The 57,671-nt window shown below is 71.2% G+C and carries 46 protein-coding genes and 1 pseudogene (1 of these 47 running past the window's edge); 22 read left to right on the top strand and 25 right to left on the bottom strand.

Annotated elements, in window-relative coordinates; genetic code table 11:
* Positions 1 to 1,389, top strand: partial view of a HAMP domain-containing sensor histidine kinase gene (locus UW392_RS21720; protein WP_320776731.1) — the 3' portion only. 36 nt of this gene lie to the left of the window's left edge; the window shows 1,389 of its 1,425 coding nt (coding positions 37–1,425); its start codon lies beyond the left edge, outside the window; its stop codon occupies positions 1,387 to 1,389.
* 4 nt (positions 1,390 to 1,393) lie between these two features.
* Here the strand turns inward: UW392_RS21720 and UW392_RS21715 are convergent, their stop codons facing one another.
* The 4 genes from UW392_RS21715 to UW392_RS21700 form a co-directional block, all read right to left on the bottom strand.
* Positions 1,394 to 1,870, bottom strand: coding sequence for a MarR family winged helix-turn-helix transcriptional regulator (locus tag UW392_RS21715; RefSeq protein ID WP_320776730.1), 477 nt, complete (start codon positions 1,868 to 1,870; stop codon positions 1,394 to 1,396).
* A 90-nt stretch (positions 1,871 to 1,960) separates the two neighbouring features.
* Positions 1,961 to 2,734: an AIM24 family protein gene (locus UW392_RS21710; protein WP_320776729.1), complete on the bottom strand. Its 774-nt coding sequence runs from the start codon at positions 2,732 to 2,734 to the stop codon at positions 1,961 to 1,963.
* Entirely contained in the window at positions 2,731 to 3,381 is a 651-nt protein-coding gene (locus tag UW392_RS21705; RefSeq protein WP_320776759.1) for an AIM24 family protein, read from the bottom strand. The genes UW392_RS21710 and UW392_RS21705 overlap by 4 nt, the downstream gene beginning before the upstream one ends.
* Position 3,382: 1 nt before the next feature.
* Positions 3,383 to 4,015, bottom strand: coding sequence for an AIM24 family protein (locus tag UW392_RS21700; protein ID WP_320776758.1), 633 nt, complete (start codon positions 4,013 to 4,015; stop codon positions 3,383 to 3,385).
* A gap of 127 nt (positions 4,016 to 4,142) precedes the next feature.
* Here UW392_RS21700 and UW392_RS21695 point away from each other — a divergent pair, with 127 nt between their 5' ends.
* The 4 genes from UW392_RS21695 to UW392_RS21680 all read left to right on the top strand — a co-directional run bounded on the left by UW392_RS21695 (position 4,143) and on the right by UW392_RS21680 (position 8,978).
* Entirely contained in the window at positions 4,143 to 4,487 is a 345-nt protein-coding gene (locus tag UW392_RS21695; RefSeq protein WP_320776728.1) for a DUF3817 domain-containing protein, read from the top strand.
* Entirely contained in the window at positions 4,484 to 4,777 is a 294-nt protein-coding gene (locus UW392_RS21690; protein ID WP_320776727.1) for an MTH1187 family thiamine-binding protein, read from the top strand. Before UW392_RS21695 ends, UW392_RS21690 begins: the two co-directional genes overlap by 4 nt.
* 238 nt (positions 4,778 to 5,015) lie before the next feature.
* A complete protein-coding gene (locus UW392_RS21685; RefSeq protein WP_320776726.1) occupies positions 5,016 to 7,013 on the top strand; it encodes a cellulose synthase catalytic subunit in 1,998 nt (665 codons plus the stop codon).
* Between the two features lie 3 nt (positions 7,014 to 7,016).
* Positions 7,017 to 8,978 carry a kelch motif-containing protein gene (locus tag UW392_RS21680; protein ID WP_320776725.1) on the top strand — a complete coding sequence of 654 codons (1,962 nt, stop codon included), beginning with the start codon at positions 7,017 to 7,019 and terminating at the stop codon, positions 8,976 to 8,978.
* A gap of 9 nt (positions 8,979 to 8,987) precedes the next feature.
* On the opposite strand, the gene UW392_RS21675 is transcribed toward UW392_RS21680, so the two are convergent.
* Entirely contained in the window at positions 8,988 to 9,983 is a 996-nt protein-coding gene (locus UW392_RS21675) for a glycoside hydrolase family 6 protein (RefSeq protein ID WP_320776724.1), read from the bottom strand.
* A 176-nt stretch (positions 9,984 to 10,159) separates the two neighbouring features.
* Here UW392_RS21675 and UW392_RS21670 point away from each other — a divergent pair, with 176 nt between their 5' ends.
* The 3 genes from UW392_RS21670 to UW392_RS21660 all read left to right on the top strand — a co-directional run bounded on the left by UW392_RS21670 (position 10,160) and on the right by UW392_RS21660 (position 12,870).
* Positions 10,160 to 10,669 (top strand): MarR family transcriptional regulator, encoded by a 510-nt coding sequence (locus UW392_RS21670; RefSeq protein ID WP_320776723.1) that lies wholly within the window; start codon positions 10,160 to 10,162, stop codon positions 10,667 to 10,669.
* A 76-nt stretch (positions 10,670 to 10,745) separates the two neighbouring features.
* Positions 10,746 to 11,087 (top strand): DUF3817 domain-containing protein, encoded by a 342-nt coding sequence (locus tag UW392_RS21665; RefSeq protein ID WP_320776722.1) that lies wholly within the window; start codon positions 10,746 to 10,748, stop codon positions 11,085 to 11,087.
* Between the two features lie 82 nt (positions 11,088 to 11,169).
* Positions 11,170 to 12,870 carry a methylmalonyl-CoA mutase gene (locus tag UW392_RS21660; protein ID WP_320776721.1) on the top strand — a complete coding sequence of 567 codons (1,701 nt, stop codon included), beginning with the start codon at positions 11,170 to 11,172 and terminating at the stop codon, positions 12,868 to 12,870.
* Between the two features lie 12 nt (positions 12,871 to 12,882).
* Here the strand turns inward: UW392_RS21660 and UW392_RS21655 are convergent, their stop codons facing one another.
* From UW392_RS21655 to UW392_RS21635, 5 genes are all read right to left on the bottom strand, one after another.
* On the bottom strand, positions 12,883 to 13,086 hold the full coding sequence (locus UW392_RS21655) for a DUF397 domain-containing protein (RefSeq protein WP_320776720.1): 204 nt from the start codon (positions 13,084 to 13,086) through the stop codon (positions 12,883 to 12,885).
* Positions 13,083 to 13,751 (bottom strand): helix-turn-helix transcriptional regulator, encoded by a 669-nt coding sequence (locus tag UW392_RS21650; protein WP_320776719.1) that lies wholly within the window; start codon positions 13,749 to 13,751, stop codon positions 13,083 to 13,085. Before UW392_RS21650 ends, UW392_RS21655 begins: the two co-directional genes overlap by 4 nt.
* Positions 13,752 to 14,301: 550 nt before the next feature.
* Complete coding sequence (locus UW392_RS21645; RefSeq protein WP_320776718.1) at positions 14,302 to 14,745, bottom strand: nuclear transport factor 2 family protein; 444 nt, start codon at positions 14,743 to 14,745, stop codon at positions 14,302 to 14,304.
* Positions 14,746 to 14,809: 64 nt separating this feature from the next.
* A complete protein-coding gene (locus UW392_RS21640) occupies positions 14,810 to 15,787 on the bottom strand; it encodes a hypothetical protein (protein WP_320776717.1) in 978 nt (325 codons plus the stop codon).
* Positions 15,788 to 15,947: 160 nt separating this feature from the next.
* Positions 15,948 to 16,424 carry a quinone oxidoreductase family protein gene (locus UW392_RS21635; RefSeq protein ID WP_320776716.1) on the bottom strand — a complete coding sequence of 159 codons (477 nt, stop codon included), beginning with the start codon at positions 16,422 to 16,424 and terminating at the stop codon, positions 15,948 to 15,950.
* An 814-nt stretch (positions 16,425 to 17,238) separates the two neighbouring features.
* On the opposite strand from UW392_RS21635, the gene UW392_RS21630 reads away from it, so the two are divergent.
* Together UW392_RS21630 and UW392_RS21625 are read left to right on the top strand one after the other, a co-directional pair.
* Positions 17,239 to 24,282: a hypothetical protein gene (locus UW392_RS21630; protein ID WP_320776715.1), complete on the top strand. Its 7,044-nt coding sequence runs from the start codon at positions 17,239 to 17,241 to the stop codon at positions 24,280 to 24,282.
* 28 nt (positions 24,283 to 24,310) lie between these two features.
* Positions 24,311 to 24,601: a hypothetical protein gene (locus UW392_RS21625; protein ID WP_320776714.1), complete on the top strand. Its 291-nt coding sequence runs from the start codon at positions 24,311 to 24,313 to the stop codon at positions 24,599 to 24,601.
* A gap of 70 nt (positions 24,602 to 24,671) precedes the next feature.
* Here UW392_RS21625 and UW392_RS21620 read toward each other — a convergent pair whose 3' ends face one another.
* Both UW392_RS21620 and UW392_RS21615 read right to left on the bottom strand, forming a co-directional pair.
* On the bottom strand, positions 24,672 to 25,367 hold the full coding sequence (locus tag UW392_RS21620; protein WP_320776713.1) for a hypothetical protein: 696 nt from the start codon (positions 25,365 to 25,367) through the stop codon (positions 24,672 to 24,674).
* 151 nt (positions 25,368 to 25,518) lie between these two features.
* The gene (locus UW392_RS21615; protein ID WP_320776712.1) at positions 25,519 to 26,139 is read right to left on the bottom strand and encodes a TetR/AcrR family transcriptional regulator; all 621 of its coding nucleotides are present in this window, start codon (positions 26,137 to 26,139) and stop codon (positions 25,519 to 25,521) included.
* A 248-nt stretch (positions 26,140 to 26,387) separates the two neighbouring features.
* Between UW392_RS21615 and UW392_RS21610 the strand changes: the two genes are divergently transcribed.
* The 4 genes from UW392_RS21610 to UW392_RS21595 all read left to right on the top strand — a co-directional run bounded on the left by UW392_RS21610 (position 26,388) and on the right by UW392_RS21595 (position 30,641).
* The gene (locus UW392_RS21610) at positions 26,388 to 27,365 is read left to right on the top strand and encodes a tetratricopeptide repeat protein (RefSeq protein ID WP_320776711.1); all 978 of its coding nucleotides are present in this window, start codon (positions 26,388 to 26,390) and stop codon (positions 27,363 to 27,365) included.
* Between the two features lie 630 nt (positions 27,366 to 27,995).
* A complete protein-coding gene (locus UW392_RS21605; RefSeq protein WP_320776710.1) occupies positions 27,996 to 28,622 on the top strand; it encodes a DUF6230 family protein in 627 nt (208 codons plus the stop codon).
* 113 nt (positions 28,623 to 28,735) lie between these two features.
* On the top strand, positions 28,736 to 29,260 hold the full coding sequence (locus UW392_RS21600) for a DUF6114 domain-containing protein (protein WP_320776709.1): 525 nt from the start codon (positions 28,736 to 28,738) through the stop codon (positions 29,258 to 29,260).
* Positions 29,250 to 30,641 (top strand): hypothetical protein, encoded by a 1,392-nt coding sequence (locus UW392_RS21595; RefSeq protein ID WP_320776708.1) that lies wholly within the window; start codon positions 29,250 to 29,252, stop codon positions 30,639 to 30,641. Before UW392_RS21600 ends, UW392_RS21595 begins: the two co-directional genes overlap by 11 nt.
* 79 nt (positions 30,642 to 30,720) lie before the next feature.
* On the opposite strand, the gene pyk is transcribed toward UW392_RS21595, so the two are convergent.
* The 3 genes from pyk to pta form a co-directional block, all read right to left on the bottom strand.
* A complete protein-coding gene (gene pyk, locus UW392_RS21590) occupies positions 30,721 to 32,148 on the bottom strand; it encodes a pyruvate kinase (RefSeq protein ID WP_320776707.1) in 1,428 nt (475 codons plus the stop codon).
* A gap of 98 nt (positions 32,149 to 32,246) precedes the next feature.
* On the bottom strand, positions 32,247 to 33,458 hold the full coding sequence (locus UW392_RS21585; RefSeq protein ID WP_320776706.1) for an acetate kinase: 1,212 nt from the start codon (positions 33,456 to 33,458) through the stop codon (positions 32,247 to 32,249).
* The gene (gene pta, locus UW392_RS21580; protein ID WP_320776705.1) at positions 33,455 to 35,551 is read right to left on the bottom strand and encodes a phosphate acetyltransferase; all 2,097 of its coding nucleotides are present in this window, start codon (positions 35,549 to 35,551) and stop codon (positions 33,455 to 33,457) included. Before pta ends, UW392_RS21585 begins: the two co-directional genes overlap by 4 nt.
* A gap of 191 nt (positions 35,552 to 35,742) precedes the next feature.
* Between pta and UW392_RS21575 the strand changes: the two genes are divergently transcribed.
* Positions 35,743 to 36,768 carry an ATP-dependent 6-phosphofructokinase gene (locus UW392_RS21575; RefSeq protein WP_320776704.1) on the top strand — a complete coding sequence of 342 codons (1,026 nt, stop codon included), beginning with the start codon at positions 35,743 to 35,745 and terminating at the stop codon, positions 36,766 to 36,768.
* A 27-nt stretch (positions 36,769 to 36,795) separates the two neighbouring features.
* On the opposite strand, the gene UW392_RS21570 is transcribed toward UW392_RS21575, so the two are convergent.
* The 4 genes from UW392_RS21570 to UW392_RS21555 all read right to left on the bottom strand — a co-directional run bounded on the left by UW392_RS21570 (position 36,796) and on the right by UW392_RS21555 (position 40,669).
* A complete protein-coding gene (locus UW392_RS21570) occupies positions 36,796 to 37,491 on the bottom strand; it encodes a helix-turn-helix domain-containing protein (RefSeq protein WP_414496537.1) in 696 nt (231 codons plus the stop codon).
* Between the two features lie 90 nt (positions 37,492 to 37,581).
* A complete protein-coding gene (locus UW392_RS21565; protein ID WP_320776702.1) occupies positions 37,582 to 38,424 on the bottom strand; it encodes a carbohydrate ABC transporter permease in 843 nt (280 codons plus the stop codon).
* A 5-nt stretch (positions 38,425 to 38,429) separates the two neighbouring features.
* Entirely contained in the window at positions 38,430 to 39,296 is an 867-nt protein-coding gene (locus UW392_RS21560) for a sugar ABC transporter permease (RefSeq protein ID WP_320776701.1), read from the bottom strand.
* Positions 39,293 to 40,669, bottom strand: a complete 1,377-nt coding sequence (locus UW392_RS21555; RefSeq protein ID WP_320776700.1) for an extracellular solute-binding protein — start codon at positions 40,667 to 40,669, stop codon at positions 39,293 to 39,295. Before UW392_RS21555 ends, UW392_RS21560 begins: the two co-directional genes overlap by 4 nt.
* A 733-nt stretch (positions 40,670 to 41,402) precedes the next feature.
* Here UW392_RS21555 and UW392_RS67035 point away from each other — a divergent pair.
* Positions 41,403 to 41,684, top strand: a pseudogene (locus UW392_RS67035) (SDR family oxidoreductase); the annotation flags it as partial.
* Here the strand turns inward: UW392_RS67035 and UW392_RS21545 are convergent.
* The gene (locus tag UW392_RS21545; protein ID WP_320776698.1) at positions 41,582 to 42,271 is read right to left on the bottom strand and encodes a response regulator; all 690 of its coding nucleotides are present in this window, start codon (positions 42,269 to 42,271) and stop codon (positions 41,582 to 41,584) included. The pseudogene UW392_RS67035 and the gene UW392_RS21545 sit on opposite strands and share 103 nt — an antisense overlap.
* On the bottom strand, positions 42,268 to 43,869 hold the full coding sequence (locus UW392_RS21540) for a sensor histidine kinase (protein ID WP_320776697.1): 1,602 nt from the start codon (positions 43,867 to 43,869) through the stop codon (positions 42,268 to 42,270). The genes UW392_RS21545 and UW392_RS21540 overlap by 4 nt, the downstream gene beginning before the upstream one ends.
* A gap of 147 nt (positions 43,870 to 44,016) precedes the next feature.
* Between UW392_RS21540 and UW392_RS21535 the strand changes: the two genes are divergently transcribed.
* From UW392_RS21535 to UW392_RS21510, 6 genes are all read left to right on the top strand, one after another.
* Positions 44,017 to 45,426 (top strand): cation:dicarboxylate symporter family transporter, encoded by a 1,410-nt coding sequence (locus UW392_RS21535; protein WP_320776696.1) that lies wholly within the window; start codon positions 44,017 to 44,019, stop codon positions 45,424 to 45,426.
* Between the two features lie 134 nt (positions 45,427 to 45,560).
* Positions 45,561 to 45,959: a MerR family transcriptional regulator gene (locus UW392_RS21530; RefSeq protein ID WP_320776695.1), complete on the top strand. Its 399-nt coding sequence runs from the start codon at positions 45,561 to 45,563 to the stop codon at positions 45,957 to 45,959.
* An 11-nt stretch (positions 45,960 to 45,970) separates the two neighbouring features.
* Positions 45,971 to 46,333: a thioredoxin family protein gene (locus tag UW392_RS21525; protein WP_320776757.1), complete on the top strand. Its 363-nt coding sequence runs from the start codon at positions 45,971 to 45,973 to the stop codon at positions 46,331 to 46,333.
* 124 nt (positions 46,334 to 46,457) lie between these two features.
* On the top strand, positions 46,458 to 48,128 hold the full coding sequence (locus UW392_RS21520; RefSeq protein WP_320776694.1) for a GAF domain-containing SpoIIE family protein phosphatase: 1,671 nt from the start codon (positions 46,458 to 46,460) through the stop codon (positions 48,126 to 48,128).
* Positions 48,118 to 49,215, top strand: coding sequence for a cobalamin B12-binding domain-containing protein (locus tag UW392_RS21515; protein WP_320776693.1), 1,098 nt, complete (start codon positions 48,118 to 48,120; stop codon positions 49,213 to 49,215). The genes UW392_RS21520 and UW392_RS21515 overlap by 11 nt, the downstream gene beginning before the upstream one ends.
* A gap of 168 nt (positions 49,216 to 49,383) precedes the next feature.
* Entirely contained in the window at positions 49,384 to 51,603 is a 2,220-nt protein-coding gene (locus UW392_RS21510) for an AAA family ATPase (RefSeq protein WP_320776692.1), read from the top strand.
* Here the strand turns inward: UW392_RS21510 and glgB are convergent.
* The 4 genes from glgB to UW392_RS21490 all read right to left on the bottom strand — a co-directional run.
* Entirely contained in the window at positions 51,600 to 54,035 is a 2,436-nt protein-coding gene (glgB, locus tag UW392_RS21505; protein ID WP_320776691.1) for a 1,4-alpha-glucan branching enzyme, read from the bottom strand. The genes UW392_RS21510 and glgB overlap by 4 nt on opposite strands.
* A 35-nt stretch (positions 54,036 to 54,070) precedes the next feature.
* Positions 54,071 to 55,465, bottom strand: a complete 1,395-nt coding sequence (locus UW392_RS21500) for a maltokinase N-terminal cap-like domain-containing protein (protein ID WP_320776690.1) — start codon at positions 55,463 to 55,465, stop codon at positions 54,071 to 54,073.
* A gap of 89 nt (positions 55,466 to 55,554) precedes the next feature.
* On the bottom strand, positions 55,555 to 57,255 hold the full coding sequence (treS, locus tag UW392_RS21495) for a maltose alpha-D-glucosyltransferase (protein ID WP_320776689.1): 1,701 nt from the start codon (positions 57,253 to 57,255) through the stop codon (positions 55,555 to 55,557).
* Positions 57,252 to 57,671, bottom strand: a 420-nt coding sequence (locus tag UW392_RS21490) for an alpha-glucosidase C-terminal domain-containing protein (RefSeq protein ID WP_320776688.1), incomplete at its 5' end; no start/stop codon positions are given. The genes treS and UW392_RS21490, both read right to left, overlap by 4 nt.

Genomic DNA, 57,671 nt, shown 5'->3' with positions numbered 1-57,671 from the left:
ACCCTCGCCGCCACACTGGTGGTCGCCGTGGCGCTGGTCGCCGCCGGAACCGCCGTACTGCTCTCGCTCCGCTCGAACCTGCTCGGCGAGGCCGGGACGCAGGCGGAGCGCTCCGCGCGGGAGGTCGCGGCGCAGCTCGCCGCCGGGACGCGCTACGACGAGCTGTCGCTGGACGTCGACGACCGGCCGGTGCAGGTCGTCGACGAGGACGGCGTCCTGGTGGCCGCGAGTGAGGACCTGGAGCGGATCAGCGGCACCGGTGTGGACGCGGTCGCACCGCGTCAGGCGTCCGCCGACCGCCCGGGGGACGACGACGATGACGACGACGAGGGCCTGGAACCCGGTGAGATCGGCGGCCGGGCCACCCTCAGCGACGGCTCGGCGACCATCGACGGCGAGACGGAGGACTACCGCTTCGCGGGCGTGACCGTCGAGACGGACGACCGCGGCACCCTCACCGTGTACGCCGGTTCACCGCTCTCCGCCGAGCACGGCGCCGTGAGCACCGCGCTGACCGTGATGCTGATCGGGTTCCCCCTGCTCGCGGCCCTCGTCGCGGGCGTGACCTGGCTCGTCACCCGGCGCGCGCTGCGCCCGGTCGAGGGCATCCGCCGCGAGATGGCCGCGATCACCGCCTCCGAGGACCTGGGCCGCCGCGTCCCCGTGCCGGACACCCACGACGAGGTGGCCCGGCTCGCCCTGACCACCAACGAGACCCTCGCCGCCCTGCAGGCTTCCGTGGAACGCCAGCGCCGCTTCGTCGCCGACGCCTCACACGAACTGCGCAGCCCCATCGCCTCGCTGCGCACCCAGCTCGAAGTCGGCGCGGCGCACCCGGAGTTGCTGGACGTCGGCGGCGCGGTGGAGGACACCGTACGGCTCCAGCGGCTCGCCGCCGACCTGCTTCTGCTCGCCCGCCTCGACGCGGGGGAGCGGCCGGCCGACGGCCGGGTGGACCTGGCCGCCCTCGCCCGGGAGGAGGCGCGGAACCGGCCCCGGGTGACGGTGCGGGCCGGGGAGGGCGCCGTCGTGGAGGGCTCGCGCGGACAGCTGGGGCGGGTCCTGGCCAACCTGCTGGACAACGCCGAGCGGCACGCCCGGTCGGCGGTGGAGGTCACCGTAGGGCGGGAGGGCGGCACGGCGGTGCTCGGCGTCGCCGACGACGGCGAGGGCGTACCGCCGGCCGACCGGCAGCGGATCTTCGAGCGCTTCGTACGGCTCGACGCGGCCCGCAGCCGTGACGACGGCGGCGCCGGACTGGGCCTCGCCATCGCCCGGGACGTCGCCGTACGCCACGAGGGCACCCTCACGGTGGCGGAGGCACCGGCGGGCGGCGCCCTCTTCGAACTGCGCCTGCCCGCCGACGACAGTCCGGCAGAAGCGCCCTAGGGCCTCATGGCCGCCCGCGCTGGCCCCGCAGGTGGTCGGCGATGGGCCTGAGCGCCTTGTCCAGCTCGGTCAGCGCCTCGGGGGAGAGCAGGTCGATGAAGTGCTTGCGCACGGACGACACGTGGTGCGGCGCGACCTTGCGCATCGTCTCCATGCCGCGGTCGGTGAGGACGGCGTACAGGCCGCGCCGGTCGGACTCGCAGTTCTCCCGCCGCACGAAGCCGGCGTTCTCCATGCGTGTGATCTGGTGCGAGAGGCGGCTCTTGGACTGGAGGGTGGCGGTGGCGAGGTCGCTCATGCGCATCCGCACCTCCTCCGACTCGGAGAGGTTCACCAGAATCTCGTAGTCGTTCATCGTCAGGCCGAACGGCTGGAGGTCCTTTTCGAGCTGATAGGTCAACAGCTTGTTGACCTCCAGGTGGGTGCGCCAGGCGCACTGCTCCGCATCGGTCAGCCAGCGGGTGGCCGTCTCGGTCTCCATGAATGAAGTCTACCTAAAAAGTTGAAAGGCGAACTAGACAGAGGTGTGACGGTGCGCACGCGTTCGATGTCACCCTCCGCAGGGTACCGCTCACAGCCCGAAGCGGCGCTGGAGGTCACCGAGCTGTCCGGGAAGGCGCGGTGCCCCGGACTGCGCCCCCTGCGGGCCGTGCGCGCCCCCGCCGGGCACCCCCGGCTCCTGCGGAGTCACTCCCGTCGACTGCTCCGCCATCAGTGCCTCGCTCGACTGCAGCAGCACTGTCCCCGCGCCCACGAACTCGAACTGGTGCTCCTCGCCGGAGGCGCCGCCGAGCCCCGTCATCGCACGTAGACCGCCCATCAGGCCGGTCATGTACCCGTGGTCGTAGTGGTGGCAGGGCGAGGGGCAGTCGGCCCAGCCGACGAGCGCCTGGGGGTCCACCCGGATCGGCGGTTCCATGAACACCACCGGCCCGTTGGAGGCGGCCACGAACTTCCCCGTCCCGATGAGCGTCAGGAACCCCGGCACGATCGACTGCTTCAGCGACAGACTTGGCTGAAAAGCGAGCAGGTTGCCGGAGCGAATGGTCAGATTGCCGTCCTCCAGGTCGTAGGAGTTGACATCAAACGCCCGGTCGGCGAGGAGCATCTGCCCCGAGCCCTCGGCCACGACCCAGTCGCTCGCGTGCAGAGGCGAATGGAACGAATGCCGCACGAGCCGCTCCAGCCGCCCGTGTCCGATCCCGTTGAAGTCGATCGACCCGTAGTAGGCGATCATCTTCCCCTTCTGGAGGAACCACTGGCTGCCCGCCAGCTCCACGCAGAAGGTGTAGGCGTCGACGTTGTCGTCGACCGGCAGCGAAGCCGGATCCCAGACCGTACTCACAGCTTCTCCTCGGACGCCTGCACGAACACGGCCCCGCTCCCGCTCAACTCCAGCTGGAACGCCTCCCCGGACCCCCGCCCGACCATGTCCCGCCACCCCAGCGCCGTGGACAGCCGGTTGCGGACGTCCCCGTGGTGGGCGACGTAGGCCTGCGGATCGACGTGCACGGGACGCCCCGGGACGATCGGCACCTCGATCACACCGCCGTGCGCCATCACGGCCACCGATCCGTGTCCCCTCAGCGAGGTGGTGAACAGCCCCTGCCCGCTGACCTGCCCCCGCACCATCCCCATGACGCCGCCCTGAGCGCCGAGGAAGACGGTCCCCTGCTCCAGCGTCCCTTCGAAGGCGAGCAGCCGGTCGGCCTCCACGGACAGAGTGTCCCCGGCCAGCTCGATCACCTGCACATGATGCCCACCGTGCCCGAACAGCACGGTCCCGTTCCCCTCCACGGTCATCAGCGGCGTGTCCTCACCCGCGACCCGCCGTCCGATCATCGACATGACCCCGCCCTGACCACCGCGGATGTTCGGCGTGAAGGACACGTCCCCCTTGTAGGCGAGCATGGCCCCCCGCTGACTGAACAGCCGCTGCCCCGGCACCACGGTGGCCTCGACCACCTTCGTATTGATCTCCCGGAAGCCCACGTCACACATCCCCCGCGATCGTGTTCCGCTCACTCGGCTGCACGTAGACCAGCCCGTCCCCCTCGAAGCGGATCTGGAAGGCCTCCCCGCCGCCCTCCCCCATGAAGGTGCGGAAGGTCACACCGGACTGGAAGGACTGCCGCAGCCGCCCCTGGTGCGCGACGTACGCCCCCGGGTCCACGGTCAGCGGATACCGCTCACTCACCCGCAGCACGACCGCCGGCCCGTCCGACATGATCGCCGCCTGTCCGTGCCCCTCGACGGTCGTCGTGAACAGCCCGTTGCCCTGCGAGGCGCCGCGCAGCCCGGTGAACTCCGTACCCGTCCGCAGCCCCGCCGCCGCCGCGAGGAAGTTGCTCGACTCCACGAACAGCTTGTCGCCGCCCAGCTCGACCACGTTGATCTCGGCCGCCCGGTCGGCGAACCAGCAGGTCCCGTGCCCCTTCACCTCCATCACCGTCATCTGCTCACCGGTGAGCCGCCGCGTCACCATCCCCCGCAGCCCCTCACCCCCGCCGCTCATCTTCTTGAAGGACATCTCTCCGTCGTACGCGACCATCGAGCCGTTCTTCGCCTTGACGGCGTCCCCGGTCATCTCGACGGCGAGCACCTTGCTGCCCTGAAGTCGGAACATCGCCACACACGCGAAGGTAACGCGAGCCCGCCCCCCTCGGCCGGGCGCGTCGGCGATTTGCCACAATGACCACGCGCTTGTGCGCGCGTTCACAAAATGATCTCCCACCAGCGAAGGTGACCCACTCGTGGACCTCAAGACCGCCGCAGCCCTCCGCCGCCTCCGCCTGGTCTCCGGACCCGAGGCGATCTCCTTCCTCCTCCTGCTGATCTGCTCGGTCCTGAAGCGGACCACGGACTTCAACGCCGTACCGGTGATGGGCGCGGTGCACGGCCTGCTCTTCGTCCTCTACGTGATCTTCTGGGCGGACGCGTGGAACCGGGCGAAGTGGTCGCTCGGCACGGGCGTCCTCTACTTCGTCCTCTCGGTCCTGCCGACCGGCGGCTTCTTCGCGGAGCGGCGCCTGAAGCGGGAGGCGGAGAACGCGGTGATCGCCTCCCGCGCCCGCCAGGAGGGCGTGGTCAACGCATGATCGTCGCGTTCTCCGTGACACCGCTCGGCGTCGGCGAGGACGTGGGGGAGTACGTCGCCGACGCGGTCCGGGTGGTCCGCGAGTCGGGGCTGCCGAACCGCACCGACGCGATGTTCACCTCCGTCGAGGGGGAGTGGGACGAGGTGATGGACGTCGTCCGGCGCGCGGTGGCCGCGGTGGAGGCACGGGCACCCCGCGTCTCCCTCGTCCTCAAGGCCGACATCCGGCCCGGCGTGACCGACGCGCTGACGTCCAAGGTGGCGACGGTCGAACGCCACCTGGCCGACTAGCAGACGCCCGCACCCGACGCCCGCACCTGACGCCCGCACCCGACGCCGGGAACCCGACTTCTCACCGGGTGCCCGGCGTTCCGCCGAGCGGGGCCCCGTCGCCCCACCCGCGCGTGCGCCGCGGGCACCCGGCACCCCATACCACCCACCCACCTGGACGCCCCCAGTTCGACACGCCCCCGAATCTCCACTTTCGTGAGGGTAGATCGTCAGATCACCCCACTCATTGGAGGGCGCTGTGCGGCCGGAGGGCTACGACTACGACACCCACAGCCGACTGGCGGGACCGCTCACCGAGCCGTCCGGCAACGCGTACCGGGTGCAGTACACCTCACTGCTCTCCCGCGAGCCCCACCGAATAAAAGCCGTCCTCCTCATGGCCCTCGCGCCGCTCCTCACCGGCGCCCTGCTGGTCTACCTCGTCTGGCCCACCCACTGGGTGGAGAGAGAGGGCGCCGACCGCTGGCTGACCGCCCTCGACGTCACCATGCTGGTGGCGATCGCCCTGATCGAACTCTTCATGGTCGTCAACGTCGCCTCCGTCGCCCACGCCACGATGGTCGCCCGCGACCCCGTCCCCGTCACCCCCGCCCCCGGCACCCGCGTCGCCTTCCTCACCACCTACGTCCCGGGCAAGGAACCCCTCCCCATGGTGCGCGCCACCCTGGAGGCGGCCACCCGCATGTCCCACCCCGGCACCCGCACCTTCGACGTATGGCTCCTCGACGAGGGCGACGACCCCGACGCCAAGGCCCTCTGCGAAGAGCTCGGCGTCCGCCACTTCACCCGCCACGGCGTCCCCGACTGGAACCAGCCCACCGGCGTCCACAAGGCCCGCACCAAGCACGGCAACTACAACGCCTGGATCGCCATGCACGGCGACGCCTACGACTTCTTCGCCTCGGTCGACACCGACCACGTCCCGCTCCCCGACTTCCTGGAGCGGATGCTCGGTTACTTCCGCGACCCGGACGTCGCCTTCGTCGTCGGCCCCCAGGTGTACGGCAACTACCGCCACCCCGTCACCAAGGCCGCCGAGTCCCAGCAGTTCCTCTTCCACGCCCTGATCCAGCGCGCCGGCAACCGCTACCGCGCCCCCATGTTCGTCGGGACGAACAACGTCGTCCGTGTCGCGGCCGTCAAACAGGTCGGCGGCCTCTACGACAGCATCACCGAGGACATGGCCACCGGCTTCGAGATCCACCGTCACCGCAACCCCCGCACCGGCCACCACTGGAACTCCGTCTACACCCCCGACGTCCTCGCCGTCGGTGAGGGCCCGGCCTCCTGGACCGACTTCTTCACCCAGCAGCTGCGCTGGTCCCGCGGCACCTACGAGACGCTCATCAAGCAGTACGGCAAGGCGTTCCTGCGCATGCCCCCGGGCCGGCTGCTCTCCTACACCCTGATGCTCGTCTACTACCCGATGACGGCCGTCAACTGGTTCCTCGGCATCCTCAGCTGCCTGCTGTTCCTCTGGTTCGGCGCCTCCGGCACGGAGGTGTCCGCCTCCGTGCTGCTGATGCTCTACAGCGACGCCGCCGCCCTCCAGATCGGCCTCTACCTCTGGAACCGGCGCCACAACGTCTCCCCGCACGAGCCCCAGGGCTCGGGCGGCCTCGCCGGCATGGCGATGTCGGCGATGTCGGCGCCGATCTACCTGAAGTCGTTCAGCGAGGCACTCCTGCGCCGCCCGAGCCGCTTCGTCGTCACGCCGAAGGGCGACGGCACCAGCCCCGACCGCCTGCTCACCTTCCGCATCCACCTCAGCTGGGCGCTGCTCCTGGTCTCCGCGCTGGTCGCGTCGGCCGTCCTGGACCACACGCACGTGGCGATGCGCACCTGGGCGTTCCTGGCGACCGCGATCGCCCTGGCCCCACCGGCCGTCTGGCTGGCTACCCGCCACCGCGCCCGCGGCAAGGCGACTGCCCCCGCCGTCGCCCCAGCGGAGAATCCCGCCCCGGCCCCGGCGGAGAACCCGGCCCCGGTTCCGTCGGGCACCCCCGCCCCACCCGTACCGGCCTTCCCGCCGAAGCCGACGGCACCCCCCACGGTCACCGCTCCCGCTCCCGCCTCCGCCCCGGCCCCGGCTTTCGCCACGACCACGCCCGTCACTTCGGTCACCACGGTCACAGCAACCGCCACCGCGTCCATCACCCCCGCCACCGCGTCCATCACCCCCGCCGCCACAGGAGTCACGTCGACCGTCTCCGGCACCATGACAGGAGGCAACTAGGCCATGGCCTACAAACCCTCGCAGAAGACCAAGAAGACCGTCCTGGGCGTCGGCGGCCTGGCGATCCTGGCCGCCCTCAACGCCCCGGCCGCCCTGGGCTTCGCCGGCGAGAAGTACCACGCGTACAAGATCTCCCGCCCCGCCTACAAGGCGAAGTACGGCTCGTGGAACAGGGTCGACATCCCCGAGGAGTACCGCACCAACGCGATCCACGCGGCCCTCCTGCACACCGGCAAGGTGCTGATCGTCGCGGGCTCCGGCAACGAGCAGAAGAAGTTCGACAAGGGCTCCTTCGACACGGTCCTGTGGGACCCGGAGAAGAACACGTTCAAGAAGATCGCGACCCCGGACGACTTCTTCTGCTCCGGCCACGCGCAGCTCCCCGACGGCCGCATGCTCGTGGCCGGCGGCACCGCCCGCTACGAGCTGCTCGACGGCGAGGTCGACCGGGCCGGCGGCGGCATGCGGGTGAAGAACGAGAACCCCGACCGGCCCGTCCACCTCCCCAAGGGCACCCGCTTCCGCTCGCCCGCGGGCGTCGAGTACGTCTCCAGGTTCGACGTCGACCTCCCCAAGGCCAAGCGCGGCTTCGAGATCACGCGCGACGAACGCGGCGTCGTCCAGCCGTACAAGACCAAGATCACCGCGAGCGAGGCCCGGGTCTTCGTCGAGGCGGCCGAGAAGGGCCCGCTGTCCGTCACCGACAGCCAGGCCCAGTACGAGATCGTCGGCCTGGCGGGCGACGACGCCGCCAACACCTACGGCCTCAGCGAGAAGATCACCCTGGAGAAGCAGGACTTCCAGGGCATCCGCGCGGCCTACGAGTTCGACCCGGTCGCCGAGAAGTACGTCCCGGTCGACCCGATGGACAAGGCCCGCTGGTACCCGACGCTGGTCGGCCTCGACGACGGCCGCATCCTCGCCGCGTCCGGCCTGGACGACGTCGGCGTGATCGACCCGGGCGACAACGAGATCTACGACCCGAAGACCAAGAAGTGGTCACCCGGCCCCAAGCGGTACTTCCCGACCTACCCCGCCCTCTTCCTCACCAAGGGCGGCAAGCTCTTCTACTCCGGGTCGAACGCCGGGTACGGCCCCGCCGAGAAGGGCCGCGTCCCCGGCCTGTGGGACCTGAAGACCAACAACTTCCAGGAGGTCCCCGGCCTCACCGACCCCGACCAGCTGGAGACCTCCGCCTCGCTGCTCCTCCCGCCGGCGCAGGACCAGAAGGTGATGGTGCTGGGCGGCGGAGGCGTCGGCGAGTCGGAGAAGTCCACCGAGCGCACGGCCGTCGTCGACCTGAAGAAGGACAACCCGGTCTTCGAGCCGGGCCCCGACCTGCCCCAGGGCACGCGCTACCTGAACAGCGTGATCATGCCGGACGACACCGTCTTCACCTCCAACGGCTCCAAGGACTACCGCGGCCGCAGCGCCAGCAACATCCTCAAGGCCCAGGTCTACGACCCGAAGACCAACGCCTTCAAGGAGGCCGCGTCCCCCGCGGTGGGCCGCAACTACCACTCCGAGGCGCTGCTGCTGCCCGACGGCCGGGTGGCCACCTTCGGCTCGGACCCGCTCTTCGACGACCAGCAGAACACCAAGCTCGGCCACTTCGAGCAGCGGATGGAGGTCTTCACCCCGCCCGCGCTGCACCGCGCCGGAGCGGGCCGCCCGGTGCTGAAGGGCGGCCCGAAGACCGTGGCGGCCGGCACGGACCGGGTGACCTTCGCGACGGACCGCCCCGAACGGGTGGCGAAGGCGCGGCTGATGCGCCCCAGCGCGGTCACCCACACCACCGACGTGGAGCAGCGCTCCATCGACCTCGACGTGACCAAGAAGGACGGCAAGGTCACCTTCGGCATCCCCGAGGACCGCACCCTGGTCCCGCCGGGCTGGTACATGCTGTTCGTCACGGACGCGGACGGCACACCGTCGAAGGCGAAGTGGGTCCATGTGAAGCGGTAGGAGTCAGGGTCACTGGCTGTCGCGCGCCAGGCCCAGCGCGTACTCCGGCCACCAGCGCCCGGCGTCCGGCCCGCCCTCACAGGTGCCGTCGGACTCGCCGGGCCGCTTGATCCAGAGGAACGCGTCGACGGCCGGGTCCCCGGTCTCGGTCGTCGGCCGGGCGCCCAGTGCCCGGCCGGGCGGGTTGCACCAGGCACCGGGCAGCGGCCCGTTGCCGTTGCGGCTGGTGTCGATGACGTAGTGCTTGCCGTCCAGCGCCGCCGAGAGCCGGGCGCCGTACTCCTTCACGACGGCGTCGGTCTGGAAGTTGGAGACGTTGAGCGCGAAGCCGTCCGCGCCGGCGATCCCGGCCCGCTTCAGCGGGTCGACCAGCTTGTAGGGGTCGGTGATCCAGGCCGGGTTGCCCGCGTCCAGGTACACCTTGGTGTTCGGCTGCGCCTTCAGCCGCGTGATCGCCTCGCCCAGCAGCGCCTCCCGCTCGGCATGCAGCTCACCGGGCGTACAGCCGTCGACGATGTGCGCGACGGCGTCCGGCTCCAGCACCACGTACGCCTTGGCGTCACCGATCGCGTCGGCGAACCGCCCGATCCACTGCCGGTAGGCCCCCGCGTCGGCCGCGCCCCCGGCGGAGTGCTGGCCGCAGTCCCGGTGCGGGATGTTGTACGCGGTGAGCAGCACCGCCTTGCCGGCCTCGGACGCCGCACCGGCGGCCTTGCGGACCAGTGGCGCGGGATCGATCTCCCCGGCCGGCCAGAGCGCGGCGGGCTGCCCGGCGATCCGCCGCAGGAGCCCGGCGTCCTCGGTGCGGCCCTGCCGCTCCCACTGCCGGCCCTGCCGCGCGGCGGGGCTGTCGGGGTCCACCCAGAACGGCGAGTCGGCCGCCCGCTCTGCCTTCTTCTCGGCGGCCCCGGCCACGGACGCCTTGTCGACGTCGGCCCCGGAGGAGCAGCCCGCCGCGAGCCCGAGGGCCGTCAGTACCGCGAGGGTGTGGATCAGCCGGAACATGCCGCTCCCTGGAAGCAGAGGTAACAATGCGTAACGATCCATTTCTTATCGTTACATATCGGGCAGAGAGGGTCGTGGACCGCCATGCCCGTACCGCCATGCCCGTACCGGGGAGCGCGGTCCGAAAGACGGGACGGAGCTGACCGCCATGTGACCGGCCGGTAAGGTCTTATGCCGTGCCGAAGCCCCTCAGTCTCTCCTTCGATCCCATCGCACGCGCCGACGACAGCTGGAAGCGGCGCTGGGGAAACGTGCCCTCGATGCCCGCCATCACCTCGATCATGCGGGCGCACCAGATCCTGCTCGGCGAGGTCGACGCGGTGGTCAAGCCGTACGGGCTGACGTTCGCGCGGTACGAGGCGCTGGTGCTGCTCACCTTCTCCAAGTCGGGGGAGCTGCCGATGTCCAAGATCGGCGAGCGGCTCATGGTGCACCCCACCTCGGTGACCAACACCGTCGACCGGCTGGTCAGGTCCGGCCTGGTCGACAAGCGCCCGAACCCCAACGACGGCCGCGGCACCCTCGCCTCCATCACCGACAAGGGCCGCGAGGTGGTCGAGTCCGCCACCCGCGACCTGATGGCGATGGACTTCGGCCTCGGCGCGTACGACGCGGAGGAGTGCGGCGAGATCTTCGCGATGCTGCGTCCGCTGCGGGTGGCGGCGGGGGACTTCGAGGAGGAGTGAGCGGGCCGGACCGGCGCGCGCGCCGGGGCGGAACCCGCCGCAAGATCGCCCCGAACTTCTCGTTACGCTCATAGCCATGAAAAAGAGCGTGCTGACCCGCTACCGGGTCATGGCGTACGTCACCGGTGTCCTGCTGATCCTGCTCTGCCTCGGCATGATCGCGAAGTACCTGCTGGACGTGAACGGTGCCGACGACTTCACCCGCGTCGTGAGCATCGCCCACGGCTGGCTCTACGTCATCTACCTCGTCTTCGCCTTCGACCTGGGCGCCAAGGCGAAGTGGCCGGTCAAGAAGCAGCTGTGGGTGCTCCTGGCGGGAACCATCCCGACGGCGGCGTTCTTCGTGGAGCGCCGGATCACCCCGGAGCTGGAGGCGAAGCTCGCCGGCCGGGCCGCACCGGCCCCCGCCAAGGCCTGAACCCGCGCGATCCCGCCGTACGGACACCCGTACGGCGGTCAGCCATCGACATTTACTAGGACGTCCTAGTAAATTTGATTCCATGGACGCTGACGCCATAGAGGAGGGCCGCCGACGCTGGCAGGCCCGGTACGACGCGGCGCGCAAGCGCGACGCGGACTTCACGACGCTCTCCGGTGACCCCGTGGAGCCGGTGTACGGACCTCGTTCGGGTGACACCTACGAGGGCTTCGAGCGGATCGGCTGGCCCGGTGAGTACCCCTTCACCCGCGGCCTGTACCCGACCGGCTACCGGGGCCGTACGTGGACCATCCGGCAGTTCGCCGGGTTCGGCAACGCCGAGCAGACCAACGAGCGCTACAAGATGATCCTCCGCAACGGCGGGGGCGGGCTCTCGGTCGCCTTCGACATGCCGACCCTGATGGGCCGCGACTCCGACGACCCGCGCTCGCTCGGCGAGGTCGGCCACTGCGGCGTCGCCATCGACTCGGCCGCCGACATGGAGGTCCTCTTCCGGGACATCCCGCTCGGCGACGTCACGACGTCGATGACGATCAGCGGCCCGGCGGTCCCGGTCTTCTGCATGTACCTGGTGGCGGCGGAACGCCAGGGCGTGGACCCGTCCGTGCTGAACGGCACCCTCCAGACGGACATCTTCAAGGAGTACATCGCGCAGAAGGAGTGGCTCTTCCGGCCCGAGCCGCACCTGCGCCTGATCGGCGACCTGATGGAGCACTGCGCGGCCGGCATCCCCGCGTACAAGCCGCTCTCGGTCTCCGGCTACCACATCCGCGAGGCCGGCTCCACGGCCGCACAGGAGCTGGCGTACACCCTCGCCGACGGCTTCGGCTACATCGAACTGGGGCTGTCCCGCGGCCTCGACATCGACACCTTCGCCCCCGGCCTCTCCTTCTTCTTCGACGCGCACGTGGACTTCTTCGAGGAGATCGCGAAGTTCCGCGCGGCCCGCCGCATCTGGGCCCGCTGGACGCGGGACGTCTACGGCGCCCGGTCGGAGAAGTCCCAGTGGCTCCGCTTCCACACCCAGACCGCCGGCGTCTCCCTCACCGCGCAGCAGCCGTACAACAATGTGGTCCGTACGGCGGTCGAGGCCCTGGCCGCCGTCCTCGGCGGCACCAACTCCCTGCACACCAACGCCCTCGACGAGACCCTCGCCCTCCCCTCCGAGCAGGCCGCCGAGATCGCGCTGCGCACCCAGCAGGTCCTGATGGAGGAGACCGGCGTGGGCAACGTGGCCGACCCCCTCGGCGGCTCCTGGTACGTCGAACAGCTCACGGACCGCATCGAGCGCGACGCCGAGAAGATCTTCGAGCGGATACGGGAGCGGGGCACGCGCGCCCACCCCGACGGTGTGCACCCCATCGGCCCGATGACCTCCGGCATCCTGCGCGGCATCGAGGACGGCTGGTTCACCGGCGAGATCGCCGAGTCCGCGTTCCGCTACCAGCGGTCGCTGGAGAAGGGCGACAAGCGGGTCGTCGGCGTCAACGCCCACACCGGCTCCGTCACCGGCGACCTGGAGATCCTCCGCGTCAGCCACGAGGTGGAACGCGACCAGGTCCGCGCGCTCACCGACCGCAGGGCGGCCCGCGACGAGGAGGCCGTCCGCACGGCCCTGGACGCCATGCTCACCGCGGCCCGCTCGGACACCAACATGATCGCCCCGATGCTGGAGGCGGTCCGCGCGGAGGCGACGCTCGGCGAGATCTGCGGGGTGCTGCGCGAGGAGTGGGGGGTGTACACGGAGCCACCCGGGTTCTAGGGCGAGGCTCGGTCAGGGCTGGAAGCCGTCGGCGTTGACTCCCCGGATGAAGCCCCGCCAGCCGTCGCGGGAGAACGTCAGCGCGGGTCCGCCGGGCTTCTTGCTGTCGCGGGCCGCGACCGCGCCGGGGAGGCCGGCGACCTCCACGCACTGGCCTTCGCCGCTGCTGTAGCTGCTCTTGACCCAGTGGGCGTTGGCGAGGTCCGGGGTGCTCATGCGGTCTCCTTCAAGTGATTCAACTCGCCCATCACGGTCGTGATGAGAGCGCTCGTATCGCCGGGGCTCAGAGCCACGCTGGCGAGGGAGTCGAAGGTCGTGGTGTAGCCGTCAAGTTCGCCCTGCTGGTCCTGGAGTCGTCGGGTGGCCATGCTGACGTGCCGTCTGAGTGCGGCTTCATCCATGATCGCGGTGAGCTGTAGGGGGTTGTCGCCGAAGAGCCGCTCCTGTCGGTCGAGGCGGGCGCGAACGCGCCGTTCGGCATCGGCCGGGCTCGCGTCGGGGAGCACGCCACGGACGACTGCGCGGGCGTAGTCCTCCGTCTGGCAGAGGCCGGGGATGAACAGTGACTCCCAGTTGAGAACGTGCTCCGCCTCTTGCTCCAACTGTATGTAGGTGGTGTATTCCGGGCGCAGTTGCGGCCGCTCGGCGTGCTGGCCTGGTTGAGGCTTGGCCTTCTCCCATAACGTGGTGATGCGGGCGCGCACGTCGTCAGTCACGCCGTAGTGGTCGAGCAGCGTGATCAGGGTGCGTTGTTGTGGGCGCCCCTCCCAGTTCTCGACGCGGTACAGAGTGGCGGCGCTGACCTTCGTGCGCTTGATCACGGCGTCTTGGCTCAGCCCGGCGACGTTTCTGGCGCGGGTGAGTTCGACGGCGAGGCGCACGAGCGACACCGTTGCTTGCGGCAAGGTCGTCTATGCCGAGTTGTCATCGGGGCCGCCTCCGGTAGCCGCTCCCGCTGCTGAACCGGCCCCGGTGGCCGCGCCGCCGCCCCCACAGGGCGTGCGGACGCGCAGTCCCCGGTCGTGGCGGGTTGCCGTCGATGTCGGGGTGATCGATCAGATCATCGCGCGGCTGACCGCGATTCCCGCCTAGCGGCAGGTGGCCGCACCGCCCCGGAAGGCCGTTGTCTTCTGGGGCGATGCCTCATCGGTGCGGGCGGGTCAGGTCACCCCGCCGACCGTCGAGGCCATCATCAGAGGGCCGCGTTGCGGTAAGTGATCGATAGAACGAGGGCATGCGAGGTCAGTTCAATTCCCTGCTGGACGACGTCACGACCCGTGGCGTTAAGCTCCGCAGGAGTCTGGAAGGAAGCGTGAACCCGAAGGAGAAAGAGCACATCATCCCGCTCACCGAATCCGAGTACGCCGCGTACGTCGCGGGCGTCAAGGCCGACCAGCCAGGTCTCGTGCCCGGCGCCTGAGCACGGTCCCGTCAGCCGTTCTCCGGCTCGAAGGCACGGACGACCGCCAGGCTGTCCTCGTAGACGTGGTGGCGGGTGACCAGGCCGTTCTCGATCGTCAGATGCAGGGCGAAACGGGCCCGGTACGCGCGGCCGGTGGGGCGGGCGGTCTGGCCGATCTCGCCCAGGACCACCGCGTGGTCGCCGTCGACGAGGACGCGCTCGATCTCCGTGCCGACGTGCTCGGGGACGTGGTGTTCCACGAGTTCGCGGTAGTGGGCGGCCACATCGGCACGGGTGGACCGGTGGCGGATCCACGGTGTGGCCTTCCGGCCGTGCTCCTCCTCCGGCCAGTCCAGCCTCCAGTCGACCCGCTCGGCGTACAGTTCCGCGATGCGCTCGGGGTCGCCCTCGCCGATTCTGCGCAGCAATTCCCGTACGACGGTCTGTGTGGCCTGAGGTGATGCTGTGGACATGGCATCCGATCGTGGCGGGGCCGAGCGGGCGGGTCAATCGATTTCCGCCGTGACGTTTCCTTCGTCATGACTCCGATGTGAAAGCCCCGGCAAGACGGTCGACGCCGAAGCCGCTGATCAGCAGGCGTTCTTTGCGGTTGCCGGTGAGCAGTTGGCTCCAGGGGACGAAGCCGCCGTCGCCGACTTCCGCATGCTCGCCTCCGATGTCGGCGAAGACCTTGAAGCAGACGCCTGTGTAGTAGCCGCGTCCGGTGGCCCGGTCGGGATCCTCGCGTACCTGTACTCCGGGCAGTCCGGAGAGGTGGTGGCATGTCCGCTCGACGACCTCGCCGGCCGCGTCCTCCAGGGCGGTCAGCCGGATCTGTGTGTCCCGGGCTCCGGCGCCGGCCGTGGCCCTGGCGGCGAACTCCAGGTGCTCGGCGAGGTGCCGGTCGAAGCGGTGGCTGCCGGTGTCCCGTCCGGCCGTCACCAGGCCGAAGACCTGGAAATGGGCGAGGCTTCCAGGGCTCTTGAAGCTCTGGGCACGGGTCACTCGCTGACTCGCCGCCAGCCGGACCGGCGTAGGGGACCGCGGGTCGGCGGTCAGGGCCAGGGAGCGCCGGTGTGCGGCCTCCAGCGCCAGGGCGTTGGTCGGGTCGGCGGCCACCTCGCTGCCCCGTACCGTCGCGATCACCTTGCGCGGATCGACCGTCGCCACCGCCGCATGCGCGGCCAGGGGTACCACCGGGGCGAGTACGAGCATCTCGAAGCCGTCGGGCAGTGCTGACACCAACGCGTCCTCGGTGCGGCGCAGCGCGCTGAACTCGACCGGTGCCGGGGTCATGAACCGGTCGTTGCGGTAGCGCCGCATCACCTCGGCCGGGGAGAGGCGTTCCGCCCGGCGCCGGAACACCTCCAGCAGCAGCGTGGTCAGGTCCGCGCCCGGCATCCTGTCGGCCAGCAGGTCCAGCAGTTCCAGCAGTTCGGGGGCGTCGGCCCGGGACAGGATCCGACGCAGTGCCGCGTCGGCCGGGCCCGAGCCGGTGAGGTCGTCGCGCGTCATGGATATCGACTATGACGGTTCGCCGGCCGGCCGGAGGTGAATTATTTCTGCAGCGGGGTGTTCAGGGCGTGAGGACGGTCTTGCCGATGGTGATGCGGTCCTCGAACGCGCGGTGCGCCGCGGCGGCCTCCGAGAGCGGCAGTACGGCGCCGACGATCGGCTACAGTCCACCGTCGGCGGCGAGGGTGAACGCCTCGTCGCGCAGCCGGGCCCGCTGGTCCGCCGTCAGCGCCGTGGAGGAGAAGCCGGTCACGGAGACACCCCGGTGATACACGGCGAGCGGGCCGACGCGCGGTGCCTGTCCGCTGGTCGTGCCGTAGAGCACCATGCGGCCGGTGCCGGCGGCCAGCAGGTCGAACGCGGCGGCCGACACCGGACCGCCCGTGGTCTCCAGGACCACCTGGACGCTGCCGCCCGCCGCGTCGCGTACCCGCTCGTGCCAGTCCGGCGCGGAGTAGTCGATCACCGTGTCCGCGCCGAGCCGCTTGGCCACGGCCAGTTTCCGCTCTCCCCGGGCGACGCCGATCACGGTGGCACCGGCGCGCCGGGCCAGCTGCACCAGCAGGCTGCCGACGCCACCCGCGGCGGCCTCGACCAGGACGGTGTCCCCGGCGCGGAGCGCGGCGGCGCGGGCCACTCCGGCCGCCGTCGAGCCCTGACCGAGGAGGGCCAGGGCCGTGTGGTCGTCCAGTCCGTCGGGGCAGGGCAGCGGTCCCGCGCATCAGACCGGCCCGTATCTGGACTTCGGCGAACCCGATGCCGGCGGCGGGGACCCGGACCAGCAGTTGACCGGGGCGCGGCTGGGGGATGGGCACGTCGTTGACGCGCAGCGCTTCGAGTGGTCCGTAGTCGTGGAAGCGGACAGCACGCATGCTTACCTCGCATCAAAGGGGCGGCAGGGCGGCGGCCGGACGCGCCGCTGACGCGAAGGTAGGGCAGGGGGTACTGGTTACTTCATAGGTATCCGGCCACCGCGGGGGTACTACTGGTGAAGCCGCTCAAGCCGCTCGACCCCGACATGTTCCACCCCGCCTGTCCGAGCGGTGCCATGCCGATCCGTCTGTCTACGCCGAGGTCCCCGCCCGGGTGGAGTACGAACTCCGGAAGGGGTGACCGCACGGTTGCACGCTGTGGGTAAAGGATCAGTAAAGGTGCGATCGGAATGTCCCTTGCTGTTCGCGCCTGAGAGTTTCATGAAGATCGTTTGATCTTTCCGTGAAAGCCGCAGCGTGAGAGTCTCGCGACGTAAGCGGCGGCGCCGGTTTCGTGGGGGGCGGGCGCCGGCGCGAGTCGTGCCGAGGGGGCCTCACCTGGGCGGCTGTCGCCGTGCCTGGCATGCCCATGGCTGAAGCTGCCGAACGTCGAAGAGATGGTTGGGCAGAGACGGAATGTCATCGGTCAGAGACGTCGGCAGACGCCGACGACGTATGCGCGATGCCGTACGGACGGCATTGAGCGGTACCGCACTGGTCACGGCGGCGGCCGTGCTGACGGGCCTGGTCCAGGCCACGCCGGCGGCGGCCGACACCACCCCGGAGGAGGACACCGGGTACCTCCGCAACAGCATCGGCGAGACCACGCGCCTCGACCGCTGTCTCGCCGGTGTGGCGCTGCACTTCGGCGGCGCGAACATGAAGGCCAAGGCCATTGAGGGCCTGACCGGCACCGCCGAGGAACTGCGCGCAATCGTGGGGGACGTCGGCTGGATCGGCCTTGAGCCCCTGGGACAGGCCCGGGACCTGGACACCGACGCGGCCTTCGCCTACCGGGACGCCTCCAACGCCCGCAAGGACGCCCTGGAGGAGTCCAACCACCCCTACGCGATGAGCTCGTTCGGCGACACGATCTCGCTGCACGCGCCCGAGTTCGACGCCGACATTCTCCAGTTCACGCTGTTCACCCAGGAGGACATGGCGGGCCGGCTCGGCTGGGACGGACACAGCAACGCCAGCGCCGAGGCGATCGCCCGGGCCAGGGAGATCGCCGCCGAGAACGAGGGCAAGGACACCTGGCACGACTGGGCCACGTCCAGCATGCTTGACGACTCGAATGTGAACGAAACGCGGTTCTCCGGTGGTACGACCGCCAGCGACATCGCCTCCTACCTCCGGCACGGCGGGTTCCTGACGGAAGCGCCCGCCGAGGGCACCGCCCAGTACCGCGTCGAGGCCGAGACCCTCAAGCAGGCGTGGGCCGCCTGCGACCACCAGAACCCGGTCGACCCCCGGCGCGTCCTCAACGCCCCCGTGATGACCGCGATGGCCGAGTGGGAGCAGGAGTACGCCGCACAGGCCGGGCCCCGCGCCACCGTCATCCAGGCGGAGGCGGACGCCGCGGCGGCCACCCGCGAGGCCACCGACGACATGATCGAGGCCATCGGGCAGGCCTGGCTGGCCGAGCAGAAGCTGGCGTGGCAGAAGTACTGGCACGATCAGCTGGAGGCCGAACCGGACCACATCCTCAAGCCCGAACAGGCCCTGTTCGACCAGGCCGACGCCGACCTCGCCCAGGCCCGGGAGAACGTGGCCGCCCTGGTGACCTCCTCGGCCGCGCACGCCGAGGACGCCGCCGAGGCCGCGCGGAAGGCGGTGACCGCGCAGCAGGAGGCGTGGGGCATCGCCGACGCCGACAACGTCCCGCGCGGCCGGGGCCTGATGTACGCCCAGCAGTCGGTGCAGGTCGCCCGTGCCTCCTCGGCCGCCGCCGAGGCCGCGGCCAAGGCCACCGCCACCGCGCTGGAGGCCGCCAACGCCACCGTCGCGGACAGCGAGACCCTGCTCGCCAAGGCGCAGACCCAGTCGCACGCGATCAACACCGAGTTCCGCCGGGTCGCCGCCGAGGAGGCCGCCGCCCAGGCGAAGGCCGCCGCCGACACCGCCGAGGCCGAGGCGAAGGCCGCCGACGACGACGCCACCGCCGCCAGGAAAGCCCAGGCCACCGCCGAGGAGCAGGGCGAGAAGGCGCGGAAGGCCGCCGGGACCGCCCAGGAGCAGCGCGCCAAGGCGGAACTGGAGAAGGCCACCGCCGTCGCCGCCCGGGTCACCGCCGCCTCCGAGCGCGCCAAGGCCGAGGAGGCCGAGCAGCGCGCGGCGGAGGGGAAGACCGCCGCCGAGCAGGCCAAGACCACCGCCGCGACCGCCGCCGACGTGGCGGCGGGCAAGCGGAAGACGGCCGACGAGAAGGCGAAGGCCGCCCAAGCAGCGCGGGAGGCGGCCGTCGCCGCCCTGCGCACCAAGCAGGCCACCGCCGCGCGCGCCGCCGCCCTCCAGGCCGCCGCGGCCGCCGCCGAGGGCACCGACGCCGCCGGCGAGACCCGTGACGCCGCCGACCAGGCGAAGTCCGCGGCGCGGGAGGCAGCCGACGCCGCGACCTCCGCGCAGAAGTCCGCGGACGACGCCACCGCCGCCGCGGTCATCGCCCGTACCGCCGCCACCAAGGCGGAGGGCGCCGCCGCGAGAGCCCAGGCCTCCGCCGACGACGCCTGGTCGGCCTACCTCGACGCGACCGGCGCGGCGGCCACCGCCCACGCCGCCGCGGCCGACGCGCTGGACGCCGCACAGGACGCCGCGCTCCGCGCCGACAACGCGGCCACCGCCTCCGAGAACGCCACCGAGTCGGCGAAGAAGGCCGGGCAGCAGGCGGCGGCGGCCGGCACCGAGGCCGCCGAGGCCGCCAAGACCTCAGCGACCGCCACCGGCCGCGCCTACGCCGCCGGCCAGGCCGCGCTCGCCGCCCGCGACAGCGCCAACGAGGCGATCGCCGCCGCGACGGACGCGGTCGCCGTCGGCACCCCGTACCAGGAGAAGGACAGCTCGGCCGCGTTCGCGGTCCTCGTCGGACAGTCGGCGAAGACACTGGCGGAGCAGCAGGCCGCCGCAGCAGAGGCGAAGGCCGCGGAAGCCGCCGAGGCCGCCGAGGCGGCGCAGCAACTCGCCGACCAGGCTCTGGGCGACGCGAAGATCGCGGCGGAGGCGGCGGCGCAGGCCGCCAACGACTCCGTACGGGCCGCCCAGGCCGTCTCGCGGGCGCAGGCCTCCGCCGCCGAGGCGACCGCCGCGCAGCAGGCCGCCGGGAAGGCCGCCGACGCCTCCTCCGGCTACGCCCGGCAGGCCGGCGACGACGCGGTCAGCGCACGGCTCACCGCCGACGAGACCCAGACCGAGGCCGTACAGGCCGACCGCGACGCCACCGAGGCCGAACGGGACGCCAACCGGGCCGGCGAGGCCGCCGACAAGGCCACCGGCGCCGCCGGTGACGCCGCCGACGCAGCCGCCAAGGCCGAACAGGACGCCAAGGACGCCGAGGCCAAGGCGGACGCCGCCGACGCGGACAGCACCGCCGCCGAGGACGCCGCCGCACAGGCCGAACAGGAACAGCGCGAACAGAACGAGGCCGAGCACCAGGACGCCCTGGAGGACGGCAGCACCCCGATCGAGGGCGGCGCGGACAACTGGCCCGCGCTCGGCGAACGGGAGGAGCAGATCCTTCTCGACGAGTGCGGCCAGACCTGCGTGGACGACTACCGGGCCGCCCTCGCCGCCGTATCGGTCAACGTCGTCGAGTGGACCGCCGCGCACGGCGGCCAGATCCTCCTCGACCAGCTCGGCACCGCCGAGGTCAAGGTGTGCCTCGCCGACTACGACGTCGAGGAGTGCCTGTGGGGCATCGTCGACATCCCGTCCTCCTCGGTCATCGTCGGCCGGATCCCGGCCCTCACCCAGGCGATCGAGCAGGTCAGCACCGGCATCGCCCAGGTCTTCATCGACGCCGACAACGCGCTGCGCCGGCTCAACGAGCTGACCGCGCTGATGAGCGACGTCCGCAGCACGCCCCGGCTCGACCGGTGCGTCGCGGGGGTCGCCCTGCACGCGGGCGGCGCGAACATGAAGGCCAAGGCCATCGAGGGCCTGACCGGTACCGACGACGAACTGCACGCGGTCATCGGGGACAGCGGCTGGATCGGCCTCGAACCCCTCGGCCAGGCCAGGGACGTGGACACCAGGGCGGCCTTCGCCTACCGGGACGCCTCCACCGCCCGCACCACCGGCCTGGAGGACGCCAACCGCCCCTACGCGATGAGCTCCTTCAGCGACGAGATCTCGCTGCACGCGCCCGAGTTCGACGCGGACATCCTCCAGTTCACCCTGTTCACGCAGGAGGAGCTGGCGGGCCGGCTGGGCTGGGACGGACACAGCAACGCCGGTACGGAGGCCATCGCCCGCGCCAAGGAGATCACCGAGGCCAACCAGGGCAAGGACGCCTGGTTCGACTGGGCCGCCGTCGACCTGCTGCGCGACTCGTCGCTGAACAACACCCGCTTCTCCGGCGGCACCACCGCCAGTGACATCGCGGCCTACCTCCAGCACGGCGGCTTCGTCAGCAAAGCCCCTGAGGAGGGCTCGACCGAGTTCCGCGTCGAGGTGGAGAACCTCAAGCAGGCGTGGTCCGCGTGCGACTCCGCCGACCCGGTCGACCCGCGCAACCGGCTGAGCGCCGTGGTCTCCCAGGCCAGCGCCGAGTGGGAGGCGGAGTACGCCGCCCAGTCCGCGCCCCGCGCCGCGATCATGCAGGCCGAGGCGGACGCCGCGGCGGCCACCCGCGAGGCCACCGACGACATGATCGAGGCCATCGGGCAGGCGTGGCTCGCCGAGCAGATCCTCATCTGGCAGAAGTACTGGCACGACCAGCTGAAGGCCGAACCGGACCACATCCTCAAGCCCAAGCAGTCCCTGTTCGACCGGGCCGACGCCGATCTGGCCCGGGCCCGCGGCAAGGTGGCGGCGCTCGCCGCCTCCGCCAAGCAGCAGGCCACCGCGGCCTCCACCGCCGCGACCCGCGCCGTCACCGCCCAGCAGCAGGCCTACGGCATCGCCGACGCCGGCGAGGTGCCGCGCGGCCGGGGCCTGATGTACGCCCAGCAGTCGGTGCAGGTGGCCCGCGCCTCCGGCGCCGCCGCCCAGGCCGCCGCGAAGGCGACCGAGACGGCCTCGCACGCCGCCGCGGCCACCGTCTCCGAGTCCAAGACACTCTTCGCCCTGGCCCAGACGGAGACCCACGCGGTCAACACCGAGTTCCGCCGCATCGCCGCCCAGGAGGCCGCCGCCCAGGCCAAGGCCGCCGCGGACAGCGCCGACAGGGAAGCCGACGAGGCCGAGGCCAACGCGGCGAAGGCCAAGGCGGCGCGGGCCACGGCGGAGAAGGAGGAGGAAACGGCCCGCCAGGCCGCGGCGACGGCACAGGGCCAGCGAGCGGTCGCGGAACTGGAGCGCGCCAACGCGGCGGCGGCCAGGGCCGAGGCCGAGCAGCAGCGGGACCGGGCCGGCGCCGCCGAGGCCGTCGCCCTGGAGGAGCAGGGCAGGGCCAGTTCGGCACGGTCGGACGCGGAGACCGCCGGTGCGACGGCGTCGCGGAAGCTCGCCGACGCGCAGGACGCCGAGGCCGACGCCAAGGCCGCGCGTGACCGGGCGGTGGTGGCCGAGCGGGACAAGAAGGCCGCCGACTCCCGGGCGGCCGCCACCGAGGCCGCCGCCGCTGCGGCGGAGGGCACGGCCGACGCGGAGGCCACCCGCGAGGCGGCCACCGAGGCCCGTACCGCGGCGAATGAGGCCACCAGCGCCGCGATCGCCGCACGCGCGGCGGCGGACGAAGCCACTGACGCCGCCATCGCGGCGCGTGCCGCGGCGACGAGGGCACAGGGCGCGGCGGAGCGGTCGCGTGCCGCGGCCGACAACGCCTGGGCCGCCTACCTCACCGCGAGCGGTGCTGCGGCGGCGGCCCACGCCGCCGCCGCCGAGGCGATCGACGCCTCGGAGGCGGCCGCGCGGAACGCCAAGAACGCCGAGGCGTTCTCCAAGGAGGCGTCCGAGGCCGCGGCGACGGCCAAGAAGGAAGCGACCGCCGCCAGGAGCGAGGCCGCTCAGACCGCCAAGTGGGCGGCGGAGACGGCGGGCCACGCCTACGCGACGGCGGTCTCGGCCGCCGCCGCGCGGGACACCGCCACCCAGGCGGCGGTGCCGGCCGGCGAGGCCATCGCCATCGGTACTCCGTACCAGGAGACCGACGCCTCGGCCGCCTTCGCCGTACTGACCGGCCAGAGCGCGCTCACCCTGTCCGAGCAGCAGGCCGCCGCGGCCGAGGCCAAGGCGGCGGAGGCGGCGGACTTCGCCGACGAGGCGCAACGCCTCGCCGAACAGGCCGACGCCGACGCCAAGCTCGCCGCGGAGGCGGCAGCGGCCGCGGCCAAGGACGCGGAGCGCGCGGCCCGCGCGGTCCAGCGTGCCCGGTCGTCGGCCGCGGAAGCCGCCACGGCGGCCAAGGGGGCGCAGCAGGCGGCGGACAACGCGTCCGGGTACGCCCAGCAGGCCGGTGACGACGCCTTCTACGCCAACTTCGCGGCGAACGAGGCGGAGTCCGACGCGGTGGCCGCCGACCGTGCGGCCACCGAGGCCGAACGCGACGCCGCGAGCGCCCGTGCGGCGGCCACCACAGCGGAGCAGGACGCCGCCAGCGCACGGGATACCGCGACGCAGGCCGAGAGCGACGCCACCGAGGCGGAAGCGGCGGCAGCCAACGCCCAGAACCTCGCCGACGAGGCCAACGCGGCCGCACTGCGAGCCGAGGAGGAGGAGCGGGAGCGCGCGCGTGAGGAGCGTGCGCAGGTGGTCCAGGACGGTGTCCGGTACGACGGGCCGCAGCTCTCCATGGACGACGAGGACCTGCTGCGAGCGTACTGCGGTCAGGTGTGCGTCGACGAGTACAAGGCCATGCGGGATCTGTCCGCCAAGGACGTCATCGCCTGGGTGAAGGAGAACGGTGGAGACATCCTCATCGAGGTCTTCGGTCTGGGGAACGTCAAGGCGTGCCTGGAGACCTGGGACTTCGAGGACTGCATGTGGGCGCTGGTGGACGTGGGTTCGGCCATCGCGATCCCGTTCTCGAAGATCGGTCCCGTGGCCAAGGCGCTCTACCGCATAGGCAAGGCGTTCGACTCCTTCGTCGACTCCACCAAATGGGCCAAGCGCATGGTGGAGAAGTACCAGGGAATCCTGACGAGGATGCGGAAGGTCGCGCCTTCCTGCTTGGTTCCCGGTGCTTCGGCGCAGCTGATGCGAGCCGCTGACGACGACGATGACGAGGACCCGAGTTGGCACGTCCCCGATCTGTGTGATGCCGACGGACGGGTCTACATGACCCCATGGTTCTACACGGACGTCCGGGAGTACCACTTCCGGGGCGGGTCCAAGGTCGATCCGGGCAAGGGCCTCTGGGACGACAAGACCACGGACGCGCGCCTGCTCCAGATCTTCATGCAGGCGGCGGTGTCGTGCAGTTCCGCCTCGGACTGGCTGCCGGGGTCGGCGCCCAGCTACCGTAAGTGCTCTTTCAACCCCGGCCTCGGAAACATCGGTGTCACCAAGACCGGCGGATCACCCACGCCGATGGTCGAGATCGTCGTCTCCATCTACGGGGACATCGTCACCATGTACCCCGTATAGTTCGACTAGTTTGACGGAAGAGAGCACGATGGGTATCGCGGTCCGCGTCCTCAATGGAGGAAGGGGCATCGAGGACAGATTCACGGACGATCCGGAACGCTCTTTGTTCCAGTTCGTCCTCGACGCTCCGGACACCAGTGTTCGCTGGGGTATCAGCGAGTACAAGGAAACGCTCTTCAACAGTAAGCAGGCGTATCAGCTCGTGCGGGAGATGGACACATTGCCCGCTGACAGTCTGACACCTGTACTGAGAAGACTGAGAGAGAGCGCGGAATGGGTCTACAAGCGGACCGGTTACCTGCAATTCATCGGTGACTGATTCGGACCGTCAAGAAGAGAGGGCCACCCATGCGGCTGGCCCTCTCTTCACGAGTCGGTCGGTCCCGCGGTCACCCCACCTGCTTCACCTGCTCCTCGACCACCGCTTCCGGGATCGCCGCGTCGTCCGCGTCCAGCATGTTCACCCCGTAGAACGCCGCGACCACCCCGCCCTTGCGGACGACCGTGTACGTCATCGGCACGGACTGCTTGGCGACGACGCTGGTGATGCGGTAGCCGACCGCCTCGTCCCCGAGCTTGGACACCTTGACCGACTTGACGTCCTTGTAGGTCAGGCCGAGCGTCTTGAAGCCGTCGGCGCAGTCGTCCAGCGCGGCGCGCAGGTCCGACATGACGCGTTCCGCGTCCTTCTCGGAGAGGGTGGACAGCCACATCGAGCCCACCGTCGCGTTCTTCGCCTCGGTCGGGTCGAGGGAGCGGTGGACCGTGCTGAACGCCTCGATGTGCGTGTAACCGCCGGCCAGGCTGGCCAGCGGCTGGCATTCCGTCTTGTTCGCCTTCATGTCCCTGCCCGCCTCGACCTCCGCCTTGGCGACCTTTTTGAACTCGAACCCCTTGCGCTTTCCGGAGATGGTGGCCTTCTCCAGCTCCTGCGGGGTCACGGCACCGGCTTTCTTCGCCTCCGCCGCCGCCTTGTCCTCCGCGCTCGACGGCGTGGGCGTCGCGGACGCCGCCGCAGTCTTCTTGTCGTCGGATTCATCCGAGTCGCTGCACGCGGATATCGCGAGCAGACCCGGCAGAATCATGGCAACGGGAAGAATCCTGCGGAGTCTCATATCTGATCTGTTCCTGTTCTGGCGTAACCGGTGTAACTCGGTGAACGAACGAGAGCATGGGCACAGGAACTCTACAGATATGACCGGCAGATATATACGGCTTTCCCTTGTTACGTTTCGGCTACGCTCCTGCGCCGTTCAGCCCCAGCAGCAGCACCCGGGACAGCCCCCGAATCCATTCACCGTCCGCCGGTTCCGCGCTCACCAGAGTGCGGTGCACCACCGCGCCCGCCACCATGTCGAAGATCAGGTCCGCGGTGCGGGCGGCCCGGTCCGGGTCCGGCTCGGGGGGAAGTTCGCCGCGCGCCTGGGCACGGGCGCGGCCCTCCAGGACCAGCCGCTTCTGCCGGGCCACGATCGAGCACCGGATGCGTTCCCGCAGGGCCGCGTCCCGCGTCGACTCGGCGACGACCGCCATCAGCCCGCTGCGCGCCTCCGGGCGGGCCAGGATCGCCGCGAACTGGAGCACCACACCCTCGATGTCGGCGGCCAGGCTGCCCCGGTCCGGCAGCCGCAGCTCGTCGAAGAGTTCCGCTACCGCGTCCACGACCAGCTCGTTCTTGCCCGCCCAGCGACGGTAGAGGGTCGTCTTGGCGACCCCGGCCCGCGTCGCCACGTCCCCCAGCGTCAGCTTCGACCAGCCCAGTTCGACCAGCGCCTCCCGCGTCGCGGCCAGGATCGCGGCATCGGCCGCCGCGCTGCGCGGACGGCCGGCGCGGCCGGCGGGGGAGCTGTTCGGCATCCCCCGACCTTAACCGCGGGTTTGCCGGGCTGGTCCGTGAGGGAGATCACCAAGAGGCCGTATCGCCGGAGGGTCACCGGGGATTACGCTACGACCCGTAGCGAAAGCGGGGTGCCGGGCGTGCCCGGACCGTCCGCCGGAGCGACGACCACACGCGCCGGGTGGGGACCCGGCGCCGGACGGCACACATCAGAGCGGGTTTCAGGCCGCTTTTCACGGACGCGCGCGGTACGGGGGAGGATAGGCGCATGCAGCCACGGAACATGTCCATGAGCGGGGTCGTCGACCTCGCCGCGGTGAAGGCGGCCCAGGAGGCCAAGGCGAAGGCGGAGCAGGCGCGCGCCCAGGCCGCGCAGCAGGGCGGCGGCGGAGCCGTCTCCCCGGCCGACCTCGTCATCGACGCAGACGAGGCCGGGTTCGAGCGTGACGTACTTCAGCGGTCCACCGAGGTCCCGGTCGTCATCGACTTCTGGGCCGAGTGGTGCGAGCCCTGCAAGCAGCTGAGCCCGGTCCTGGAGCGGCTGGCCGTCGAGTACAACGGCCGGTTCGTCCTCGCCAAGATCGACGTCGACGCCAATCAGATGCTGATGCAGCAGTTCGGCGTCCAGGGCATTCCGGCCGTCTTCGCGGTCGTCGCCGGACAGGCGCTCCCCCTCTTCCAGGGTGCCGCCCCCGAGTCCCAGATCCGCTCCACCCTGGACCAGCTGGTGCAGGTCGCCGAGGAGCGCTTCGGGCTGACCGGTCTCGCCGTCGACCCCGAGGCCGACCCCGCTGCCGCCGCTCAGCAGGCCCCCGCCGCCCCGGCCGGACCGCACGACGCGGCCCTGGAGGCCGCCGTGCAGGCGCTGGACGCGGGCGACCTGGCCGGTGCCGTCCGCGCCTACCAGAACGTACTGAGCGACGAGCCGGGCAACATGGAGGCCAAACTGGGCCTCGCCCAGGCCGAGTTGCTCCAGCGCGTGCAGGACGCGGACCCGCAGCGGGTGCGCCAGGACGCGGCCGAGAAGCCGGACGACGTCCAGGCGCAGATCGCCGCCGCCGACCTGGACCTCGTCGGCGGGCACGTCGAGGACGCCTTCGGGCGCCTCATCGACACGGTGCGGCGCACGGCGGGCGACGACCGGGACGCCGTACGGGTGCGGCTCCTTGAGCTGTTCGAGGTCGTCGGCGCCGACGACCCGCGGGTGACGGCGGCGCGCCGGGCCCTCGCGCGTGCCCTGTTCTGAGCGATGTCCGAGCTGATGCCCGACGCGATGCCCGTGTGAAGGAACACGGCGCCGGAGTAGCAATGCGGCCGCGCTTTGCCAAATCTTGGTAATCGTGGCCGCTGTTACTGCGAGTAAGTCGACGGCTGAGGAGTGCTCGGTTCTGTCCGAGAAAGACTCCCTTTGTCCTGTCTCTGAGTGACACCGAGCGTCGCCGGTCGTGGCCCCCGTGTCGTCCTGCGGTGACCCTGCCGTTACTAGCGAGTAACGAACCCCCTTGTGCGCCAGCCGAGAATGCACCACGATCGGCCACGCTCGGTCCATTCCCGTACCCCGACCGCCAATCGGGTCGCGGGGCTTCCTGGGTCCCCACCGAGCAGGACCGGCGGCAGTGGAGCCGGCCCTTGGACAGGGGGGTCTTCGCCCACCCGGCGGAGCCTGTCCGGCAAGGTTGTGCGTGATGTGTGTCAGGCGCGACCAGTGGTTGTCGCTCGGGGGTGATCGCCGGTGATTCGGGCGCGTGGTGCGCGCCGCCGAGCGCGGGCGCTCTCCTTCCCGAGGACGTAGCACTTCTCCCATCCCTGCCCGGCCGAGCCGCCGCATTCGGGGGCGAGCCGAGGCCAGGAGATGTACGTCCGAGAAGGAGGAAAAATGGAGTCCCAAGTGCGTGGCGGGACCAGATGGAAGCGGTTCGCTGTGGTCATGGTGCCCAGCGTGGCCGCGACGGCAGCGATAGGTGTCGCCCTGGCGCAGGGGGCGCTGGCCGCTTCGTTCAGTGTGTCGGGGCAGCAGTTCAAGGTCCGGGCCGACCGGCTCGAGGGCACGGGCTTCTCCCAGTACGGTGCCTACGACGAGGGCGCCGGCGGCAACCACGCCGTGGCGGTCTCGGCGTTCGACAAGGCATACATCAAGAACCTGTGCCAGTCGGTCGTCACGCCCAACATCCCGCTGGTCGGCACCGTGACCCTGCGGTTGGGCGCGGGCAACAGCGACGACCAGGACAAGCAGGTCTACGCCGAGAAGCTCTACATCGACCTCGACGACCTCGAGGCAGACGCCGAGTTCAGCAACATCGACATCGGCGTTGCCGCGGGCGCGATGAACAAGGGCCCCGGCATGAAGAGCGGCGACCACGCCAGCACGGGTGGCTTCTCGCAGCAGGCTGATTCCGCCGTGCTGACCGGTGTGAAGCAGACGGCGTGGGCCACCACGGCCGGAACCTTCAAGCTCCCGAACTTGAAGATGTCCATCGTCAAGGGCAAGGAAGAGTGCTACTAGGCACTCGTTGACGGGCGGGGGCCGTCTCGCGCCCCTGCCCGTTTCGCCGGCCGCCTTCAGGGAGGCGGCCCCCATCACCACCACAGCAACGCTGTACCAGGGAGCTGTTTTCCATGAGCGCCGAGACTCCTGCCGCCCCCGGCCAGTTCACCCGCCGGAGGCAGCAGTTCCGTAACTGGCGTGGCACCCGGCCGTTCTGGGCCGGTCTGCTCGTCCTGCTCGGTGGCCTCCCGATCATGTACTTCCCGTACGCGCACCTGAAGTTCGGTGCTCTGACACTGGCGATGTCCACCACCGCCGGAGCCGGGTCCCTGATCATCGGCGTGCTGCTGGTCGTCCTCGGTATCAGCCTCTGGTTCCAGCAGCACGTGCGGACCTTCGCGGGTGTCGCGGCGATCCTGCTCGCTCTGGTCTCCATCCCCGTGTCCAACTTCGGCGGCTTCGTCGTCGGCTTCCTGCTCTCGCTCATCGGCGGAGCGATGGCCGTGTCGTGGGCCCCGGGTGTGCCGGCCGAGCCGCAGCCGGCCGAGGGGGCGACGGGACCGGGAGGTGCTCCCGAGGGTCCGGCGGGCGAGCCCAACGATCTGTCAGGAACGATCCCGTCCAACGGGACGAACGGGAGGCACAGTGCCGGCTGACGAGGTGACTCACGCGGCTGATGCGGGAGCGTCCCGTGTGAGAACCGGGCCGCGTCACGCGGCGCCCAAGAAGCCACTGTTCACCAGGTTCCACATGCCGACCGGCAAGGTCTTCGCCCTCGCGGCGATGCCGACGGCCGTGCTCATGGGAATGGGGTTCACCCCGACCCTGGCCGTCGCGGACGGCAACGACCCGGCCGCCACCTCCAAGAGCCTGACGGCCGAGGAGTACAAGGCCTGTGTGGAGGCGATGGAGGGCGACGAGGACGACAAGGGCGACGCCTCCGCGTCGGCCACGCCGTCGCCCTCGGCGAGCGAGAGCAGCACGGAGGGCACCGGCTCCACGGACAGCGGCACGGACGGCGACTCGTCCTCTTCGTCGGATTCAGGTTCCGACGACAAGGGCGACGACACGGCCGGTGACGACACCGAGCCCGAGCCGTCCGCTTCCGCCTCCCCCTCCACGTCGGCTTCCGCGTCCGCCTCCACGGAGAAGTCGGTCGAGAAGTCGGAGGAGGCCGCCGCCTCCCCGTCCCCGTCCGCCTCCGAGAGCGGCGGCCTGCTGGAGGGCATCGGCGACGCCATCGAGGACTTCTTCACCGGGGGGAAGGGGGCCGAGGAGTCCGCGAGCGCCTCGGCATCGGCGGCCCCGTCCCCGTCCGCGTCCGCCTCGGCTTCCGCGGCTGCTCCCGAGGGCGACGGGTCCGCCGAGGACACCGGCGCGGCGAACGAGGAGGACGCGGAGGACGGGAGCGGCAGCGACGGTGCCGCCGACGCCCCGGCCGCCGACGCCGACGACCCCACCGCCTCCCCCGACGCCGACGCCGGTGCCAGTGGGTCCCCCACCCCCACCCCCTCCGCCAGTGCCTCCGACGAGGACGACGCCGACGCCGACGCCACGGCCGAGGACTGCCCGGTCGCCACCGACGACGTGGGCGGTGTCGACAACACCCTCGCCCTGCCGAACGAGCCCTGGGAGCTGGAGGCCAGCTCGCTGACGCTCAAGGGGGCCTCGTACAAGGGGATCGTGGAGGTGCGCACCGCGAGCGGGGCGACGAAGAAGGTGCTGAAGTACGTCATATCCAGCGGCACCGACATCGGCGACCTGCACCAGATCGTCAAGGACGACACCACCGGCAAGACCCACCACGTGCAGGCCGCCGAGGGGTCGACGTCCACGATCCGCGACGGTGACACGGTGATGTACACGGAGAGCATCTCCGGCAACCTGCTGGGGCTCATCCCGATCACTTTCGACCCGGAGAACCCGCCCCCGCTGGACATTCCGCTGATCTACTTCACCAAGGTGAAGGTCGTGCAGGCGGGACAGTTCGGCGGCACGCTGACCGTTCCCGGACTGCACCAGTACATAACCGACTGAGCCGCGGCGACGGCAGCACGAACGGCTGAGGGCGCCCCCCGCACGCAGGGGGCGCCCTCGATGCCGTAGGAGACCGCTACTAGCGGCCCGCCTCGCCCAGGTGGTGCACCCGGACCATGTTCGTCGTGCCGGGGACGCCGGGGGGCGAACCCGCGGTGATGACGATGACGTCGCCGGGGTTGAAGCGGTTGAGCTTGACCATCTCCTGGTCCACCAGGTCGACCATCTCGTCGGTGGAGTTGACGAACGGCACGACGTGCGACTCCACACCCCAGCTCAGCGCCAGCTGGTTGCGGGTGGACTCGTCGGTGGTGTACGCGATGATCGGCTGGACCGCGCGGTAGCGGGAGAGCCGGCGGGCGGTGTCACCGGACTGGGTGAACGCCACCAGGCCCTTGCCGCCGAGGAAGTCGGCGATCTCGGCGGCGGCACGGGCCACCGAACCGCCCTGCGTGCGCGGCTTCTTGCCCGGGACCAGCGGCTGGAGGCCCTTGGAGAGCAGCTCCTGCTCGGCGGCCGTGACGATCTTCGACATCGTCTTGACCGTCTCGATCGGGTACGCGCCCACGCTGGACTCGGCGGAGAGCATGACCGCGTCGGCGCCGTCCAGGATGGCGTTGGCGACGTCGGACGCCTCGGCGCGGGTCGGCCGGGAGTTGGTGATCATCGACTCCATCATCTGGGTCGCCACGATCACCGGCTTGGCGTTGCGGCGGCACAGCTCGATGAGCCGCTTCTGCACCATGGGGACCTTTTCGAGCGGGTACTCGACGGCCAGGTCGCCGCGGGCGACCATGACGGCGTCGAACGCCGCGACGACGTCCTCCATGTTCTCGACCGCCTGCGGCTTCTCCACCTTGGCGACGACGGGGACGCGGCGGCCCTCCTCGTCCATCACGCGGTGCACGTCGGCGACGTCCTTGGCGTCCCGGACGAAGGAGAGCGCGACGAGGTCGCAGCCCATCCGCAGCGCGAAGCGGAGGTCCTCGACGTCCTTCTCGGACAGGGCGGGGACGTTGACCGCCGCGCCGGGCAGGTTGATGCCCTTGTGGTCGGAGATGACGCCGCCCTCGATGACGATCGTCTTCACCCGCGGGCCCTCGACGCCGGTGACCTTCAGCTCGACGTTGCCGTCGTTGATGAGTACCTGGTCGCCCTTGGTGACGTCACCGGGCAGGCCCTTGTACGTCGTACCGCAGATCGTCTTGTCGCCCGGGACGTCCTCGGTGGTGATGGTGAACTCGTCACCGCGCACCAGCTCGACGGGGCCCTCGGCGAAGGTCTCCAGCCGGATCTTCGGGCCCTGGAGGTCGGCGAGGACGCCGATGGCCCGGCCGGTCTCCTTGGCGGCGGCGCGGACCCGGTCGTACCGGCCCTGGTGCTCGGCGTGGGTGCCGTGGCTGAAGTTGAAGCGGGCCACGTTCATGCCGGCCTCGATCAGCGAGACGAGCTGCTCGTGGGAGTCGACCGCGGGGCCGAGAGTACAGACGATTTTCGAACGGCGCATGGGGCGATCCTATCGGTTTGTTTCGCGGCGGAATATTCCGTCTGGCGGAAGGTACAAATGGGCGCCGGTGTGCTCACTCGTGAATTCTGCCCATGCTCTCAGCTGTTCTTCCCGACCAGTTCGTACGTCTGTGTCGCGATCTCCAATTCCTCGTCGGTGGGCACCACGGCGACCGCCACCCGGGCGCCGTCGGGCGAGACCAGCCGCGGCCCGTCGGCCCGTACGGCGTTCCGCTCCCCGTCGACCGCCAGGCCCAGGCCCTCCAGGCCGGCCACCGCCGCCTCCCGCACCGGGGCCGCGTTCTCCCCGACACCGGCGGTGAAGACGACCGCGTCGACCCGGCCCAGAACGGCGTAATAGGCGCCGATGTACTTCTTCAGCCGGTGAATGTAGATGTCGAACGCGAGGGCGGCCTGCTCGTCGCCCTCGTCGACCCGGCGGCGGATCTCCCGCATGTCGTTGTCCCCGCAGAGCCCGAAGAGACCGCTCCTCTTGTTGAGGAGAGTGTCGATCTCGTCCATGGACATTCCGCCGACGCGCTGCAAATGGAAGATGACCGCCGGGTCAAGGTCACCGGAGCGCGTACCCATGACGAGCCCCTCCAAAGGCGTCAGCCCCATCGAGGTGTCCACGCACCGGCCGCCCTCGACCGCGGAGGCCGAGGCGCCGTTGCCGAGGTGCAGCACGATGACGTTGACGTCCTCCGGCGCCTTGCCCAGGAGCCGCGCGGTCTCACGGGAGACGTAGGCGTGGGAGGTGCCGTGGAAGCCGTAGCGGCGGATGCGGTGCCGGTCGGCGATCTTCGGGTCGATGGCGTAGCGCGCCGCCGCCTGAGGCATCGTCGTGTGGAACGCGGTGTCGAAGACGGCGACCTGCGGCAGGTCGGGACGGAGCGCCCGCGCGGTGCGGATGCCGGTGAGGTTGGCCGGGTTGTGCAGGGGGGCGACCGGGATCAGCCGCTCGATCTCGGTGAGCACCGTGTCGTCGATGACGGTGGGCTCGCTGAAGAACTCGCCGCCGTGCACCACCCGGTGCCCTATCGCGGCCAGGTCGGGGGAGTCCAGGCCCAGGCCGTCCTTGGCCAGCTCCCCGGCGACCGCCTTCAGGGCGGCCTCGTGGTCGTGCATCGGCCCCTGCTGCTCGCGGGTGTCGCCGCCGCCGACGCAGGTGTGCTTGAGCCGGGAGGTCCGCTCGCCGATGCGCTCGACCAGGCCCACCGCGAGCCGGCTGCTGTCCCGCATGTCGAGCAGCTGGTACTTCAGCGAGGAGGAGCCGGAGTTGAGGACGAGGACGCGGGTGGGGGAGCTCACTGTTCGGCAGCCTTCTCGTTCGGGGACTGGGCCTGGGCCTGGATCGCCGTGATGGCGACGGTGTTGACGATGTCCTGGACCAGGGCGCCCCGGGACAGGTCGTTGACCGGCTTGCGCAGGCCCTGGAGGACCGGGCCGACGGCGATGGCGCCGGCCGAGCGCTGCACGGCCTTGTAGGTGTTGTTGCCGGTGTTCAGGTCGGGGAAGATCAGCACGCTCGCCTGCCCGGCCACCCGGGACCCGGGGAGCTTGGTCGCCGCGACGGTCGGCTCCACGGCGGCGTCGTACTGGATCGGACCCTCGATCATCAGGTCGGAGCGCCGCGCGCGGACGGTCTCCGTCGCCTCGCGCACCTTGTCGACGTCGGCGCCGGAACCGGAGGTGCCGGTGGAGTACGACAGCATCGCGATCCGCGGCTCGACGCCGAAGCGGGCCGCCGTGGACGCCGACTGGACGGCGATGTCGGCGAGCTGCTCGGCGTTCGGGTCCGGGTTGACCGCGCAGTCGCCGTAGACGAGGACCTTGTCGGCCAGGCACATGAAGAAGACCGAGGAGACGATCGACGCCTCCGGCTTGGTCTTGATGATCTCGAAGGCCGGGCGGATGGTGGCCGCCGTGGAGTGCACGGAGCCCGACACCATGCCGTCGGCGAGGCCCTCCTGCACCATCAGCGTGCCGAAGTAGTTCACGTCGGAGACGACGTCGTAGGCCAGCTCGACGGTGACGCCCTTGTGGGCGCGGAGCGCCGCGTACCGCTCGGCGAAGGAGTCGCGCAGCTCGCTGGTGGCCGGGTCGATCAGCTGCGAGCCGCCGAGGTCGATACCGAGGTCGGCGGCCTTCTTGCGGATCTGCTCCACGGGGCCGAGCAGGGTGAGGTCGCAGACGCCGCGGCGCAGCAGCACCTCCGCCGCGTGCAGCACCCGCTCCTCGGTGCCCTCGGGCAGGACGACCCGGCGCAGGTCGGAGCGGGCCTGCTCCAGCAGCTTGTGCTCGAACATCATCGGCGTGACGCGGTCGCTGCTCGGCGCGGAGACCCGCTTGTCGAGCGCGGCGGTGTCGACGTACCGCTCGAAGAGGCCGAGCGCGGTCTCCGCCTTGCGCGGGGTGGCGGCGTTGAGCTTGCCCTCCAGGGAGAACAGCCGCTCGGCGGTGGGGAAGCTGTTGCCGGAGACCGCCAGCACCGGGGTGCCGGGGGCGAGCCGGGCGGCGAGGGTGAGGATGTCCTCGTTCGGCACCTCGTCCAGGGTGAGCAGGACACCGGCTATCGGCGGGGTGCCGGCGCTGTGCGCGGCGAGCGAGCCGATGACCAGGTCGGCGCGGTCGCCGGGGGTGACGACCAGGCAGCCCGGGGTCAGCGCGCCGAGGAACTTGGCGAGCGAGGCGCCGCCGAAGACGAAGTCCAGCGCGTCCCGGGCGAGCCCCGCGTCGTCGCCGAGGACGACCCGGGCCCCCAGGGAGTGGGCGATCTGGGAGACGGTCGGCGCGGAGAGCGCGGGTTCGTCGGGGACGACCGAGCAGGGCACCGGCAGCAGCCCGGTGAGCCGCTCCGCGATCAGGTCCCGGTCCTCGCGGGCCACCCGGTTGGTGACCATGGCCAGCACGTCGCAGCCGAGGGAGTCGTAGGCACGGAAGGCGTTGCGGGTCTCGGCGAGCACGGACTCCGCGGTCTGCTTGCGGCCGCCGACGACCGGGAGCACGGACGCGCCGAACTCGTTGGCGAGCCGGGCGTTGAGCGCCAGCTCGTCGGGGAGCTGGGTGTCGGCGAAGTCGGTGCCGAGGACGAGGACGACGTCGTAGTCGCGGGCGACCAGGTGGAACCGGTCGACCAGGGCGGAGACCAGTTCGTCGGTGCCCTGCTCGGCCTGGAGCGCGGACGCCTCCTCGTAGCCGAGGCCGTAGACGGTCGCGGGGTCCTGCGAGAGCCGGTACCGCGAGCGCAGCAGCTCGAACAGACGGTCGGGTCCGTCGTGGACCAGGGGGCGGAAGACGCCGACCCGGTCGACCTGCCGGGTCAGGAGTTCCATGACCCCCAGCTCGACGACCTGGCGGCCGTCGCCGCGGTCGATACCGGTCACGTACACGCTGCGGGTCACGCGTGCTCTCCAATGCTCGGGCGGTCCGTCGGCATCACAAATTCGCCCACCGAGGTGAGCGCAACCCTCTTGACAATACCCCTCGCGATAGATAAGGCGCCCGTCAATGTCCGCGTCGGCGGTGTCCTGTGGGGCATGGAACAATCGACAGTGCCTCACCGGTGTCAACAGGGAGCAGGAGACACAGCACGATGCGTATCGGAGTTCTCACCGCAGGCGGCGACTGCCCTGGCCTGAACGCAGTGATCCGGTCGGTCGTGCACCGAGCGGTCACCCAGTACGACGACGAGGTCATCGGCTTCGAGGACGGGTACGCCGGTCTGCTGGACGGCCGCTACCGCGCCCTCGGTCTCAACGAGGTCAGCGGCATCCTCGCCCGCGGCGGCACCATCCTCGGCTCCTCCCGGCTGGAGCGCGACCGGCTCCGCGAGGCCTGCGAGAACGCGGCGGACATCGTCAGCGACTTCGGCATCGACGCGCTGATCCCGATCGGCGGCGAGGGCACGCTCACCGCGGCCCGGATGCTGTCCGACGCCGGGCTGCCGGTGGTCGGCGTGCCGAAGACCATCGACAACGACATCTCCTCCACCGACCGCACCTTCGGCTTCGACACGGCCGTGGGCGTGGCCACGGAGGCCATGGACCGGCTGAAGACCACCGCCGAGTCCCACCAGCGTGTGATGGTCGTCGAGGTCATGGGGCGGCACGCGGGCTGGATCGCCCTGGAGTCCGGCATGGCCGCCGGCGCGCACGGCATCTGCCTGCCGGAGCGGCCCTTCGACCCGGCCGACCTGGTCAAGATGGTCGAGGAGCGGTTCGCCCGCGGCAAGAAGTTCGCGGTGATCTGCGTCGCCGAGGGCGCCCACCCCGTCGAGGGGTCCATGGACTACGGCCACGGCGAGATCGACCAGTTCGGCCACGAGCGGTTCCAGGGCATCGGCACGGCGCTGGCGTACGAGCTGGAGCGGCGGCTCGGCAAGGAGTCCAAGCCGGTCATCCTCGGCCACGTGCAGCGCGGCGGCACGCCGACGGCGTACGACCGCGTGCTCGCCACCCGTTTCGGCTGGCACGCGATCGAGGCCGCCCACCGCGGCGACTTCGGCCGGATGACCGCGCTGCGCGGCACGGACGTGGTGATGGTCCCGCTGGCGGAGGCGGTCACCGAGCTGAAGACGGTCCCGAAGGACCGCATGGACGAGGCGGAGTCGGTCTTCTAGGACCCCTGGCCCCCCCTGCGGGGCGGCTCAGCCGCTCATCTCCTTCTCGATCGCTGTCCAGAAGTATTCGGGCACCCGGTCGACGAGGTCCCGGCCGGCCGGGGTCGCCAGGTTGGCCCGGTAGGACTCGTTCAGCTCGCGCAGGACGTCCTCCAGGAGGCTGCGCTCCAGCGGCACGATCTTGGCGACCGCCCGGACGCAGCCCTGCCAGCGGGTGGTCACCGCGGTGCGCAGCAGCTCCGTGAGGCGGCCGTCCCGGCCGGTGACGGTGACGAAGTCCGGCAGCGACAGGGCGAGCACCCCGGCCAGCGCCGCCGACTGGCGGTCGGTGCCGCGCCACGCGTCCTTCTCCTCCATCCGCAGGTAGGAGCGGAGGTCGACGCCCGCGGCGCGGGCCACCTCCTCCGGGTCGAGCCCCCGGGCGACGCGGTGCTCGCGCAGCGTCCGGGGCCGGGCGACCAGGTCGTCCGGGGCACACCACAGCGCGCCCGCGAGGGCGGTCAGCTCACCGCTGCCGGGGCAGGCGGTGCCCTGCTCCCAGGCGAGGACGAGGTCGGGGCCGACGTAGGTCAGTCCGTAGGACACCCGCATGTCACGGGCGACGTGTTCGGGCCCCATGCCGAGGGCGGCACGGAGACGGCGGGCGGCGAGGGCGTCGAAGGGCGTGGCGGGCTGGTCCGTTCCGTCTGCGGGTCTGTCTTCGGGTCGGCGCACGGGCCACAAGGTAGGGGCGGGCGGGGGAAGTTGACTACCGTCTGTTCGGCCAGGAATACGGATCGTGGAAAGGTACGGCGGCGGAGTTTTTCGTACACCTCACCCCTTCACGGCGCCGCCGAGGGCGAAGCCGCCGCCCAGCCGCCGGGAGATGAGCACGTACAGCAGGATCACGGGTGTCGAGTAGACGATCGAGAACGCCGCGAGCTGGCCGTACGCCACCATGCCCCGGTTGCCGAAGAACTCGTTGATGCTGACCGAGGCCGGCATCCGGTCGGGGGTGAGCAGCAGCATGAAGGGGACGAAGAAGTTCCCCCACATCATCACGAACGAGAACACCGTCACCACCGCCACCCCCGGCCCCATCAGCGGCAGCACGATCCGCAGCAGGGACTGGAAGGACGACGCCCCGTCCGTCCAGGCGGCCTCCTCCAGCTCCTTCGGCACCCCGTCCATGAAGTTCTTCATCAGCCAGATGGCGAAGGGGAGTTGGGAGGCGGCGAAGAAGAGGATCGTCCCCTGCATGGTGTCGATGAGGTTCACCCGGACGAACAGGGCGTACACCGGCACCATGATCGCCGTGATCGGCAGGCACGTCGCGAAGAGGACGGAGACCAGGAACGGCCGGTTGAGCCGCGACCGGAACCGGGAGAGCGGATACGCGGCGAGGGCGGCGCACGCCACGGTCAGCGCCGTCGCGCCGCCGCAGAGGATCAGGCTGTTCAGTAGCGGTGTGAAGGTGATGTCGGCGGTGAGGATCGCGTCGAAGTGGTCCAGGGTGAGCCCGTCGGGGCTCTTCACCCTGAGCCCGGCGTCCGGGTCCACGGCGGACAGCACCACCCACAGCAGGGGCAGCGCGAACGCGGCGGCGGCGAGCAGCAGTCCCGTGTCGGCGGCGAGCCGGCGCCGGGAGCGGCGGACGGCCAGGGAAGCGCGGGCCATCGTCGTCACACCTCCGTCCGCAGCAGCCGCAGGTACACGACCGAGAACAGCGAGCCGATGACCAGCAGCAGCAGCGCGACCGCCGTGCCGTAGCCGATGAGGCTGTTCTGGAACGCCTGCTCGTACATGTACAGCGGCAGCGTCTGGCTCTTGCCGCTGGGTCCGCCCCGGGTCATCACCCAGATGAGCCCGAAGACCGACAGTGTCTGGAGAGTGATGAGCATCAGATTGGTGCCGACGGAGCGGCGGATCATCGGCAGGGTGACGTGCCACAGCCGCTGCCGGCCGCCCGCGCCGTCGACCTCGGCGGCCTCGGTGATCTCCTTGGGGATCTCGTCGAGCGCGGCGGAGTACACGAGCATGGAGAAGGCGGTGCCCCGCCACACGTTGGCGAAGGACACGGCGAGGATCGGCAGGGTGAACAGCCAGTTCTGGGTGGGCAGGTGGAGCTGGTCCAGTACGGCGTTGAGGGTGCCCTCCCGGCGGAAGAAGGCGTACAGCAGGAACCCGGCGACGACCTCGGGCAGCACCCAGGCGGTGACGACGACGGCGCCGGTCAGGGTCCGCACCGCCTTCGACGCGCGCCGCATCAGGAAGGCGAGCGCCAGTCCCAGGGTGTTCTGCCCGACGACGGCGGACACCACCGTGAACACCAGCGTCAGCCAGACGGCGTTGAGGAACGCGTCGTCCGTCACCGCCCGCCGGAAGTTCTCGATCCCGACGAACGACTCCTCGGCCTGCCCGGTGAGCTGGAGGTCGGTGAAGGCGATGACGACGCAGTAGACGATCGGGCCGACGAGGAAGAGGAGCAGCAGGACGACGGCGGGGGAGACGGGGAACGCCCGGACCAGGGCCCGGCGCGCTCCGCTCACTTCCGCACCACCACCTGGTTGTCGGTGGCGTCCTTCAGCGCGTCGTCGTAGCCGCGCGCGGCCTCGTCGACCGACATGTCGCCCGTCGTCACACCCTCCATGGCCTCCTGCACGGCGACCGACACCTTCGGGTACGCCGGATAGGCGGGGCGGTAGTGGCTGCTGGCGACGAGGTCGGTGAAGAACTCGATGCCGGGCTGGGCCTCGACGTACGCGGGGTCGGCGGCGACGTCCTCCCGTACGGCGATGCCGGAGTTGGCGACGTACCACTTCTGGGCGTTGGCCTTGGTCTGCATGGTCTTGATGAACTCGAACGCCAGGTCGGGATTGTGGGCCTTGGCCGGGACCGACCAGGCCCAGCCACCCGACATGCTCACCTTGCCGGGCGCCTGCCCGTTCTGCGTCGGCATCGCGGCCAGCCCCAGCTCCCGCGACCACTCGGGCCACTCGTGCCCGCTGCCCGGCAGCCAGTCCTGCGGCAGCCAGGACCCGTCGAGGGCGATGGCGAGCTTGCCCTTCGGCAGCAGATCGCCCCGGACCATGGTCATGATGTTGGGGTCGAGGGCGGTGGAGACGTCGGGCCCGAGCTTCTCCTCGAAGACGGTCTCGACGAAGGCGAGGGCGTCCTCGAACGCCCGGCTCCCGGCGATCCACTTCCTGGACCCCTTGTCGTACATCGGGTCGGTGGTCCCTTCCCCGGTCCCGTACAGCAGCATCTCGAAGGTCTGCATGGTGGCGGCCTCGCCGACGGGCTTGCCGGTGTAGATGTTGAGCGGGGTGACGCCGGGCACCTTCTTCTTGACGGCGCGGGCGGCGTCCAGCACCTCCTCCCAGCTCTTCGGCTGCCAGTCGGCGGGGAGTCCGGCCCTGGCGAAGATGTCCTTGCTGAACCACAGCCCCCGGGTGTCCGTCCCGTCCGGGACGCCGTACGTCTTGCCGTCCTCGCCGCGCGCCGAGTCCTTGCTGGTCTCGGCGAAGTGGTCCCAGTCGGCCCACTTCGCGAGGTAGGAGTCGAGCGGCTTCAGATACCCGCTGGTGATGTCGGAGTTGATGAGGAAGGTGTCCTCGTAGACCAGGTCGGGCGCGGTCTTGGGGGAGCGGAGCATCTGCTGGACCTTGGTGTAGTACTCCGAGTCCGGCGCCTTGATGGGAACCAGTTCGACGCTCTTCCCGGGGTGCGCCTTCTCGAACTGCTTCTTGATACCGGCGAGGAACTCGTCCGCCACTTTCACGGAGTTGTCCGTGGACTGCTTGAAGGAGACCCTCACGGTGTCCGGATCACTGCCGGAGCCGCCTCCGCAGGCGGTGAGGGCGGTGGCGGCGAGAACGAGGACGGTGAGGGCCGGAAGCACGGCGGTGGGGCGCACGGGCATGACCTCCTGCGGGCACGTCGCTGTGGCCGGGATGGCTGCGAGGCGAACGTAGGAGGCGGGGTCCGGTCAGGTCAATGAGTCGGTGCGGCAGACGGGGGTGCGGGACCGGATAAACGTGGGGGGCCCGGAAATCTTCCGCAACCTCTCCCCTGACCTCTGCCCGGACCTCTCCCCGGACCCGGCGGGTCCGGTCACGCCGGTACTGGATCGAGGTCGCCCCGTAGCCCCGGGACCAGAACAGTTCGAGTGCGCGCTCCAGGGTCTTGTCCATGGAACGTGGAACTGACCGGCAGGACGTCACTCATCACGGGTTCCGGCGCGATTGGCGGACTCGGGCACGCGACGGCCCGGGTGGTGGACGACCTCGGCACCGCCGCCACCGTGCGCTTCGTCACGGCTGACGTGTCCCGCCCGGCGGACGTACGGCGGCCGGCGGAGGAGCCGGGGGCCGCACCTCCGACCCGGCGGAGGTGGCCGAGGTGATCGCGTTCCTCGCGAGCGACCGGGCGGGCTACGTGACCGGGACGACCGTGGCCGCCGACGGTGCGACCGTCGCCATCACCGGCCGTTCACGGGAGAGGCTGGAGGAGGCCGCCCGGCACCTGGACGGACCGGTACTGCCGATCGTCAGCGACGCCGGCGACGTACCCGGCCAGGCGGCACTCGCGGCACGGCTGCGGGCCCCACCGTCACCAACGCGTTCGCGGCACTCGGCCCCGAACGCCAGGCCGCCCTCTACGAGGAACTCCGCCGGACCGTGCCGCTCCACCGCCTGGGCACCCCGACGGAACTGGCGAAGGCGGCCGTGTACCTGGCGTCGGACGAGTCGGCGTACACGGCGGGGACGGTGCTGCGGGTGGACTCCCGGCGGCGGGCCGAGGATGTGGGCCGCGCTGCCCGTTGCCCATCGGGCTACCGCCCCCGCACCCACCGGTACTGCAACTCCGGCCGCCCCACCGTCCCGTACTGCGGACGGCGCTCCGCGCGGCCCGTGTCGACCAGGTGTTCCAGGTAGCGGCGGGCCGTGATGCGGGAGATGCCGACCGTCTCGGCGACGCCCGCCGCCGTCAGGCCCTCCGCCGAGGCCCGCAGCGCGTCGGTGACCCGTTCCAGGGTGGGGCCGCTGAGTCCCTTGGGCAGCGCCGCCGGACCCGGTGCGCGCAGCGTGGCGATCGCCCGGTCGACCTCGTCCTGGCCGCTCGCCTCCCCGGCCGCGCCCCGGAACTCGGCGTACCGGACCAGGCGGTCGCGCAGGGTGGAGAAGGTGAAGGGTTTCAGGACGTACTGGACGACGCCCAGGGAGACGCCCTCCCGGACCACCGCCAGGTCCCGTGCCGACGTCACCGCTATCACGTCGGCGCGGTGACCGGCGGCGCGCAGGGAGCGGGCGAGCTGGAGACCGTGCACGTCGGGAAGGTGCAGGTCCAGGAGGATCAGGTCCACCGGGGTGCGGTCCAGCAGGCGGCGGGCCTCCGCGCCCGTGTGCGCCTTGCCGACCGCCGTGAAACCCGGCACCCGGCCGACGTACAGGACGTGCGCGTCGGCGGCGACCGGGTCGTCCTCCACCACCAGGACCCGGATGGGCTGCTGCTGCGCGGTCATGCGACACCCACCGTCAGCGGCAGCTCCGCCTCGAACGACGCCCCGCCGCCCGCCGCCTCCGTCACCGTCAGCGTGCCGCCGTGCCGGTGGACGGCCTGGCGGACCAGGGCGAGACCCAGGCCCCGGCCGGCCGGACCGGACGGCTTCGTGGTGTAACCGCGCTGGAAGACCAGGTCCGCGTGGGCCGGGTCGACCCCCGGCCCGGTGTCGTCGACCCGGACCACCAGCCGCTCCCGGTCCGTGTACGCCGTCACCGTCACCCGGGGGCGGACACCCCCCTGCGCCGCGTCCACCGCGTTGTCGATGAGGTTGCCGAGGATGGTCACCAGGTCGCGGGCGGGGAGAGACGGGGGGAGCAGCCCGTCGTCGAGGCGGCTCTCGGGCGACACCACCAGCTCCACGCCGCGCTCGTTGGCCTGCGCCGTCTTGCCCAGCAGCAGCGCGGCCAGCACCGGCTCGCTCACCGCCGCCACCACCTGGTCGGTCAGCGCCTGTGCCAGCTCCAGCTCCGCCGTCGCGAAGTCCACGGCCTCCTCCGCACGGCCCAGCTCGATCAGGGACACCACCGTGTGCAGGCGGTTGGCGGCCTCGTGCGCCTGGGAGCGCAGGGCCTGCGAGAAGCCCCGCTCACTGCTCAGCTCGCCCATCAGGGACTGGAGCTGGGTGACGTCCCGGAGGGTGACCACCGTGCCGCGCTGTTCGCCGCCGGAGACGGGCGAGGTGTTCACCACCAGGACGCGGTCGGCCGTCAGGTGCACCTCGTCCACCCTGCGCTCCGACGCCAGCAGCGCCCCCGTCAGCGGCGCCGGCAGCCCCAGCTCCGTCACCGGGACGCCGACCGCCTCGCCCGTCACCCCGAGCAGCTCCCGGCCGCCGTCGTTGATCAGCGCGATCCGGTGCCGCCCGTCCAGCATCAGCAGCCCCTCGCGCACCGCGTGCAGCGCCGCCTGGTGGTAGTCGTGCATCCGGCTCAGCTCGGCCGCGTTCATGTTGTGGGTGTGCCGCCGCAGCCGCGCGTTGATGACGTACGTACCGACCGCGCCCAGCAGCAGCGCCCCGGCCGCCGCGGTGACCAGCGCCGTCAGCTGCTCCTGCGCCAGCTTGCTGATCTCCTCGACCTTGATCCCGGCGCTGACCAGGCCGACGACGCGCCCGCCGTCCCGTACCGGCGTGACCGCGCGGACCGACGGGCCGAGCGTGCCGGTGTAGGTCTCGGTGAAGGTGCGGCCCCCCAGCGCGGCCTCGATGTGGCCACGGAACGTCCGCCCGATCTGCGCGGTGTCCGGGTGGGTCCAGCGCGTGCCCTCGGGGCTCATGATCGTGACGAAGTCGACGTCGGTGTCCGCCATGACCCGCACCGCGTACGGCTGGAGCCGCGCCGAGGGGTCGTCGGTGCGGATCGCCTCCCGCACCGACGGGGAGTCCGCGATCGACAGGGCGACCGCCCGCGCCTCCCGGCCCGCGGCGTCCTCGGCCTGCCCGCGGTCGTTGACGTAGGTGAACACCGCGTACCCGGCCACCAGCACCGCGATCAGCACGGCCTGCACGGCGAAGAGCTGGCCGGCCAGGCTGCGGGGACGGGGGACGCGCAGGTGCATGCCGTCAGTCTCCCTCTTGGTCCCGCGGTGAACTAAATGAACACAAGGGTGACCGCGCTCACAGGGCACGAGATAGTCACCGGGTTCCCCCCACCCCCGGACGTGAGCCGCACGCCGGTGACACCGACGTCGCCAAGGAGGGCCGCCGTGACCAGCGCAGCCGACAAGGCACCAGCCGCACCCCCCGCCAAGCGGGACCGCACGCACTATCTCTACATCGCGGTGATCGCCGCTGTGGCCCTCGGTATCGCCGTCGGTCTGATCGCCCCCGACTTCGCGGTCGAGCTGAAGCCGATCGGTACCGGCTTCGTCAACCTGATCAAGATGATGATCTCGCCGATCATCTTCTGCACGATCGTCCTCGGCATCGGTTCCGTCCGCAAGGCCGCCAAGGTCGGCGCCGTGGGCGGTATCGCCCTCGCCTACTTCATGGTGATGTCGCTGGTCGCCCTGGCGATCGGCCTGGTCGTCGGCAACATCCTGGAGCCGGGCACCGGCCTCGCGGTCACCGACGCGATCAAGGAGACCGGCCAGGCGCAGGTCGACGCCGAGGCCAAGGACACCACCGAGTTCCTGCTCGGGATCATCCCGACCACGATCGTCTCCGCCTTCACCGAGGGCGAGGTCCTCCAGACCCTGCTGATCGCCCTGCTCTGCGGCTTCGCGCTCCAGGCCATGGGCGACGCGGGCCGCCCGGTGCTGCGCGGCGTCGAGCACATCCAGCGCCTCGTCTTCCGCGTCCTCGCCATGATCATGTGGGCCGCCCCGGTCGGCGCCTTCGGTGCCATGGCCGCCGTCACCGGTTCGGCCGGTCTGGACGCCCTCAAGAGCCTGGCCGTACTGATGCTGGGCTTCTACGTCACCTGCGTGCTGTTCGTCATCGTCTTCCTCGGCGCCCTGCTGAAGATCTGCACCGGCGTCAACGCGCTCTCGCTCTTCAAGTACCTGGGCCGCGAGTTCCTGCTGATCCTGTCGACCTCCTCCTCGGAGTCGGCGCTGCCCCGCCTCATCGCCAAGATGGAGCACCTGGGCATCAGCAAGCCGGTGGTCGGCATCACCGTCCCGACCGGCTACTCCTTCAACCTCGACGGCACCATGATCTACATGACCATGGCGTCCCTCTTCATCGCCGACGCCATGGGCACGCCGATGTCCCTCGGCGAGCAGATCCCGCTGCTGCTCTTCCTCTTCGTCGCCTCCAAGGGTGCCGCCGGTGTCACCGGCGCCGGCCTCGCGACGCTGGCCGGCGGTCTCCAGTCGCACAAGCCCGCCCTGGTCGACGGCATCGGCCTGATCGTCGGCATCGACCGCTTCATGAGCGAGGCCCGCGCCCTGACCAACTTCGCGGGCAACGCCATCGCCACCGTCCTGATCGGCACCTGGACCAAGGAGATCGACAAGGAGCGGGTGGGCGAGGTGCTGGCCGGCCGCATCCCCTTCGACGAGAAGACGCTCCTCGACGACGGCCACGGCTACGGCGGTCCCGACGAGGCCCCCGCCGACACGGCCGAGGCGCCCGAGCAGGGCAGCGGCGACAAGGAACTCGCCAAGGCGTAGTCACCCCTGCCTTTCCCCCCACGGACCCCGGGCGGCTGAGAACTCCCCCCGTTGCTCAGCCGCCCGGTCCCCCCTCTCGCTCGACCTCCTCAACCGTTGCCTTGACGTCCGCGTCAAGGCATACGTTCGTCCGTATGCGAATCGGCGAGCTGGCCGCACGCGCCGGAACCACGACGCGCACGCTGCGGTATTACGAGTCGCGGGGGCTGCTGCCCGCGCGGCGGGACGACCTCGGACACCGGACCTACGACGAGAGCGACCTCAGGCTGCTCGACCAGATCCGGACGCTCAGGGACTTCGGCTTCGGCCTGGAGGAGACCCGGCCGTTCGTCGAGTGCCTCCGGGCGGGTCATCCCGAGGGCGACTCCTGCCCGGCGTCCCTCGCGGTGTACCGGCGCAAGCTGGCGGAGCTGGACGCGCTCATCGGCGAGCTGAGCGGGGTGCGCGCCACGGTGGCCGCACAGCTGGCGCGCGCCGAGTCGACGGCTGCGGAGAGCCCGGAGCCACGGTGCGAACTGGGAGGACACACATAGTGATCAACGGGGTGGACGAGGTCACGGACGCCGACTTCGCGGCGGAGGTGATCGCCTCGGAGCTGCCGGTGCTGGTGGAGTTCACCGCCGACTGGTGCCCGCCGTGCCGGCAGATGGGGCCGGTGCTCAGCGCCCTGGCGACGGAGGAGGCGGACCGCTTCCGGGTGGTCCAGCTGAACGTCGACCGCAATCCCGGCACCACCAACGCCTACAGGGTGCTGTCGATGCCGACGTTCCTGCTCTTCCGGGACGGCGAGCCGGTGCGGTCGATGGTGGGCGCCCGCCCCAAGCGGCGGCTGCTGGAGGAAGTGTCCGACGCCCTCCGAGGCCGGCCGGCCGAACAGGTCGGCACGGTGCGGACGGATTATTCATGAGACGACGGAAAGATGTCGGACTATCGCGAAACACAGTCCTTAGCCATATGACACCGACATGATGTGCTGTGCAGACTTCCGGGCGGCCGGGCGGTAGGGAGCTGCGCCGGGGGGTCTCAGGTCGATGGCGTTCAAGCCGGAACACACGAGTGCCGGTGGTGTCCGACCCGCCGAGCGGCACGGTGATCCCTATCCGGTGGTGACGGTGGACGCGTCCGGCCGCGTGCTGTCGTACAACGAGCGGGCGGGGAGCCTGCTGACGAGGATCTCCGTCGGTGCCGCGCTGAGCGATGTCGCGCCGCCCTGGCTGGTCGAGGCCCATCTGGAGCAGGCCGGACGTGCGGGCCGGGCCCCCTCGGCCTGGGCGGCCGGACGGATCTGCGGGCGCCGTGTCGAGGCGCTCGCCGGGCCGGGCGCGGACGGCGCGGTGACCTGGTGGCTGGTCGGCGACAGCGCTCCGCCGGGTACCGCGCGCAAGGCGCCGCCCGAACGGCGCAGGAGCGGACCGGCAGCACCGGAACTCTTCGCCGAACTGCCCGTCGCCCCGGACGCCGAGCACTGCGCGGCGGCGATCGTGACCCGGGCGGTCCGGCACCTGGCGGACGCGGCGGTCGTCGTCGGGACGTGCGACGGACCCGCCTTCCCCGTGATCCGGTGCGCCGCCGGCCGGCCGGTGGAGCAGGAGCGGACGGTCCTGGACACCGGCCGGCCGGCGGGCCTCGCGGAGGCGTTGCAGGGGCTCCCCACCCTGTCCTCCCGCTGGATCGACCCCCAGGAAATGCCGTCCTGGGCGATACCCCGGGGCTTTGTGGCCGACGCCGCCGAGGTCGGTTCCGTCGTCGTGCTGCCGTTACCGGGACACGGCGCGTCGGCCGGCTGCCTGATCCTGCTGCGCCACCGCCGGGAGGCGGCGTTCACTTCCGCCGAGGAGTCGCTCGCCCAGTCCTTCGCCGCCCGCGCGGGCGTCGCCCTGTCGGTGGCCCGCAGCCGGGCCCGCCAGGCGCGCGGCACCGAGGTTCTGCTGCGGGACCTGCTGCCGCCCGCCCTCGGCCCGGTGCACGGCATCTGCTTCTCCGGCCGCTACCGCGCCTCGACGGCGGACGAGCGCGTCGGCGGTGACTTCTACGACCTGCATCCCGCCGCCACACCGCGGCACGAGACGGTCGTGGTGCTGGGCGACGTGTGCGGCAAGGGTCTCGAAGCCGCGGTGACGGGCGGCAGGATCCGCCACGCGCTCCGGGCCCTGCTCCCGTTCGCCGCCGATCACACCCGGCTGCTCACCCTCCTCAACAGCGCGCTGCTGACCGCGCCCCGCACCCCCTTCGCGACCCTGGTCCTGGTGACCGCCGTGCGCCGGGACGCACAGGTACGACTGCGTATCTCCGGCGCCGGCCATCCCCCTCCGCTCGTCGTGCGCACCACCGGCCGGGTCGAGGAGGTCGGGACCGGCGGCATGCTGATCGGCGCGTTCACCGACCCCGGCGAGTTCGGGACCGCCGAGGTCGTCCTGCGGCCGGGCGAGACCTGCCTGCTGTACTCCGACGGCATCACCGAGGCGCGCGGCGGCCCCCTGGGCGACGCGATGTTCGGCGAGGGCAGGCTGCGTACGGTGCTGGCCCGGTGCGCCGGAATGCCGGCCGAGGTGGTCACCGAACGCGTGCTGATGATCGCCGACCAGTGGGTGGGGGAGGGGCGCCGCGACGACATGGCCGTCCTGGCGATCACCGCGCCCCGAGACGTTCGTTCGACATCCCCGGGCGCGACCGCCCCGAAAGGTGAAGCACATGACCGGTGACAAGGACACGCACCTTCCCGCTTCCGCTTCCGCTCTCACCGAGCCGCGTGAGCGGTTGTGGCAGGCGCTGGGTGACGGCGACGAGACGCGGGCCGTCGCCGTCGTGCGGGACGCGCTCGGCACGGCGGGGCCCGGTCCCTCGGCCGCCGGTCAGCTCCGCGCGGCGGCCGAGCGGGTCCTGCTGGAGCTGATCGCACCGGTCCAGGAGCGGGTGGGCCGGGCCTGGGCGGCCGACGAGATCACGGTGGCGCGGGAACACGCCGCCACGGCGATCAGCGAGCGGTGCGTCGCCGCCGTCGCCGACGCCACGGCCGCCGCCCGCCGCGTCCCGTGCGCGGGCAGGGTGCTGGTCGCCTGCGTCGACGGCGAGTGGCACGCCCTGCCGGCCCGTCTGGTCAGCGAGGTGCTGCGGCTGCGGGGCTGGCGCGTCGACCATCTCGGCGCGCACGTCCCCACCGGACACCTGGTCGAGCACGCGCGGAGTACCGGCACCCAGGCGGTGCTGCTGTCCTCGTCCATTCCGACGCTCCTGCCCGGCGCGCACAACGCGATCAGCGCGTGCCGGAGCGCCGGTCTCCCGGTGCTCGCCGGAGGGGCCGCGTTCGGCGAGCGGGGTGAGTACGCCCGGCCCATGCGGGCCGCGTGGGCCAAGGACGCGGCCGACGCGGCCGCGCTGCTCGGCCGGGGCCTGGAGCCGCCCACCGCGCACCCGGTCGGCCTGCCCGATCTCGACCTGCCGCACCTGGCCGACCAGGAATACACCATGGTCCGCCGGTCCCGGCACCAGTTGGTCAGGCGGACCCTCGCCGACGTCGAGGCGGGATTCCCCGAGATGCGCCGGTACAGCGACTACCAGCACGAGCGCACGGTCGAGGACATCGACTTCATCGTCGGCCACCTCGCCACCGCGCTCTACGTGGACGACCCCGCCCTGTTCACGAGGTTCATCAGGTGGACCGCGGACGTCCTGGCGGCCCGCGACGTCCCGCCGCGGTGCCTGATCCCCGCCCTGGAATCGCTGCTGGGCCAGTTGAAGGACTTCCCCCGCGTGGCCGGTGTCCTCACCGCCGCCCGGGACGTCCTCTGAACGGCGTCCGAACAGCGAAAAACCCCCGAGCAATTGCGCTCGGGGGTTTCCTCTGCGTACATTAGGTCGTTCGCGACTTTATACAGAATTGAGTCGCAAAGAAGTTCATGTCGACAGTATATCCGGGCGGGAGCCGAATTGTCAAACACCGAATTTCCGGACGATGAATTGCTCCACGAGCAGAAATTCATCGACGGGCTGTACGCGCGTGTGGACGCGCTGCGCGGCGACACCGAGTCCTCGGTGACCGACGCGCTCGCGCAGGGCAACACCCCGATGCAGGCCAGGCTGGAACGGGACATCCTGGTCGTCGAGCGCTCCGGGCTGCTCGCCGCGCTGAACGCGGTGGACGGCTCCCTCTGCTTCGGCCGGATCGACCTCACCGACGGCTCCGACCACCACATCGGCCGGATCGGGCTGCGCGCCGACGACGCCGAGCGCACCCCGGTCCTCATCGACTGGCGGGCCGACGTCGCCCGCCCGTTCTACCTGGCCACCGGACACACCCCGATGGGGCTGCGGCGCCGCCGGCACATCACCAGCGACGGCCGCCGGGTCACCGCCCTGCACGACGAGATCCTCGACCTCGGCGACGCGACCCGCACCGGCCACGAGGACCCGACCGGCGACGCCGTGCTGCTCGCCGCCCTGAACTCGGCGCGCACCGGCCGCATGGGCGACATCGTGCAGACCATCCAGGCCGACCAGGACCGCATCATCCGCGCCCCGCACCGCGGCGTCCTCGTCGTCGAGGGCGGCCCCGGCACCGGCAAGACGGCCGTCGCCCTGCACCGGGCGGCGTACCTGCTCTACGAGCACCGCGAGCTGCTCGCCAAGCGCGCCGTCCTGATCGTCGGCCCGAACCCCGCCTTCCTCGGCTACATCGGCGAGGTGCTGCCCTCCCTCGGCGAGACCGGCGTGCTCCTCGCCACGGTCGGCGAGCTGTTCCCCGGCGTGCGGGCGACGGCCGCCGACACCCCCGAGGCCGCGGCCGTGAAGGGCCGGGCGGAGATGGCGGACGTCCTCGCCGAGGTGGTCCGCGCCCGGCAGGCGCTGCCGGACCCGGTGATCGCCATCGAGCACGACCGCGAGATCCTCATGCTCGACGACGACCTGGTGGCCGTCGCCCGGGAGCGGACCCGCTCCGCGAAGCTCCCGCACAACGCGGCCCGCGAGCACTTCGAGGGGTACATCCTCAACACGCTCACCGACATGGTCGCCGAGCGCATCGGCACCGACCCCTACGACGGCTCCAACCTCCTCGACGCGAGCGACGTCACCCAGATCCGCGACGAACTCGCCGAGAACCGCGAGGTCTGGGCGGCGATCGACCGGCTCTGGCCCCGGATCACCCCCCGGCGCCTGGTCGCGGACTTCCTGGCCGCGCCGGAGGAGTTCCTGTCCGCCGCGGACGCCGCCGCCGTACGCCGCCCGGTGACCCGCCGCTGGACCGTCTCCGACGTACCCCTCCTGGACGAGGCCGCCGAACTCCTCGGCGAGGACGACCGCGTCGCCCGCGCCCGCGCCGAACGCGAGCGGGAGGAGCAGGTGGCGTACGCGCAGGGGGTCCTCGACGTGTCGTACGCCTCCCGGACGTACGAGTTCGAGGACAAGGACGCGGAGGACTCCGAGATCCTCTCCGCGCACGACATCATCGACGCCGAGCGGTTCGCCGAGCGGCAGGAGGAGGACGACCACCGCAGCGCCGCCGAGCGCGCCGCCGCCGACCGGACCTGGGCGTTCGGCCACATCATCGTCGACGAGGCGCAGGAACTCTCCCCGATGGCGTGGCGGCTGCTGATGCGGCGGTCCCCGACCCGCTCGATGACCCTGGTCGGCGACCCGGCGCAGACCGCCGAGGCGGCCGGGGTCGGCTCCTGGTCCGAGATCCTCGCGCCCTATGTCGGGGACCGCTTCGACCACACCCGTCTCGGCGTCAACTACCGCACCCCCGCCGAGATCATGGAGCTGGCGGCGGCCGTGGTCCGCGCCGCAGACCCGTCCTTCGAACCGCCCGGCTCGGTACGGTCCACGGGCGTACGCCCCTGGGTGCGCGCCACCGGCGACCTCCCGTCGGCCGTCACCGAGGCGGTCGCCGAACTCACCCCCGACGAGGGCCGCCTCGCCGTCATCGCCCCGCGCGACCTGCACGAGCGGATCGCCGCCCGCCTCGACGGTGTGACGGCGGGCACCGAACCCGACCTGACCCGGACGGTCGTCCTCCTCGACCCCCGCCAGTCCAAGGGCCTGGAGTTCGACTCGGTCCTGGTCGTCGAACCCGCCCGCTACGGCACCAGCGACCTGTACGTGGCCCTGACCAGGGCGACCCAGCGGCTCGGCGTCCTGCACACCGAGCCGCTGCCGCCGGGGCTCGCGGACGCCGGCTAGGCCGGCCGCAGCCAGAGGGCCGCCAGGGGCGGCAAGGTCAGGCGGATGCTCGCCGGGCGGCCGTGCCACCCCTGGGGTTCCGGCTTGACCGGTTCGGGGTTCACGACGTCGGAGCCGCCGTAGCGGGCGGCGTCGGTGTTGAGGATCTCCTGCCAGGCGGGGACGGAGTCGGGGACGCCGAGGCGGTAGTCGTGCCGGACGACCGGGGAGAAGTTGCACACCGCGAGGAGCGGGGCGCCGTCGGCGTCGTACCGGAGGAACGCGAAGACGTTGTCCTCGGTGGCGTCGCCGACCACCCACTCGAACCCCGCCGGGTCGGTGTCCCGCTGCCACAGCGCCGGGCTGTCCCGGTAGACGGCGTTCAGGTCGCGGACGAGGTCCCGCACGCCCCGGTGGTCCGGCTCCGCGCCGTACCCGGTGTCGAGCAGCCACCAGTCCGGGCCGTTCGCCTCCGACCACTCCGCGCCCTGCGCGAACTCCTGCCCCATGAAGAGCAGTTGTTTGCCCGGATGGGACCACATGAAGGCGAGGTAGGCCCGGACGTTCGCGCGCTGCTGCCACCAGTCGCCCGGCATCTTCGACACCAGCGACCGCTTGCCGTGCACCACCTCGTCGTGCGATATCGGCAGCACGTAGTTCTCGCTGTACGCGTACACCATCGAGAACGTCATCTCGTGGTGGTGGTACTTGCGGTGCACCGGTTCGTGGGAGACGTACTCCAGCGAGTCGTGCATCCACCCCATGTTCCACTTCAGCCCGAAGCCGAGGCCGCCGAAGCCGCTCGGGCCCTGGTGGTGGGTGGCCCGGGTGACGCCGTCCCAGGCCGTGGACTCCTCCGCGATGGTCACCACACCCGGGCAGCGCCGGTAGACGGTGGCGTTCATCTCCTGGAGGAACGCCACCGCGTCCAGGTTCTCCCGGCCGCCGTGCTCGTTCGGCGTCCACTCGCCCGGCTCGCGCGAGTAGTCCAGGTACAGCATCGAGGCGACCGCGTCGACCCGCAGCCCGTCGATGTGGAACTCCTCGCACCAGTACACGGCGTTCGCCACCAGGAAGTTGCGCACCTCGCGCCGCCCGAAGTCGAACTCCAGCGTCCCCCAGTCGGGGTGCGCGGCCCGCGCCGGGTCCTCGTGCTCGTAGAGCGGACGGCCGTCGAACTCGGCCAGTGCCCAGTCGTCGCGCGGGAAGTGCGCCGGCACCCAGTCCATCAGGACGCCGATCCCGGCCCGGTGCAACGCGTCCACCAGGTACTTGAAGTCGTCCGGGGTGCCCAGGCGCGCGGTCGGCGCGTAGAAGCCGGTGACCTGGTAGCCCCAGGAGCCGCCGAAGGGGTGCTCGGCGACCGGCATCAGCTCCACGTGGGTGAAGCCGAGGTCCTTGACGTAGGCGGGCAGTTCCTCGGCCAGCTCCCGGTAGGACAGCCCCGGCCGCCAGGACGGCAGGTGCACCTCGTACACCGAGAACGCCGACTCGTGCACGGGCGTCACCGCGCGGCGGGCCAGCCACGCGGCGTCCCCCCACTCGTGGACGGAGGAGTGCACGACCGACGACGTGTCCGGCGGTTCCTCGGTGCGGCGGGCCATCGGGTCGGCGCGCAGCGTGCGGGAACCGTCGGGCCGGGTGATGTCGAACTTGTACAGCTCGCCCTCGCCGACCCCCGGCAGGAACAGCTCCCAGATCCCGGACGAACCCAGCGAGCGCATCGGGTCGCCGGTGCCGTCCCAGTAGTTGAAGCCGCCGGCGACACGGACGCCGCGGGCGTTCGGCGCCCACACGGTGAAGCGGGTGCCGGTCACCCCCGAGACGGTGGTCGGGTGCGCGCCGAGCGCCTCCCACAGCCGCTCGTGCCGGCCCTCGCCGATCAGGTGCAGGTCCAGGTCACCGAGGGTCGGCAGGAACCGGTAGGCGTCCTCGACCTCCCGCACGGCACCCTCGTACGTCACCACCAGCCGGTACTCCGGGACGACCTGCGGCAGCGGCAGCAGGCCCGAGAAGAACCCGTCCCCGTCGTCGTGCAGCTCGGCCCGGAACTCCCCGGCGACCGCGGTCACCGACAGCGCGTACGGCCGGAAGGCCCGGAAGGCGATCCCGCCGGGCACGGGGTGGGCGCCGAGCACGGCGTGCGGATCGTGGTGCGTGCCCGCGAGGAGCCGGGCGCGGTCCTCGGCGGGGACGGCGGGGCTCACGACGGGGGCGGTCGCCTTGACCGTGGCGGTGGCCGAAACGGGCGAGGTCTTCGCGGCGGAAGAGGTCTTCGCGGGGGTGGCCTTCTTGGCCGTGGCCTTCTTGCTCACGGCCTTCCTGGTGGTGGGTGCCTTCGCCTGGGCCGTCTTCTTCGCGGTCTTCTCGGCCGCTTTCTTCGCCGTACTCTTCGCCGTGCTTTTCGCCGTCTTCTTCGGATCCCGGCCGTCGGACGGGGGGCGGGGGGTCACGGGCGGAGCCTCCTAGGGACAGGGAGATGAGGGGGTCAGGCCGGTTCCGACGAGGCCAGGCGGCGCACCGCGGAGAGCGGCACCGGCAGCCAGTCGGGCCGGTGCCGGGCCTCGTACACGACCTCGTAGACCGCCTTGTCGGTCTCGTAGGCGTCCAGCAGCACCGGATCCGTGCGCGGATCGACGCCGCTCGCCTCGGCGTACCCGGTGCAGTACGCGGCGCGGCAGTGCTCGGCCCAGCCCGGGGCCACGGTGCCGGCCGAGTGCGCGGCGTAGTCGAAGGAGCGGAGCATCCCGGCGACGTCCCGGGCCGGCGGCTGCGGCAGCCGCCGTTCGGCGAGCGGCTTCGCGGGCTCGCCCTCGAAGTCGATCAGCGACCACGCCCCGGCGGGCGACCGCAGGCACTGCCCGAGGTGCAGGTCGCCGTGGACGCGCTGGGCGGTCCAGGTGCGGCCCTCGGCCGCGAGGTCGCCGAGCGCCGTGTACGCCGAGCGCAGCCCCGGCGCGTACGGCCTGAGCGCCGGCACCGCGTGCACCGCCTCCTCAAGCCGCCGGGTCATCCCGTCGACGAGCTGCTCCAGCTGGCCGCGGCCCAGGGTGACCACCGGCAGGGCGCGGGCCAGCGCGGTGTGCACCTCGGCCGTGGCCCGGCCCAGCGCCCGCGCCTCGGCCGTGAAGTCCTCGCCCTTGGCCAGCTCCCGCAGGGCCAGCTCCCAGCCGTCGGTCGCGCCCTGGACGTAGGGCTGGAGCACGCCGAGGACCCAGGTCTCGCCGGCCAGCTCGGCCGTCATCCACGCCGTCGGCGCCGGCACCCGGGGAGAGCCGGCGCGGGCCAGCGCCAGCGGCAGCTCCAGGTCGGGGTTGACGCCGGGCACGATCCGGCGGAGCAGCTTGAGAATGAACGTATCTCCATAGACGACCGAGGAGTTGGACTGCTCGGCCGTCATCAGGCGGGGCACCAGGCCGGTACGGATCTCCTGCCGGGGGTCCCGCTCGAAACGGAGCCCGCCGATCCGGGCCCCGGAGCGCAGTGCCTCCAGGACCACCTCGGCGGGCCGGGTGTCGTGCAGGGCGTCGTAGACCGTCCGTCCGGTCAGCGGGCCCTGGCGTACGTGTCCGATCAGCGCGGGCGCCAGCCGGGGCGGCAGCGCCTCGCGCACACCTATCAGCAGTTGGTAGCAGTCGCCCGGGTGCTCGGGGGCGCCCGGCGCGGGGACGGCCGGCTGGTGGGTGCGGACCACGAGGTGGACGAGGCCCAGCCGGCCGGTGGACGGCAGGAGGTCGGTGGCCGAGACGAGCGAGAACCCGGTGACCGGACGCCCTTTGCCCGCGAACCAGCGCTGCCGTGGCAGCCACTCGCGCAGGAGGGGGTCCAGTGACGCGAGGAGGCCGGGCGAGCTGGTGACGGTACGGGTGTCGGCTTGCGACATGGCGGCGCGTCCCTTCCCCGGGATCGTCGGGGGGCGATTACTTGTGCGTGCCCCGGGCGGGGCGGTGGAAACCGCCCCGCCCGGCCGTTCTAGGCGGCGTCCGCGCGGAGCCGGAACCAGTAGAAGCCGTGCCCCGCGAGGGTCAGCAGGTAGGGCAGCTCGCCGATGGCCGGGAAGCGTACCCCGCCGAACAGCTCCACCGGATGCCGTCCGTGGAACGCGCTGAGGTCCAGCTCCGTGGGCTGCGCGAACCGGGAGAAGTTGTGCACGCAGAGGACCAGGTCGTCCTCGAACTCGCGCAGGAACGCCAGCACCGCCGGGTTGGTCGACGGCAGCTCGCTGTACGTGCCGAGGCCGAAGGCCGGGTTCTGCTTGCGGATCTCGATCATCCGGCGGGTCCAGTGCAGCAGCGACGACGGCGACGACATCGACGCCTCGACGTTGGTGACCTGGTAGCCGTAGACCGGGTCCATGATCGTCGGCAGGAAGAGCCGGCCGGGGTCGGACGACGAGAACCCGGCGTTGCGGTCCGGGGTCCACTGCATCGGTGTGCGCACCGCGTCCCGGTCGCCGAGCCAGATGTTGTCGCCCATGCCGATCTCGTCGCCGTAGTACAGGATCGGCGAGCCCGGTAGGGAGAGGAGCAGGGCGGTGAACAGCTCGATCTGGTTGCGGTCGTTGTCCAGCAGGGGCGCGAGGCGCCGCCGGATGCCGATGTTGGCGCGCATCCGCGGGTCTTTGGCGTACTCCGCCCACATGTAGTCGCGTTCCTCGTCGGTGACCATCTCCAGGGTCAGCTCGTCGTGGTTGCGCAGGAAGATGCCCCACTGGCAGCGGGCGGGGATGGCCGGTGTCTTGGCGAGGATCTCGGAGACCGGGTAGCGCGACTCGCGGCGCACCGCCATGAAGATGCGCGGCATGACCGGGAAGTGGAACGCCATGTGGCACTCGTCGCCGCCGCTCGGATAGTCGCCGAAGTAGTCGACGACGTCCTCCGGCCACTGGTTGGCCTCCGCCAGCACCACCGTGTCCGGGTACTGGTCGTCGATCTCCTTGCGCACCCGCTTGAGGAAGGTGTGGGTGGCGGGGAGGTTCTCGCAGTTGGTGCCCTCCTCCTGGTAGAGGTAGGGCACCGCGTCGAGCCGGAAGCCGTCGATGCCGAGGTCCAGCCAGAACTTCAGGGCGGAGATCATCTCCTCCTGCACGGCCGGGTTCTCGTAGTTGAGGTCCGGCTGGTGGGAGAAGAAGCGGTGCCAGAAGTACTGCTTGCGGACGGGGTCGTAGGTCCAGTTGGACGCCTCGGTGTCGACGAAGATGATCCGCGCGTCCTGGTACTGCTTGTCGTCGTCGGCCCAGACGTAGTAGTCGCCGTAGGGGCCGTCGGGGTTCTGGCGCGACTCCTGGAACCACGGGTGCTGGTCGCTGGTGTGGTTCATGACGAAGTCGATGATGACGCGCATGCCGCGCTGGTGGGCGGCGTCGACGAACTCCACGAAGTCCGCCAGGTCGCCGAACTCGGGGAGCACGGCGGTGTAGTCGGAGACGTCGTAACCGCCGTCCCTGAGCGGTGACTTGAAGAAGGGCGGGAGCCACAGGCAGTCCACGCCGAGCCACTGCAGATAGTCGAGTTTGGCGGTCAGTCCCTTCAGGTCGCCGACCCCGTCGCCGTTGCTGTCCTGGAAGGAGCGGACGAGCACCTCGTAGAAGACGGCGCGCTTGAACCAGTCCGGGTCGCGGTCCTTGGCCGGGGTGTCCTCGAAGGTGTCCAGTACGGGCTCATTGACGATCATGTTGTGGGTGACCCTCCGATCTGCGGGTTGGACGGTCGCAGAACCACGAAGACGTGCGCGGGCCGGTGGCCCGGGTCCAGGCGCACATAGTTGGTCCTGCCCCAGTGATAGGTCTCACCGGTGAGCTCGTCGCGCACCGGCACCGACTCGTGCCAGTCCAGGCCGAGTTGCGGCATGTCCAACGAGACCGTCGCCTCCTGGGTGTGGTGGGGGTCGAGGTTGACGACCACCAGAACAGTGTTCGAGCCCTTCCGCTTCGAGTAGGCGATCACCGCGTCGTTGTCGGCGTGGTGGAAGCGGAGGTTGCGGAGCCGGCGCAGCGCGGGGTGGGCGCGCCGGATGGTGTTGAGGCGGGTGATCAGGGGTGCGATGGTGCGGCCCTCGCGGGCGGCGGCGTCCCAGTCCCGGGCTTTGAG

Source organism: Streptomyces sp. CRN 30, from assembly GCF_034105845.1.
This window is presented reverse-complemented; position numbering and strand designations above follow the sequence as displayed.

Coding starts and splice junctions, on each gene's coding strand:
- UW392_RS21715 (WP_320776730.1), bottom strand. CDS start 1,870: ATGGAGACCGAGACGGCCACCCGCTGGCTGACCGATGCGGAGCAGTGC.
- UW392_RS21700 (WP_320776758.1), bottom strand. CDS start 4,015: ATGTTCCGACTTCAGGGCAGCAAGGTGCTCGCCGTCGAGATGACCGGG.
- UW392_RS21690 (WP_320776727.1), top strand. CDS start 4,484: ATGATCGTCGCGTTCTCCGTGACACCGCTCGGCGTCGGCGAGGACGTG.
- UW392_RS21680 (WP_320776725.1), top strand. CDS start 7,017: ATGGCCTACAAACCCTCGCAGAAGACCAAGAAGACCGTCCTGGGCGTC.
- UW392_RS21675 (WP_320776724.1), bottom strand. CDS start 9,983: ATGTTCCGGCTGATCCACACCCTCGCGGTACTGACGGCCCTCGGGCTC.
- UW392_RS21665 (WP_320776722.1), top strand. CDS start 10,746: ATGAAAAAGAGCGTGCTGACCCGCTACCGGGTCATGGCGTACGTCACC.
- UW392_RS21660 (WP_320776721.1), top strand. CDS start 11,170: ATGGACGCTGACGCCATAGAGGAGGGCCGCCGACGCTGGCAGGCCCGG.
- UW392_RS21655 (WP_320776720.1), bottom strand. CDS start 13,086: ATGAGCACCCCGGACCTCGCCAACGCCCACTGGGTCAAGAGCAGCTAC.
- UW392_RS21645 (WP_320776718.1), bottom strand. CDS start 14,745: ATGTCCACAGCATCACCTCAGGCCACACAGACCGTCGTACGGGAATTG.
- UW392_RS21640 (WP_320776717.1), bottom strand. CDS start 15,787: ATGACGCGCGACGACCTCACCGGCTCGGGCCCGGCCGACGCGGCACTG.
- UW392_RS21625 (WP_320776714.1), top strand. CDS start 24,311: ATGGGTATCGCGGTCCGCGTCCTCAATGGAGGAAGGGGCATCGAGGAC.
- UW392_RS21620 (WP_320776713.1), bottom strand. CDS start 25,367: ATGATTCTGCCGGGTCTGCTCGCGATATCCGCGTGCAGCGACTCGGAT.
- UW392_RS21615 (WP_320776712.1), bottom strand. CDS start 26,139: ATGCCGAACAGCTCCCCCGCCGGCCGCGCCGGCCGTCCGCGCAGCGCG.
- UW392_RS21610 (WP_320776711.1), top strand. CDS start 26,388: ATGCAGCCACGGAACATGTCCATGAGCGGGGTCGTCGACCTCGCCGCG.
- UW392_RS21605 (WP_320776710.1), top strand. CDS start 27,996: ATGGAGTCCCAAGTGCGTGGCGGGACCAGATGGAAGCGGTTCGCTGTG.
- UW392_RS21600 (WP_320776709.1), top strand. CDS start 28,736: ATGAGCGCCGAGACTCCTGCCGCCCCCGGCCAGTTCACCCGCCGGAGG.
- pyk (WP_320776707.1), bottom strand. CDS start 32,148: ATGCGCCGTTCGAAAATCGTCTGTACTCTCGGCCCCGCGGTCGACTCC.
- UW392_RS21575 (WP_320776704.1), top strand. CDS start 35,743: ATGCGTATCGGAGTTCTCACCGCAGGCGGCGACTGCCCTGGCCTGAAC.
- UW392_RS21565 (WP_320776702.1), bottom strand. CDS start 38,424: ATGGCCCGCGCTTCCCTGGCCGTCCGCCGCTCCCGGCGCCGGCTCGCC.
- UW392_RS21555 (WP_320776700.1), bottom strand. CDS start 40,669: ATGCCCGTGCGCCCCACCGCCGTGCTTCCGGCCCTCACCGTCCTCGTT.
- UW392_RS21545 (WP_320776698.1), bottom strand. CDS start 42,271: ATGACCGCGCAGCAGCAGCCCATCCGGGTCCTGGTGGTGGAGGACGAC.
- UW392_RS21540 (WP_320776697.1), bottom strand. CDS start 43,869: ATGCACCTGCGCGTCCCCCGTCCCCGCAGCCTGGCCGGCCAGCTCTTC.
- UW392_RS21530 (WP_320776695.1), top strand. CDS start 45,561: ATGCGAATCGGCGAGCTGGCCGCACGCGCCGGAACCACGACGCGCACG.
- UW392_RS21520 (WP_320776694.1), top strand. CDS start 46,458: ATGGCGTTCAAGCCGGAACACACGAGTGCCGGTGGTGTCCGACCCGCC.
- UW392_RS21515 (WP_320776693.1), top strand. CDS start 48,118: ATGACCGGTGACAAGGACACGCACCTTCCCGCTTCCGCTTCCGCTCTC.
- UW392_RS21500 (WP_320776690.1), bottom strand. CDS start 55,465: ATGTCGCAAGCCGACACCCGTACCGTCACCAGCTCGCCCGGCCTCCTC.
- treS (WP_320776689.1), bottom strand. CDS start 57,255: ATGATCGTCAATGAGCCCGTACTGGACACCTTCGAGGACACCCCGGCC.